Raw genomic sequence first — 51,502 nt, 5'->3', positions numbered from 1 at the left:
CCAGGTCCAGCGCGTCGTTCAGCAGCTTCAAGAGCATCCCGCCGGAGCGCTGCATCGCCTGCGTGTAGTCGTGCTGCTGGCGATTCAGCGGCGTGCTCAAGAGCAGTTCGGCCATGCCCATCACGCCGGTCATCGGCGTGCGGATCTCGTGGCTCAGCGTGGCCAGGAACTGCGTCTTCGCCGCNCTCGCCGCCTCCGCCAGCTGNCGCTGCTGCTCGACCAGCTGCACGTGGTGCCGCTGCGCCAGGCGCCGGCGCCAACCGTGCAGCACCAGGCCGACCAGCGCGGCCGCGAGCAGCACGTAGATCGCCCACGCCCACCAGCGCCGCCACGGCGGCGCCTCGACGTGGATGCGCAGCGGCGTGGCCAGGCGCACCCATTGGCCGTTCGCGCCCGCAGCCATCACGTCGAGCGTGTAGTCGCCGGCGCCAAGGCCGCTGAAATCGCGCCCGCCGCGGCTGCCGGTGTCCACCCAGTCGCTGTCGAAGCCGTGCAGCCGGAAGCGGTAGCAGTTCGCGGCCGGATTGACGAACGACGCCACCCGCGCCTCGACGTGCAGGTCGCGATCGCGCCATGGCAGGCGCACCGGCGGCCCCGGCGCCAGCGGCTGCACGCGATTGCCTCGCCGCACCGTGACCGCAGTTAGCGTCAGCGGCGGCGCTGCGCCGTGTTGCTGCAGCCGCGCCAGTCGCTCCGGCCGGAACGCCATCACGCCGCCGCCGCTGGCGGCGAACAGGGTGCCGTCCGGCGCCAGCTCGACCGAGCCGTTGGTGAACTCGCCGCTGGACAGCCCCTGCGACGGGCCGAACGCGGTGAACTGCCTCGTCGTCGGCTCGAACCGCCACAAGCCCGGGTTGGCGAACAGCCACAGCCGGTCCTGGCGGTCGACTTCGATCGCCATCAGGTCGGCGGCGAACGGCTGGCGGCTGATGTCGACGCTGGCATCGCGCTCGGCGCGGCCATCGACCTCGCGGTAGTGCTCCAGCGCCTCGCTGGTGGCAGTCCAGAAACCGCCGGCATCGAAGGCGAAGGCGAGGATCTCGTGATGCGGCACGCCGGGCACGAAGGCCAGCCGCTGGCTCGCGCCGTCGCCGCGCAGGAGGCCGCCCGCACTGGCGTACCACAGGCGGCCGGCGTGGAAGCTCAGCTGGTCGTGGAAGCGGGTGTCGCCCGGTGCATCGGCCGGCATCAGCGAACTGCCCACCATGCTTGCCGAATCGAGCGCGAACACGCCCTGCCCCCACGAGGACACGTAGATGCGCCCGTCATCGCCGGCAACCAGCGCGGTGGGCCGATTGACGTGGCTGCGTTTCGCCTCGATGGCGGTCAGCTTGCCGCGGTCGTAGCGGTAGAGCTCGCCCGGCCCGGCGATCCACAAGCGGCCACGGGTGTCTTCGGCCAGCGAGGCGAGGTTGCCGCGCAGGCCCTTCAGCACGTGCTCGACCTCGCCGGTGGCCGGATCCAGCTTGTCGATCCAGCCGTTGAAGCCGCCGACCCACAACCGGCGGTCGCGGCTGCGGTGCACCGACAGCGCGGCAATGTTCGACAGGCTGTGCGGATCGTCGGGCACGTGGGTGAAGCGGGTGAAGCCGTTCCAGCCTGGCGGCAGGTAGGCGATGCTGGACTGGTCGAAGGTGAACCAGAGCCCGCCCTCGCGATCGCGCAGCAGCTGCCACAGGCGGTCGCCGGGCAGGCCGCCGGGCAGCAACGGCTGGCCGACGATGTGCTGCAGGCGGCCGCCGCCGGCATCCATCCACACGCCGTTCAAGCTGCCCATCCACAAGCGGCCCTGCGCATCGCGGGCACTGCCGAGGATGCGCAGCGACGACAGTTGCGGGCTCGCCAGCGGACGCGCCACGCCATCGGCGCCGATCACCAGCAGGCCGCCTTCCAGCGCCACCCGCACTTCGCCGTCGCCGCCGTCGATGCGCCAGGCCTTGCCGAGCTCGCCATGGAAGGACGGATCCACCGGCACGCGCCGGATCGTACCGTCGCTCTGGCGCAGGTACAGGCCGCTGTGCGCGCCGATCCACAGCCGCCCGTCGGCCTCCGCCAGCAGCGCGCGAACGGCACCGAACGGCTCGCGGCGGCCATCGACCTCCCGCGCGATGTGGTCGAAGCCGCGGCCATCCGCGCGCAGGCGATCCAGTCCGCCCTGGGTGGCGACCCACAGCGCGCCGTCGGACGTCTGCGCGATGCTCCACACTTCATTGTCGGCCAGGCTGTCCGGCTGGTCGTCGGCATGCTCCCAGTGCCGGAAGCGGCCGCTCGTCTGGTCGTAGCCGATCAGTCCGGTCGACACGCCGCCGGCCCAGATCCGGTTGTCGCGATCGACGAACAGCGCATAGGTCTGGTTCGCCGGCAGCGACTGCGGATCGCCCACCACGTGCCGGAACACCGTGAAGTCGACGCCGTCGAAACGCACCAGGCCGCCGGCCGAACCGAACCACAGCAGGCCGTGGCGATCCTGCGCCACGGCGTAGATCGCCCCGCTGGGCAGGCCATCGGTCGTTCCATAGAGGCGGAACTGCGGCGTCGGCAACGGGCCGGCCGCACGCACGCCGAGTGCCGGCGTGGCGGCGAGGGTGCTGCCGGGCGCGGACACCAGCACGCCCAGGACCCCACCCAGCAGCCAAGCGGACAATCTCGATCCGTTCCCCATCCATCCCCCGCGCCGCGGTGCCGCGACGTCCACGCCGGCCTCGGCCGCCGCCGTGCCTGCAACGCAAGATAGTGCCAAAAGCACGCCCCCGGCGCGAGCGAGACCCGCGCGAGGCCGGTCGCGAAGCTGGCTAGAATGCACGGATGTCCCGACGCCCGCGCTTGCTGCTCACCGCGCTGGCCATGGCCGCGCTGCTGTGGCTGCTGTTCGCCGCCGCCGAACGCGCGCTGGCGCTGGCGCAGCGTTTCCTGGATTTGCCGTCGTGGCTGCAGTGGACGCTGGGCGGCGTGCTGCTGATCTTTGCCGCGGCCGGTCTCGCCGTGCTGTGGTGGCTGCTGCGCCCGCGGCGCCGGCGCCGGCCGCCGCCGGCGCCCGATCGCAGCAGCCTGGAGCAGCGCATCGGCCGGTTGCGCGACCGCGGCGCCGACACCGGCGCGCTGACGGCGGAGCTGGGCGAGCTCGATCGCCGCCGCGACAGTTCGCGCATCTACGTGGCGCTGTTCGGCGAAATCTCCACCGGCAAGTCCAGCCTGGTCCGCGCGCTGGCGCCGCACGCGCAGGTCGCCAGCGACGTGCGCGGCGGCACCACCCGCGGCGTCGGCCACTTACGACGGCAAGCTGCCGGACGGTCGCACGCTGGTGCTGGCCGACGTGCCCGGCAGTCGCGAGGCCGGCGGCGAGGCGCACGAAACGCTGGCGCGCGAGGAAGCGCTGCGCGCGCACGCTGTGGTCTATCTGTGCGCCGGCGACCTCAGCCGCCGCCAGGCCGACGAACTGCGCTGGCTGGCCGACTTCGGCAAGCCGCTGCTGCTGGTGCTGAACAAGGCCGACCAGTGGAGCGATGCCGAGCGCGATCAATTGCTGGAGCGCCTGCGCCGGCACGCGCGCGGCATCGCCAGCGCGGTGCTGGCGATCAGCGCCGGCGGCAGCGAGCGCTACCAGCGCCAGCTCGCCGACGGCCGCACCGAGTCAGTCGAGCGCCAGCGCAAGCCCGCGATCGAGCCGCTGCTGCAGGCGCTCGAACGGCTCACCGCGTCCGGCGCCGAAGGCCTGGAGGATCTGCGCGAGAACGCCGTGCTGGCCGGCCTGCATCAACGCACCGGCACGCTCGAAGCGCAAACCCGCGCCGAGCAAGCCGAACGCATCGTCCGCCAGTACGCGCGCCGCGCCATCGTCGGCGCACTCGCCGCGGTGGCGCCGGGCAGCGACCTGGTGATCCAGGGCGTGCTTGCCACCGGCCTCACCCGCGCGCTCGCCGAGCTCTACGGCGTCAAGGTCAGCGACGTGCAGATCGAGGATTTCGTGCAGCAGGCCAGGCTCACCCTGCGCACCGGCAGCTCGATCGTGCTGGCCGTCGCCGGCAACGCGTTGAAGGCGTTCCCCGGCCTCGGCACGCTGGGCGGCGGTGTACTGCACGCGTTCGCCTATGCGCTGATCTTCGACTCGATGGGCCGCGCGCTGGCCGCCTCGCTGGCCGAACGCCAAAGCCTCGACCAGCACGACGCCGGCGAGCGCCTGAAGGAACTGCTCGCCGACGCCGGCGGTACGCGGCTGCGCCAATTGGCCACGCTGACGATGGACGCGGTGCGTGAGGGCAAGGCTTGAGGCGTGCCACTGCGAGTGACGCGTACGGCGGTCGCGCCTTTCCGTACCCGGAGAAGAGCTCAAGAGCCTTCGTCCCCCTGCGGCAGCCGAAAGCTCTTGGCTCTAAAAACTCCCGCCTCGAACAAAGCAAGAACATCGCGCACAGCGTGCGCTCCTACCGGGTCACACAAGAGAAAAAGTGACTCGGTTGCCGCTGGCAGATGAAATCCCCTGCTCCATAACCACCAGCGCCATCGCGTCCACCAAGAATCCTACGGCGTGCCCGCGAACGCCGCGCGCAGCCAGTCGTGCATCAGGCGGTAGCTGCGGGTGGCGGCGCGTTCGTCGTAGCGGCAGCCGGGCGAGTTCTCGCCGACCTCGGTGAAGCAGTGCACCGCGTGGCCGATCACCACGAACTGCCAGTCGACCGGACTCATGCGCATCTCGTCCATGAACTTGTCCGCGTCCGGCATGGTGCCCTTGTCGTCGGCGCCGTTCATCGCCAGTACGCGCGCCTTGATGTGCTTCGCCAGCGTCGGGTCGTCGGTGTCCAGGCCACCGTGGAACGACACCACCGCGGCCACGCCGGCGCCGCTGCGGGCGAGGTCGAGCACGGCCGAGCCGCCGAAGCAGAAGCCGATCGCAGCCAATTTCGACGCGTCGAGCGGCGCGCTGGCCGCCTGCGCCTTCAGCTGGTCCAGCGCCACGTTGATCCGTTTGCGCATCAGCGCGCGATCGCCGTACAACGGCTTCACCGCCGCCTGTGCCTGCGCCGCGTTGCCCGGCTGCGGGCGCACGTCGGCGCCGTACATGTCGGTGAGCAGGATCACGTAATCCTTGCCGGCGATCATCTCGGCCTTCTTTACGGCCACGTCGTTGATGCCGTACCAGTTCGGCACCATCACCAGGCCCGGCCGCTTCGCGCTCGACGCGTCGTCGTAGAGCAGCACGCTGTGGAAACGGGTGCCGTCCTGCGTCCACTCGACCGGGCGATGCACCATCTTCGCCTGGGCGGCAAGGCTTGAACCGGCGAACAACAGCAGACAGCAGAGTCGGGCGATACGCATGGTCGATCCTCCGTCAGGGTTGACTCCCTCCCCCGCTTGTCCCAAAGGGACTTCCTTCGGTCGCAGGGGTGGGTAAAGGCTCAAAGTCCGGCAGCGTGCTCCGAGAGCTGCCGCTTCAGCGGCGCGAGCCGATCCAGCAGGCGTACGCCGATGCCGCGCGCGGCCACCAGTGCCGGCGACTGCCACGCGTAGATGCGCGCCAGCGCGTCGAAACCCAGCGCATCCAGCGTATCGGCGCTGCGCCGGCGGCGCGCGTAGCGACGCAGCACGTGGGCAGCGCCGATGTCGCGGCCGGCGGCACGCGCGTCGAGCAGCGTGTCGCGCAGTTCGACCACGTCGCGCAGGCCCAGGTTGACGCCCTGCCCGGCCAGCGGATGCACCGCGTGCGCGGCGTCGCCGAGCAACACGAAACGCTCGGCCTGGTAGCGCTCGGCCAGTTGCAGTTTCAACGGGAACGCCGCGCGCGGCGTGGTGGCGAAGATGCGGCCGAGCCGGAAGTCGCTGGCCACGCCGAGCTCATCGAGGAAAGCCTGCTCATCCAGCGCCAGCACGCGCTGCGCCTCGGCCTCCGGCAGCGACCACACGATCGAGCTGCGCCCGTCGGCCAGCGGCAGCAACGCCAGCGGCCCGCCCGGCAGGAAGCGTTGCCATGCAGTGTCCTGGTGCGGCCGCTCGGTGGCGACGTGTGCCACCACCGCGCGCTGTGCATAGTCGCGGCCGCGCGTGCCGATGCCGGCCAGCGCGCGCAGCGGCGAGCCGGCGCCGTCGGCTGCCACCAGCAGCCCGGCGGAAAGGGTCTCGCCGCCGGCCAGTTCCAGTTGGATGCGGTCCTCGAGCGCCTCGAAACCCTGCACTTCGGCCGGGCACAGGCAGCGCACGCCCGCTGCCTCCAACGCCTGCCACAGCGTCCACTGCACCAGGCTGTTCTCGACGATGCAGCCGAGCCGGTCGCGCCCCTCGCTGGCGGCATCGAAGTCGATCGCCGCGCCGCTTTCGGCGTCCCACACGTGCATGTGCGTGTACGGGCCGACGCGAGCGTCGCGAATGGACGTCCAGACGCCCAACTCGTCGAGCAGCGCGATCGACGACGGTGCCAACCCGACCACACGCAAGTCCACTTCGGCACGCGCGTCCCAGGCCGCCGGCGCGCGGGCCTCCAGCAGGGCGGTGCTGAAGCCAGCCCGCGCCAGGGCCAGCGCCGCGGCGGCGCCCACCATGCCGCCGCCGACCACGGCCACGTCCAGCGCGGGCGCGCGGCGGCGCGAAGGCATGTCCTGCAATGGCGTGTTCATGGCAGGCGCTCCAGCACCGCCCGTGGCGGCTCGCCGCGGAAGCCCATGCCACGCCGCGCCAGCGCGCGCTGCAGCGGCGGCAAGTGGTCGCAGGCCAGCAGGGCCAGCGAGCGCAGCGGCGCCAGCAGCGGCTGCGGCAGGCAGGCCAGCCGTACCAGGCCGTGGCTCATCGCCATGGTGCCTGCGCGATCCGGCGCGCGCCGCGCGGCGTAGCGCGCCAGCAACTCGGCGTCGCCCGGATCGGGCGCGGCGGCGGCCAGCTCGGCCAGGGTCAGCGCGTCGCGCAGGCCGAGGTTGAAACCCTGCGCGCCGATCGGGTGCACGGTCTGCGCGGCATTGCCCACCAGCACCGCGTGCGGCGCGGTCAGCTGGCTGGCGGCAACCCGCTGGATCGCATACGGATGCCGCCTGCCCGGGCGACTCAGCCGGCCCAGCCGCCAGCCGAAACGGCGCTGCGCCAAGGCGATGAAGGCGGCGTCGTCCAGCGCGGCCACCGCGTCGGCCACGTCGGCAGCCACGGTGAGCACCAGACCGCAGCGCCGTTCGGCCAGCGGCAGCAGCGCGACCGGGCCGTCGTCGGAAAAACGCTCCCACGCGCGGTTCGCGTGGTCGCGTTCCGGCGTCACCGTGCACACGAACAGGGTCTGCCGGTAGTCGTGCCGCTCGGCGTCGATGCCCAGTCGCGTTCGCACGAACGACGGCGTACCGTCGGCGCCCACCAGCAGCGGCGTGTCGAGGTTGCGCGTGCCGTCGACGGTTTCGACCTGCGCACGCCAGCCGCGAGGCAAGGGCTCCAAGGCGGACAGCGTCGCCGGCGCCAGCCGGGTCAGCCGGGTGCATTCGTCCAGCCGACGCAGCAGCGCGGCGCCCAGCTCGCGCGCCGGCAGGGTCCAGCCCAGCGCGTCGACGCCGTGCCGGTCCGCGTCCAGGCGCGTGCTGCCGAACTCGCCGGCACGGCTGACGTGGATGCGCCGGATCGGCGTGGCACGGGCGGCGGCATGGCGCCACACGCCGATCGCGTCCAGCCCGTTGACGGTGGCACGGGCCAGCGCCAGGTTGCGCTCGTCGTAGCTGGACTGGGCGTCGGCGCGCGGCGCGGCGGTCTCGACCAGGGTGGCGGCAACGCCGGCGGCGTCCAGCGCGATCGCCAGGCTGGCGCCGACCAGGCCGCCGCCAATGATCAGCACGCTGCCGCCGACAGGGGATGCGGAAGGGTTCATGCGACGGATGATACGCGCCGGCGCCACACCGACACATCGGACCGGTCGCATTGGGCTAAACTTGCACGCCTGTATCCCGCCGAGCTGCACGGAGTCCACATGGCAACCTCAACGACCCGACGCCTGGCCATCTTCCTGGGCCTGGCCCTGGTGATGGGCGTCACCCGCTTCCATCCCTCACTGCTGCACCACGCGTTGTGGGACGCCTCGTGGGGCGTGTTCTTCCTCGCCGGCTTCTGGCTGCGCGGCCAGGTCCGCTGGGCCTTCCCGCTGCTGATGGCCGAAGCGGTACTGGTGGATTACCTGGTGATCAGCGGTCAGGGCATCGACTTCTGGAGCCACTACTGCGTGTCGCCGGCCTACTGGTTCCTGGTCCCGTCCTACGGCGCGCTGTGGCTGGGCGGCAGCTGGCTGGCGAAGCACCAGCAGGGCCTGGACCTGCGCACGCTGGGCCTCGCGGCCGGCGCGCTGCTGGTGGCCGAGGGCGTTTGCTACCTGGTCTCCAACGGCAGCTTCTACTGGATCAGCGCCAGCGTGCCGCTGCCGCGCAGCACGGCCAGCTGGTTCGCCAACCTGGGCGACTGGTACCTGCCGTTCCTCGCCGGCACCGCCGTGTACGTGGCGCTGGGTGCGCTGCTGCACGTGCTGGCGACCCAGCTGACGCACGCCGCGCAGCGCAGCGGCCACCCCCGGCACTGACGTGGGCAACCGCCTCTCGCGGATCTACACCCGCACCGGCGACGACGGTTCGACCGGTCTCGGCGACGGCTCGCGCGTGGGCAAGGACTCGCCGCGGGTCAACGCCTACGGCACGGTGGACGAGCTCAACAGCACGATCGGCATGCTGCTGGCTGCCGACGGCGTCGATGACGAAGTGCGCGAGGCGCTGACCCAGGTGCAGCACGATCTGTTCGACCTCGGCGGCGAGTTGTGCATCCCGGGCATGGCGCTGGTCGAGGACAGCGACATCGAACGGCTGGAGCGCATCCTCGACAGCCTCAACGAACCGCTGCCGCCGCTGAAGGAATTCATCCTGCCCGGCGGCGGCATGGCCGCGGCCTGCGGCCACCTGGCGCGCACCGTGTGCCGTCGCGCCGAACGCGCGGTGATCACCTTGTCGCGGACGGAGCAGATCCGCACCCAGCCGCAGCGCTACCTGAACCGGCTGTCCGACCTGTTGTTCGTGATCTCACGCGTGCTGGCCCGAGCCAGCGGCCACGGCGAGGTGCTGTGGCAGCACGAGCGCCGCCGCAAGCCTTCCGCGACCTAGGTCCGCCGCCATGCTGCGGCTGTACACCCATCCTGCCTGCCTGCAGCACGATCCCGGCCCGGGACACGTGGAGCGGCCGGCGCGCCTGCAGGCGATCCTGCGGGCGCTGGACCATGACCGCTTCGCCGCGCTCGACCGCCTCGAGGCACCCCCGGTCACCCGCGAGCAGCTGCTGCGCGTGCACGGCGCGGCACATCTCAGCGAGGTCCTGCTCGGCGCGCCGGCGGGCGAGATGCTCGCCCTGGACCAGGACACCGTGATGGGTCCCGGCTCGACCGAGGCGGCCCTGCGCGCGGCCGGCGCCGTGGTCGCGGCGGTCGACGCGGTGCTCGGCGGTGCCGCACTGCGCGCATTCTGCGCGGTGCGCCCGCCCGGCCACCACGCCACACGCGAGCGGGCCATGGGCTTCTGCCTGTTCAACAACGTCGCGGTGGGCGCCGCCCACGCGCTGGCCGCACACGGGCTCAAGCGAGTCGCCATCGCCGACTTCGACGTGCACCACGGCAACGGCACGCAGGACATCTTCGAGCGCGAGCCGCGCGTGCTGTTCGCCTCCAGCCACCAGTGGCCGCTGTACCCGGACAGCGGCCGCGAGGATGAGCGCGGCGTGGGCAACATCGTCAACGGCACGCTGTCGCCCGGCGCCGGCTCGCACGAGTTCCGCGAGCTGTGGGACGGCGTGCTGCTGCCGCGGCTGCATGCGTTCAAGCCGCAGTTGGTGCTGGTTTCGGCCGGTTTCGACGCCCACCGCAACGACCCGCTGGCCGACATCCGGCTGGGCAACGAGGACTATGCGTGGATCACCGAACGCCTGGCGGCGCTGGCCGACACACACGCCGGTGGGCGGCTTGTCTCCACCCTGGAAGGCGGCTACGACCTGGCCGCGCTGGCGACCAGCGTGAGCGCGCACGTCGGCGCCCTCGTCGAGTAAGACGCCGTGCGGCGCGCTGCATTCCGCATCGAATTTCCCCGCTCGGCACCCGCCCAGGCTGAATCCCGACGTGCGGCGAGAAAACGTTCACCTGCCGCCCCGGGGGTCTTTCTGTTAGCTTAACGAGCCTTCGAAGCCGGCAGATTTCCCGTGACGCCCAAGCTACCTCCACGCCGCCTGCTGGCAGTCGCCGCCGCCCTGGCCCTGTTCGGCGGCCAGGCCGATGCCAGCAGCCCCCAGGTTCCGCCCGCCCACCCCACCGCCCCGGCCGACCAGGCCTGTCCGCTGGGTTCGTTCCACTGTGCGCCGCGCCCGCTCAACTACGCGATGTGCCGGCCCAACGCCTTGCTGGAGTTCTACGATCCCAGCCTGGGCAGGGACACCAGCCTGCGCGAGACCAGCCCCACCCTGGTGCAGGCGCAGCACGTGGACAGCTCCAACCGGTCGGTCTATCACCTGTCCGGCGAAGTGAAGCTGCAGCGTGCCGACCAGCAGCTGCAGGCCGAGCGCATCGACTACAACGACCAGAACACCGACTACGACGCCCGCGGCGACGTGCGCTACCAGGACGCCGGCCAGTTGCTGGCCGCCTCGAGCATGCGCGGCAACACCGACGCCAGCCGCGGCGTCGCCAACGACGTGCGCTACCAGATGCTCGACGCGCGCGGCAACGGCACGGCCGGCCAGGGCCAGATGCTGGATGCGCAGCACACGCGCTACTCGCAGGCCACCTACTCCACCTGCGACGTCGGCCACCACCTGTGGGAGTTCCGCGCCAAGTCGATCACCATCAACAAGGAAACCGGCGTCGGCGTGGCGCGCAACGCCACCATGCGCCTCGGCAACGTGCCGTTCCTGTACCTGCCGTATTTCAGCTTCCCGGTCGACGACCGCCGCAAGACCGGCTTCCTCTACCCGACCATCGGCCACACCAGCCGCTCGGGTTACGAGATCAGCACGCCGTACTACCTGAACCTGGCGCCGAACTACGACGCCACGCTGGATCCGCGCTACTACAGCGCGCGCGGCGCGATGCTGGCCGGCGAATTCCGCTACCTGACGCCGGGCAGCCGCGGCCAGCTCAACGTGGAATACGTGCCGGACGACCACGGCAAAAGCGACGGCCTCGCCGACACCAAGGGCGACTCGCGCTACCTGGTGAAGTTCGCCGACAGCACGCAGTTGTGGAAAGGCTGGCAGTTCGTGGGCTCGTACAACCACGCCTCGGACAGCAGCTACCTGTACGACTACGGCGACGCCCTGTCCCATTCGGCCGTCTACACGCTGGCCTCCAACGCCACGATCGCGGGCGGCGGCAAGTGGTGGAACGCCTCCTTCGGCGGCACCATCTACCAGAACGTCAATCCGTTCGTGACCGACAGCAGCCTGCCGTACAAGCAGCTGCCGTACGCGAAGTTCAGCATGGACGTGCCGCTGTCGCGCTGGCTGGAATTCGGCGTGGACAGCTCGGCGGTGGCATTCCGCAAGACCGGCTTCGTCGAGGGCCAGCGCGAGGACCTCTACCCCTACCTGGAAGCGGACTTCGGCAGTTCGGCCTGGTTCGTGCGTCCGCGGCTCGGCTATCGCTACACCGCCTACCAGCTGGACAGCAGCTACCGGAATTACGGTTATTACGGCCTGCTCGGCAGCGGTGCGACCACGCCGTTCGACCAGCAGTCGCCGAGCCGCTCGCTGCCGATCGTCAGCCTCGACAGCGGCCTGGTGTTCGACCGCAGCGCCACGCTGTTCGGCAACAGCTACACGCAGACGCTGGAGCCGCGGCTGTACTACCTGTACGTGCCGTACCGCAACCAGAACAACCTGCCGCTGTTCGACACCCGGACGATGTCGTTCGACTACTGGCAGTTGTTCTCGACCAACCAGTTCTCCGGCGCCGACCGCCAGATGGACGCGAACAACCTCACCGCCGCGCTCACCACCCGCCTGCTGGACGACGGCGGCGTCGAGCGGGTGTCGGCCAGCATCGGCCAGATCCACTATTTCAGCCCGCAGAAAGTGCTGGGCACGGACTGGGTCCGCTCGGCCTACGTGGCCCAGCTCGACGTGCAGCTCAGCGAGCGCTGGCGGCTGGACAGCGCCTACCAGTGGAGCCCGAACACCCGCTTGACCGACCTGGCGGCGGTGCAGCTGCAGCGCCGCCTGCGCACCGACGGCATCCTCAATTTCTCGTACCGCTATCGTCGCGGCCTGCTGGAACAATACGGCGCTTCGGTGGTCTACCCGGTGTCCGAGCGCTGGCGGCTGGTGGGTGCATGGACCTATTCGGTGAAGGATCGCGAAAGCGTCGATGCGCTGGCCGGCGTGGAGTACGACAGCTGCTGCGTGTCGCTGCGGCTGGTGGGGCGCAGCTACGTGAACCAGAGCTACTACGGCTTCGGTCCGGCCCCGACGGGCGGCAACACCAACCATCGCGACAATGCCGTCATGTTCGAGGTGGTTTTCAAGGGACTGGGCTCCACCGGCGGCCAAATCGATCCACTGCTGCGCCGTGATATTCTCGGCTATCAATAAACGCATTCGCCCCGGCGAAATCAGGCTTTCCACTGATGAAGCAATCCCTTGCATTTCTCCTGTTCGCGCTCGCGATCTTGCTCCCCGCCCATGCCCAGCTGCTGACCCCGGCCGCCCCGGCCAACCAGCCGCTGGACCGCATCGTGGCCGTAGTCAACGACGACGTGATCCTGCAGAGCGAACTGAACGATGCCGTGCTCTCGGTGCAGCAGCAGTACGCCGGCCACACCGAGCAGCTGCCGCCGATGAATGTGCTGCAGCAGCAGGTACTGAACCGTCTGGTGCTGATGCGCCTGCAGATCCAGAAGGCACAGGATCAGGGCATCCACGTCTCCGACGCCGACGTCGACCAGGCCATCCAGGGCGTGGCCCAGCAGAACAAGCTCAGCCCCGAGCAGTTGCGTGCCGAGGTGGAGCGCAGCGGCGCCAGCTTCGCCTCGTTCCGCGAACAGCTGGCCGACCAGATCACCGTGCAGCGGCTGCACCAGAACGTGGTGCGGGATTCGGTCTCGGTCACCGACAGCGAAATCGACAACCTGCTCAGCAGCCCGACCTACAAGGCCGGCGAAGTGCACCTGGCGCACATCCAGATCAGCATTCCCGGCGGCGCCGACGCCGCCGCGATCCAGGCCAGCCAGGCCAAGGCCGAGCAGACGCTGGCCGCGATCAAGGGCGGCATGGATTTCAACGCCGCCGCGATCCGCTACTCGGACGCGCCCGATGCGCTCGACGGCGGCGACCTCGGCTGGCGCCGGCTCGACGAAATCCCGCCCGCGTTCGCCGACACCATCACCTCGATGAAGCCCGGCGAGGTCAGTGCGGCGCTGCGTGGGCCGACCGGTTTCCACATCCTCAAGCTGGTCGACCAGCGCCAGAGCAGCCGCAAGATGGTCACCGAGCTGCATGCACGGCAGATCCTGATCAAGCCGAGCGAGCTGCTGACCCCGGCCCAGGCCGAACAGAAGGCGCAGGACCTGTACCACCGCATCGTCGACAAGCACGAGGACTTCGCCACCCTGGCGAAGGAAAACTCCAAGGACGACACCACCGCCAACATCGGCGGCGACATGGGCTGGTTCCCGCCGCAGGCGTGGGGCCAGGCCATCGCCGCGCAACTGGGCCAGCTGAAGGACAACCAGGTGTCGGCGCCGTTCCAGAGCGCTGCCGGCTGGCACATCCTGCAACGGCTCGGCGAGCGCCAGAGCGACCAGACCGTGCAGATCGAACGCGACCAGGCGCGCCAGGCCATCGGCACGCGCAAGTCCGAGCAGGCCTACGACGACTACCTGCGTGACCTGCGCTCGAACGCCTATGTCGACATCCTGGTGCCCGAGCTGCGCGCGGCGGACGATCGGGCCGCCGCCAGCGCGCCATAAAGGCGGTTGGACACCATGCCACTGCCCCGGCTCGCGCTGACCGCGGGCGAGCCGGCGGGCGTCGGCCCCGAATTGCTGGTTCGACTGGCCACCACGCCGCTGGCGGCAACCCTGGTGGCGATCACTGACCGCCACCTGCTGCAGCGGGCGGCCGCACGCTGCGGCCTCGCCGTCGAACTGGCCGATGATGACGGCAGCGCACCGCCCATGCGGCGCCCCGGCACGCTGCGTGTGCAGCACATCCCGCTGGCCGTCGACGAAGTGCCCGGCCGGCCCGATCCGCGCAACGCCCGGCACGTGCTGGACACGCTGGCCGAGGCCGCCGACGGCTGCATGGCCGGCCGCTACGACGCGGTGGTCACCGCGCCGCTGCAGAAAGCCTCGATCAACGACGCCGGCGTCCGCTTCAGCGGGCACACCGAGTTCTTCGCCGAACGCGCGCACGCCGACGTGGTGATGATGCTGGCCAGCCCGGAGCTGCGGGTGGCGCTGGCCACCACCCACCTGCCACTGGCGGCGGTACCGGCGGCGATCACGCCGGCCGCGCTGACCCGCACGCTGCGCATCGTGCATGGCGAACTGCAGCGCAAGTTCGGCATCGCCGCGCCGCGCGTCGCGGTGCTCGGCCTCAATCCGCACGCCGGCGAAGGCGGCCACCTCGGCCACGAGGAAATCGACACGGTGATCCCGGTGCTGGACGCGCTGCGCGGCGAAGGCATGCACCTGCTCGGCCCGCTGCCCGCCGACACCGCGTTCGTGCCGGCACAGCGTGCGCGCTACGACGCGGTGCTGGCGATGTACCACGACCAGGCGCTGCCGGTACTGAAGAGCGAGGCATTCGACCGCACCGTGAACCTCACCCTCGGCCTACCGTTCATCCGCACCTCGGTCGACCACGGCACCGCGCTGGACCTGGCCGGCAGCGGCCGCGCCGATCCGGCCAGCCTGATCGCCGCGGCGAACATGGCATTGGAACTCGTGGCGCGCTGCGCCACTCATCCATCCTCTCCCCGCCGGGGAGAGGAACGAGGTGAGGGGCCACCCCCACCGGAAACAAACCGATGAACGCGCGCCCCAAGAAAAGTTTCGGCCAGCACTTCCTGCACGACCGGCGCTACATCGACCGCATCGTCAGCGCGATCGCGCCGCGGGCGGAGGACTTCGTGGTCGAGATCGGCCCAGGCGAGGGGGCGCTGACCCTGCCGCTGCTGGCGGTGGCCGGCCGGCTCACCGCGATCGAGCTGGACACCGACCTGATCCCCGGCCTGCAAGCGCGTGCCGCCACCACGGGCGAACTGCACATCATCCACGCCGACGTGCTGAAGGTGGACTTCAGCGCGCTCGCCCACAGCCACGGCGTGCCGAGGCTGCGCATCGCCGGCAACCTGCCGTACTACATCTCCAGCCCGATCCTGTTCCACTGCGTCGAGCACGCCGCAGCGATCCAGGACATGCACTTCATGCTGCAGAAGGAGGTGGTCGAGCGCATGGCCGCCGAACCGGGCAGCAAGGTGTACGGCCGGTTGTCAGTGATGCTGCAGCTGGCCTGTCGCGTGGAACCGCTGTTCGACGTGCCGCCGGAAGCGTTCCGCCCGCCGCCGAAGGTGGAGTCCGCGGTGGTGCGGCTGCTGCCGTTACCGGCCCACGAACTGCACGATGCGCCGCCCGAACATGTCCATGCCGTGGTCAAGGCCGCGTTCGGCCAGCGCCGCAAGACGCTGGCCAATGCGCTGCGGCAACTGCTCGACGCCGACGCGATCCGTCGCGCCGACGTCGACCCGAAGGCGCGTGCCGAAACCCTCGCCCCGGCCGATTTCGTGCGCTTGGCCAAAATCTACGGCAACCCCTGAACGCGGAAACCGCAGCGCGGTCGCGACGCTGCCCGCCCCATTCGCGGCGGCAGGCCTTACAATCCCGGCATGACTGAAAAATCTTCCTACACGATCGACGTGCAGGTCGAAACCCGCTTCGTCCCCGATCAATCGAAGCCCGGTGACAATCGCTACGTTTTCGCCTACACCGTTACCCTGCGCAACGCCGGCGAGATGCCCGCACGCCTGCTCACCCGCCGCTGGATGATCACCGACGCCAACGGCAAGGTGGAGGAAGTGACCGGCGAAGGCGTGGTCGGCGAGCAGCCTTGGATGCGGCCCGGCGACGATTTCGAATACACCTCCGGCGCGGTGCTGGAGACGCCGGTCGGCACCATGGGCGGCAGTTACCAGATGCTGGCCGATGACGGCACGGAGTTCGAGGCGCCCATCCCGACCTTCACCCTGTCCATCCCGCGTACGCTGCACTGATGGCCCTGCGCTGACATGGCTACGTACGCGATCGGCGACGTGCAGGGCTGCTACCCCGAACTGCAGCGCCTGCTGGAGAAGCTGCGCTTCGATCCGGCACGCGACCGGCTGTGGTTCTGCGGCGACCTGGTCAACCGCGGCGGGCAATCACTGGACACGCTGCGGCTGATCCACGGCCTGCGCGAGCACAGCGTGGTCACCCTCGGCAATCACGACCTGAGCCTGCTGGCGATCGCCCAGCGCCGGCCCGACGCGCAGGCGCGAGTGAATCCGGAGCTGCGCGAGGTACTGTTCGCCGACGACGCGCCGGTGCTGTTCGAATGGCTGCGCTCGCAAAAACTGTTGCACCACGACGAGCAGCTCAACTGGACCATGGTGCACGCCGGCCTGGCGCCGATGTGGACGCTGCGCCAGGCGCAACGCGCGGCGCAGGATGTCGAGCGCGAGCTGTCCAGCCCGCGCCACCCGCGGCTGCTGCGCAACCTGTTCGGCAACCGGCCGGCGCAGTGGACCAGCCGGCTACAGGGCCTGGATCGCCAGCGCGCCACCATCAACACGATGACCCGGATGCGCTACTGCGACGTCAACGGCCGCATCGACTTCGAGGCCAAGGGCATCCCCGGCACGCAGAAGGCCGGACTGTATCCGTGGTTCGAGGTGCCCGGCATGCGCCGGCGCGACACCCGCATCGTCTGCGGCCACTGGTCCACGCTGGGCCGCTTCGCCGGGCTCGGCGTGCACGCGATCGACACCGGCTGCGTCTGGGGTGGGCAGCTCACCGCCTTGCAGCTGGACGGCGAGGAGCTGCAGTACATCGCGGTCAACGCCGAGCCGCACCGCAAACGGCCGCCGGGCGGCGAGGATTGATGCGATACGAAAGGGAACTGAATATTCACGATTCGTGATCTACCGTGGATGTACTCGGGGTGTCGAAATATCTGCCATGAACGGAGGTTTCATGAAGCCCTCTACCATTCGCATGCTGCCCCTGCTCGTCGCGATGTCCCTGGCGTCCGGAAACGCTGCCAAGGCACTGCCACCCGGCGAAGCCGACCAAACCACGCAGGTATCGAGTACCACGACGACACAGCTGATCGTTCCGCGCGGAAACGCGGAACACCAGTCGATCCGCGATACGCTGAACCGAGCGATGCAAAAGTCCAGGCTGGGAAACGTGGGCAGCCTCGACCCGGCGGCGCTCGGTGACTTCGACGTAGTCCTTGTCAGGCATATCAGGAACATGCAGCAGCCGATGCAAGCCTGGCCCGCCCCACCCTGGGGAGGCATGAGCTGCACGCCGGGGGACACGGCCAGCATCAGCACTTGCTCGGGCGGACTCCAGCAGACCTGGGAGCTCTCGTGCGTGGGCGGATCCACCGGCGGCTTGTGGGTTACCACTGCCTACAAGGGCCAGTACGTCACGAGTTGCCAAAAGCAGCAATAAGCCACACCGCTTGCAACCAAAAAGCCCCGCTCGAAGCGGGGCTTTTTTTCAGCGGTCCGTGGCTCAGGCCAGCTGGCCGTGGCAGTGCTTGTACTTCTTGCCGGAACCGCACGGGCACGGGTCGTTGCGGCCGACCTTGGGGCCGTCGTGCTGCGCGGACGGCTGCGCCAGGCGCATGCCGGCACCGACCGCCGGCTCCGCCGCCCCGCCGCCAAACGCGCCTTCCGCCGGCGCGCCGCCGCCGCTGGCCAGCATCTGCTTCTGCAGGCGGTCGGCCAGGCGCCGTTGCTCGGCCTCCATCGCGGCGACTTCCTCCTCGCTGCGGATGCGGATCCGCGCCAGCATCTGCACCACTTCGGCCTTGATCCGCTCGAGCATGTCGGAAAACAGCTTGAACGATTCGCGCTTGAACGCCTGCTTCGGGTCCTGCTGCGCATAACCGACCAGGTAGATGCCCTGGCGCAGGTAATCCATGCTGGCGAGGTGATCCTTCCAGGCATTGTCGACCACGGTCAGCATGATGTGCTTTTCCAGCTGGCGCATGGTCTCGACGCCGATCTGCGCCTCCTTCGCCTGGAACAGCTCGTTCACCGCGCCGCGCACGTGCTCGAGGATCATCTTCGCGTCGATCTCGTGCTGCTGCTCGATCCAGCGCTTGAGGTCGAGCGACAGGCCCAGCTCGCTTTCCAGCTCGCGGTCGAGCCCGGCCAGGTCCCACTGCTCGTCGATGCTGTCGTCCGGCACGTAGGCGCGCACCATGCTCTGCACCACGTCGTCGCGGATGTCGGCCACGGTGGCCTGCACGTCGTCGCCGTCGAGCAGCTCGTCGCGCTGGCGGTAGATCACCTTGCGCTGGTCGTTGGCGACGTCGTCGAACTCCAGCAGATGCTTGCGGATGTCGAAGTTGTGCTGTTCGACCTTGCGTTGCGCCTTCTCGATCTGCCGGCTGATCATGCGGTCTTCCAGCGCGTCGTCGTCCTTCATGCCGAAGCGCTTCATCCAGCGCACCAGGCCTTCGCCGCCGAAGATGCGCAGCAGGTTGTCCTCCAGCGACAGGTAGAAGCGCGAGGAACCCGGGTCGCCCTGGCGGCCGGAACGGCCGCGCAGCTGGTTGTCGATGCGGCGCGACTCGTGCCGCTCGGTGCCGATGATGTGCAGGCCGCCGGCGGCGACCACCTGCTCGTGCAGCTTCTTCCACTCGGCCTTGACGCGGGCGCGATCCACCTCGGTGGCCTCGGCCGGCAGCGCCGCCAGCGCCGCATCCAGGCTGCCGCCGAGCACGATGTCGGTGCCGCGGCCGGCCATGTTGGTGGCGATGGTGACCTGACCGGGGGCGCCGGCCTGGGCCACGATGTGCGCCTCGCGCTCGTGCTGCTTGGCGTTCAGCACCTCGTGCGCCACGCCGGCCTTGTTCAGCAGGCCGGAGAGCAGCTCGGACACCTCGATCGAAGTGGTGCCGACCAGCACCGGCTGGCCGCGCTCATGGCAAGCCCGGATGTCCTCGATCACCGAGTTGTACTTCGGCGTCTGCGACAGGAAGATCATGTCCGGGTTGTCCTTGCGGATCATCGGCTTGTGGGTGGGGATCACCACCACCTCCAGGCCGTAGATGCTCTGGAACTCGAACGCCTCGGTGTCGGCCGTGCCGGTCATGCCGGCCAGCTTCTTGTACATGCGGAACAGGTTCTGGAACGTCACCGTGGCCAGCGTCTGGTTCTCGCGCTGGATCGGCACGCCCTCCTTCGCCTCGACCGCCTGGTGCAGGCCGTCGGACCAGCGCCGGCCCGGCAGGGTACGGCCGGTGAACTCGTCGACGATGATCACCTCGCCGTCGCGCACGATGTAGTCCACGTCGCGCTGGTAGATGCCGTTGGCGCGCAGCGCGGCGTTGAGGTGGTGCACCACCGCCAGGTTCTTGGAATCGTACAGGCCGCTGTCCTGCTCGATCACGCCGGCGGCGCGCAGCAGTTCATCGGCGTGCTGCATGCCCGCCTCGGACAGGTGCACCTGCTTCTGCTTTTCGTCGACCCAGTAGTCGCCCTCGCCGTTCTCCTCGGCCTGACGGACCATCCGCGGCACGATCTTGTTGACCGCGAGGTACAGCTGCGGGGAATCCTCGGCCGGACCGGAGATGATCAGCGGCGTGCGCGCCTCGTCGATCAGGATCGAGTCGACCTCGTCGACGATCGCGTAGTTGAGGCCGCGCTGGTAGCGCTGTTCCTTGCTGAGCGCCATGTTGTCGCGCAGGTAGTCGAAGCCGAACTCGTTGTTGGTGCCGTAGGTGATGTCGGCGGCGTAGGCGGCATGCTTGTCGGCGTGGTCCATGCCCGGGTACACCACGCCCACGGTCAGGCCGAGGAAGTTGTACAGCTTGCCCATCTGGGCCGAGTCGCGCCGGGCCAGATAGTCGTTGACGGTGACCACGTGCACGCCCTTGTCGGCCAGCGCATTCAGGTAGACCGGCAACGTGCCGACGAGGGTCTTGCCCTCGCCGGTACGCATCTCGGCGATCTTGCCCTGGTGCAGCACCATGCCACCGATCATTTGCACGTCGTAGTGGCGCATGCCCAGGGTGCGCTTGGCCGCCTCGCGTACCACCGCGAAGGCCTCCGGCAGCAGCTTGTCCAGCGATTCCCCGGCGGCGACGCGCTGCTTGAACGTGTCGGTCTGGCCGCGCAGCTCGTCATCGCTCAGTTTCTCGAATTCGGGCTCCAGCGCATTGATGCGGTTGACACTCTTGGAAAGCTGGCGCAACACGCGTTCGTTGCGGCTGCCAAACAGGCTCGTCAGGGCACGATTGAACATCGATCTTCCGGGTTGGGAGTGAAATGCCCACGGCAGGCGCGGGCCAATCGGGCATGTTACTACATGCCCGCCGGGCGCCGCCCACGGGGCCGACCGCGCCGGGACGCGGCCCGTCAAGCCAGGCCGCGGCGCCATCCTGAATGGCGCCGGCCAGGGCGGGATTCAAGGGATGGCGGGCCGGAAACCCGGCGTCAGCGGTGGTTGCGCACGAACGCCAGCGGGTTGACCACGCGGCCGTCGTACCAGACCTCGAAATGCACGTGCGACCCGGTCGAGCGGCCGGTGGAACCGGCCCGGGCCACCACGTCGCCGACCTGCACATGCTGGCCCGGGCGCGCCACCAGCGCGCTGTTGTGCGCATAGCGCGTCATGTAGCCGTTGCCGTGGTCGATCTCGATCACGTTGCCGTAGCCCTTGCGCACGCCGGCAAAGGTCACCATGCCTTCGGCCACGGTGTGTACCGGCGTGCCGAGCGGGGTCGAGATGTCGATGCCGGTATGCCGTGCCGAGCGGCCGTCGAACGGGTCCGCGCGCACGCCGAAATAGGAGGAAATATAGCCCTGCACCGGCATCCCGGTCGGCTTCAGGTTGGACTCGATCCGCGCATCCAGCAGCAGGCTCTGCAGCGCCGACAGCTGCGCCTGTTGCCGATCGAACTGGCTGGCCAGCTGGTTGATGCTGTTGTCCAGCGCCGGTGGCAGGGCATACGCGCTGCTGCCGGCATCCTCGACGCCGCCGACCGCCGGCTGCTGGTCGAAATCGAACTCGCCGTCGTCGAGCTTGCCGACCTCGGCCAGCCGCTCGCCCAGCGCATTCAGGCGCGTCGACTGGGCCTGCAGCTGCCCCAGCTTCACGGCCAGCGCATCGAGGCCGCGCTGGGCCTCCTGCCGCACGCCGCCCAGTTGGGTGTCCTGCTGCCGGATCTGCTGCTGCAGGTCGCGAATCTCGGCCAACGCCCGGTCACGCGGGCTGGCTACCAGCACGGCCAGCGCCACGCCGGCTCCCATGCAACCGAGTACCGCCAGCGCGACCGCCGAAAGCAGCTTCAGACGCAGGCGGCGATCCGCCAGGTCGAGGGTCTTCGGCAATTTCCGGGCGCGTGATACGAGTATGATCTGCATGTCTTTCCTGGGTCGAATTCCGGCACCATGCAACGCGCCACTCCAGCCATTTCCCGCCGCACCGGCAACGGACCGAAGTCCCTCGCCGACTGCGGCTCCTTCGCGACGCTGGCCCGAAAGGCCGACGCGCTGGAAGCGCTGGACCGCGCACTGCGCCAGACGTTGCCATCGCCATTGCGCGAGCAGGTGAGATTCGCCAACCTGCGCAACGACCGCCTCGTCTTCCTGGCGTCTTCACCGGGCTGGGCATCGCGCCTGCGCTTGATGCAGACACAAATCCTTGCCGCCGCACATGCCATCGGCACCTGCGCCAGTTCAGTCACCGTGAAAGTGGTCCCCCCACCACCGGCGGCAATGACACCGGACCGATCGAAACCGCTTTCGCCCGCCGCCGCCGCCCACCTCAGGGCCGCCGCCGCGTCGTTCACAGACCCCGAATGGCGGGTACTGTTCCTTGAGCTGGCGTCCTTCGCCGAAACCGCTGATTCCCCCTTGCCCGGCACGGACTGATCTGCATCGGTTCGCGTGCCGGAGGCGGTTTTATAGCACGCCGTTTGTTAAGGAGTAATCCGCCATGTCGCGGAGGCGTGAAGCGCAGCGCGTACAAAGCGTGATTCGCATTGCAAAAAAACGGCCATGTCTCGCGACACGGCCGTTTTTCGTGAGGGTTTGGTGGAGAAGAAGCGAGTGCCGGCTCAGATCGCCTGTGCCGGGTGGGCGTAGGAGATCGGCGAGGTGGCCGGGTCGTCCTGGTAGCTGACCTCTTCCCACGCCGAGGCATCGGCCATCAGCGTGCGCAGCAGCTTGTTGTTGAGCTCATGGCCGGACTTGTGCGCGTGATAGGCGCCGATCAGGCTGTGGCCGAGCAGGTACAGGTCGCCGATCGCGTCCAGGATCTTGTGCTTGACGAACTCGTCCTCGTAGCGCAGGCCGTCTTCATTCAGGACGCGGTAGTCGTCCAGCACCACCGCGTTGTCCATCGAGCCGCCCAGCGCCAGGTTGTGCTCGCGCAGCATCTCGATGTCGCGCATGAAGCCGAACGTGCGGGCGCGGCTCACTTCCTTGACGAAGGACGTGGTGGAGAAGTCGATCTCGGCACGCGAGGTGCGCTGGCTGATGATCGGGTGGTTGAAGTCGATCGAGAAGCCGACCTTGAAGCCTTCGAACGGTTCGAAGCTGGCCCACTTGTCGCCTTCCTGCACCTTCACCGGCTTCTTGATGCGGATGAAGCGCTTGGCGACGTTCTGTTCCTCGATGCCGGCGGATTGCAGCAGGAACACGAACGGACCGGCACTGCCGTCCATGATCGGCACTTCCGGCGCGGACAGGTCGACATAGGCATTGTCGATGCCCAGGCCCGCCATCGCCGAGAGCAGGTGCTCGACCGTGGAGACGCGCACGTCGCCATCGGCCAGCGTGGTCGACAGCCGGGTATCACCGACATTGTCCTCGCGCGCGCGGATGTCCACCGGCGGGGTCAGGTCGGTACGGCGGAACACGATGCCCGTATTCGGCGCCGCGGGACGCAAGGTCATGTACACCTTGTCACCCGTATGCAGACCGACGCCGGTCGCCCGGATGACGTTCTTAAGCGTACGCTGCTTGATCATCGTAGTTGGTACCTGTGTAGGCAGCAGCCAATCAGGGGCGGATGCTAACACAGTTTTAACCTGTGATAAAAGCAAACCGTACCGTACAGTCTGATTAAGCCTTCATGTTTCTTTCATCCTTGAAAGCTGACACGTCCGTTGCGGCTTTCCCGATGAGGCGATGGTTCGACACGACACCCCGTGCCTGGGACGGGAATCCGGCACGGGGTATCGGGCCGGTCGCCGCGAGCCAAGCCGCGTCGACTGGCCGTGCGCCATCCCGACGCACAGTCTTGCTGCTGCAAAGCGGCGAACGGCCTGCCCGATGTGGCTGGTCTCGCCCCCCGCGCAGTACGCGACCCGGCCGATGGCCGGCGGCACGGCACGATGGGAGTAGTGACTGACCCAACGGGCATTCGTTCAATACTTTCGCATCTCCTTAACTTGTGCAAGCTGTCAGAAGTCAGTGGACCATCAGTCGGCCTGGCGGCGCAGGAACGCCGGGATATCCAGGTAATCGAAGCCCGGCTCGGCATGCTTCGCCGGCGCCGCGGGTTCCGCGCGGCCATGGCTGACCGTGATGTCCGGCTGGGCGTAGTCGACCACCTCGTTGCCGGTGCCGGTACGCAGCACCACCGGGCGCGGCCGCATCTGCACCTGCTGGGTCTCGACCATGCGGATCGGCGGATGCTGGCGCGAGGCCATCGCCCGGTTGAGGCCGGTGGCGACCACGGTGACCCGCACGTCGTCCTTCATCTCCGGATCGAGCGAGGTGCCCATCACCACGGTGGCGTCCTCGCTGGCGAAGTCGTGGATGATCCGGCCGATCTCGTCGAACTCGCGCATGGTGAGGTTCGGGCCAGCGGTGACGTTGACCAGGATGCCGCAGGCGCCGTTGAGGTTGACGTCCTCCAGCAGCGGGTTCTTGATCGCCGCCTCGGCCGCCGCCTGGGCGCGGTCGTCGCCACGAGCGGTACCCGAGCCCATCATCGCCAGGCCCATCTCCGACATCACGGTGCGTACGTCGGCGAAGTCGACGTTGATCAGGCCCGGGGCGGTGATCAGGTCGGCGATACCCTGCACGGCGCCCTGCAGCACGTCGTTGGCGGCCTTGAACGCGTTGAGCAGGGTGACCTCGCGGCCGAGCACGCTGAGCAGCTTCTCGTTCGGCACGGTGATCAGCGAGTCGACGTGCTGCGACAGGTCCTCGATGCCCTTCAGCGCGACCTGCATGCGCCGACGGCCCTCGAACGGGAACGGCTTGGTCACCACCGCCACGGTGAGGATGCCCTTCTCCTTGGCCAGCTGCGCCACCACCGGCGCCGCGCCGGTGCCGGTGCCGCCGCCCATGCCGGCGGTGATGAACACCATGTCGGCGCCCTCGAGCATCGCCTCGATCCGCTCGCGATCCTCCAGCGCGGCCTGCCGGCCGACCTCGGGATTCGCGCCGGCGCCGAGACCCTTGGTCACGTTGCCGCCGAGTTGCAGGTGGGTGCGCGAGCCGCAGCTGTTCATCGCCTGCGCGTCGGTGTTGGCGACGACGAATTCCACGCCTTCGATGTTGGCATTCAGCATGTGTGCCACGGCATTGCCGCCGCCGCCGCCCACGCCGATCACCTTGATGACTGCATTGGGTGCGAGTTTATCGATCAGTTCAAACATTTCCCGTCCTCCGTAGAGTTGTTGTCGTTTTAACCATGAAGGGCGACTCCTGTCGGTTCATGGTGGTGGGTGGATATCCCTCCGCCCGTGGCGTCGCCTCCTGCGCCGCCGGATCCGTGTTGCTCAAAAGTTCCTGGTGAGCCAGCCGCGCAACTTGCCGACCAGACCGCCGACGCTGCCGCCGCCCGAACCGCCCACGCGGGTGCCGCCGGCGCGTGCACCGTGCAGCAGCAGGCCCACGCCGGTGGCGTGCAGCGGGCTGGAGACGACTTCGCCGAGGCCGTCGATCTGCTGCGGCACGCCGATGCGCACCATCTTGTGGAAGATCTCCTCGGCCAGCTCCAGCGCGCCTTCCATCTTCGAGGCGCCGCCGGTCAGCACCACGCCGGCGGCGACCAGGCTCTCGTAGCCGGAGCGGCGCAACTGGTCCTGCACCATCTCGAAGATTTCCTCGTAGCGCGCCTGCACCGACTGCGCCAGCGCCTGCCGGGCGAGCCGGCGCGGCGGCCGATCGCCGACGCTGGGCACCTGGATGGTTTCCTCGGCGTGCGCCAGTCCGGTCTGCGCGCAGGCGTACTTGATCTTGATCTCCTCGGCGTGCGCGGTCGGCGTGTGCACGCCGTAGGCGATGTCGCTGGTGACCTGGTCGCCGCCGACCGGCAGCGAGGCGGTGTAGCGGATCGAGCCCTGGGTGTAGATCGCGATGTCGGTGGTGCCGGCGCCGATATCGACCAGGCACACGCCCAGCTCGCGCTCGTCGTCGGTCAGCACCGCCTTCGCGCTGGCCACCGCCGACGGCACCAGTTCGTCCACGGTGAGGCCGCAGCGCTGGATGCACTTGGTGACGTTCTGCACCGCCGCCGCCGCGCCGGTGACCAGGTGCACGTTCGCCTCCAACCGCACGCCGCTCATGCCGATCGGCGCACGGATGCCGTCCTGGCCGTCGATGCGGTATTCCTGCGACTCCTTGTAGAGCACCTTGCGGTCGGCCGGGATCGCCACCGCGCTGGCCGCCTCCAGCACCTGCTCCAGGTCGCTGGCGGTGACTTCGCGGTCGCGGATCGCCGCGTTGCCGTGCGAGTTGCGGGTTTCCAGGTGGCTGCCGGAGATCGAGGCGTAGACCGAGCGGATGTCGCAGCCGGCCATCAGTTCGGCTTCTTCCACCGCGCGCTGGATCGAGTGCACGGTCGATTCGATGTCGACCACCGAGCCGCGCTTCATGCCGCGCGAGACGTGGGTGCCGATGCCGATCACGGTGATCGGCTCGCCCGGCTCGTACTCGCCGACGATCGCCACCACCTTCGAGGTGCCGATGTCGAGCCCGACCACCAGTTGCTTGTCGTTGCGCGGCTTCATAGAGAAATGCTCATGAGCGAGGCGAACCTCCCTGATTGGCGGCGGGCGCCTGCGGCCAGCGCACGGCGAATCCATTGGTGTAGCGAAGGTCGGCGTAGGCGAAGCCGTCGGTGTGGCCGACGAGCAGCTGCGGGTAGACGTCGAGGAAGCGGCGCAGCCGGCGCCCGGCGTACTCGCGGTCGCCGATCACGATTTGCGCGCCGTCGGCCATGCCCACGCTCCAGCTGCCGCGTTCGGTCAGGGCCACGCCGGTGACCTGCAGGTGGGTGCCGGCGAAGGCCTTGCGGGTTTCCGCATAGAAGCTGACCACCTCGGCCAGCCGTGCATCCGGCCCATGCAGGCTCGGCAGCGCGCCGACGCCATCCATGCCCGGCGCCTCGAACACCAGCCCCTGCCGGCTGATCAGCTGCTTGTCGTTCCAGCGGGCGAACGGCTGGCGCTCGTAGATGCGCAACTGCAAGGTATCTGGCCAGCGCTTGCGCGCCTCGACCGACTCCACCCACGGCAGCGCGGCAACGGCCTTCTGCACTGCATCGAGATCCAGCGCGAAGAAACCCTTGCCCAGGCGCGGCCGAACGGCGGCGCGGATGTCGTCCGCGCTGACGTGCTTGAACTCGGCCTGTACCGTCAGCTGGGTCACCGGCCAGCGGCCGGCCGCGAACCAGCCGCGCAGCACGCCGACGATCGGCAGCGCGACCAGCGCGATGGCGAGGCACCAGGCGACGGGGCGGACGGTTCCCTTCACAGGCTCTCCCGGAAACTGGTTTCCAGCACGCGCCAGCACAGTTCCTGGTAGTCGATGCCGGCCGCCTTGGCCGCCTTCGGCACCAGCGAGTGCGAGGTCATGCCCGGCGCGGTGTTCACTTCCAGCAGCCAGTTGCGCCCCTGTCGGTCGCGCATGACGTCGACACGGCCCCAACCCTGGCAACCAAGTGCATCGAACGCGGCCAGCGCCAGCGCGCGCAGCTCGGCCTCGGCATCGCCTTCCAGGCCGGGGCACAGGTACAGCGTGTCCTCGGCGATGTACTTCGCGTTGTAGTCGTAGAACGCACCCTTGGGCACGATGTGGATGCTGGGCAGCACCTCGCGGCCAAGGATGCCGACGGTCAGCTCGTCGCCCTCGATCAGGGTTTCCATCAGCAGGTCGCCCGGATACCGCGCCGCCAGTTCCACTGCCTGATCCAGCTGCGCTTCCTCGAACACGCGGGTGACGCCCACGCTGGAACCCTCGCAGGCCGGCTTCACGATCAGCGGAAAGCCGACCTGCTTCGCCGCCGCATGCACGTCGGCGCCGCGCGGCAAGGCCACGAACTTCGGCGTCGGCAGGCCGAGCGACTGCCACACGCGCTTCGAACGCGGCTTGTCCATCGACAATGCCGAGCCGAGCACGCCCGAGCCGGTGTACGGCACGCCGAGCGCCTCCAGCGCACCCTGCAGCACGCCGTCCTCGCCGCCGCCGTGCTGGCCGTGCAGGATGTTGAACACGCGCGCGAAGCGTTCGCTGCGCAGCGCATCGAGCAGTGCCGGGATGCCGTCGACCGCATGCGCGTCCACGCCGCGCGCCTGGAGCGCTTCCAGCACGTTGCGGCCGGAATCCAGCGAGACTTCACGCTCGGCCGAGCTGCCGCCCATCACCACCGCGACGCGGCCGAACCGGACAGGATCTGTCACCTTCATGCTCACTTGTGCGTCCTCAGATTGCCGAGCTGGGCCATCTCCACCGCCGCCGTGCCGATGTCGCCGGCGCCCAGCAGCAGCAGCAGGTCGCCGTCGCGCAGCAGCGCCGGCAGGGTTTCCTTGAGCTCGCGCGGATGCTCGACCAGCACCGGATCGACCTTGCCGCGCGCGCGCACCGCGCGCGCCAGCGCACGGCCGTCGGCGCCGGCGATCGGCGCCTCGCCGGCCGGGTAGACGTCGGTCAGCACCAGCACGTCGACCTCGGCCAGCACATTGGCGAAGTCGTCCAGCAGGTCGCGCGTGCGGCTGTAGCGGTGCGGCTGGAAACCGACCACCAGCCGGCGCCCGGGCCAGCCGCCGCGGGCGGCGGCGAATACCGCGGCCAGCTCGCGCGGATGGTGGCCGTAGTCGTCGACCAGCAGCACGCTGCCCTGGTCCAGCGCGATCTCGCCGCGCCGGTGAAAGCGCCGGCCGACGCCCTGGAAGTTCTCCAGCGCACGCGCCAGCGCCTCCGCCTCCACCCCCAGCTGCCAGCCGATTGCGGACGCGGCCAGCGCGTTCAGCACGTTGTGCCGGCCCGGCAGGTTGAGCTTCACCGGCAGCGCTGCGTCGCGACCCGGCAGCAACAGCTCGAAGTGCATCTCGAAGCCGTGCTGGCTCACGTTGCGCGCGCGCACGTCGGCGTCGGCGGCGTCGATGCCGTAGGTCATCACGCGGCGCGTGGTGGACTTCGCCAGCACGGCCACTTCGGGGTCGTCCACGCACAACACGGCCAGGCCGTAGAACGGCAGCCGGTGCAGGAAATCGGCGAACGCCTTCTTCACCTCGGCGAAATCGCCGTGGTAGTTCTCCAGGTGATCGGCGTCGATGTTGGTGACCGCGGCGATCACCGGCGACAGCAGCAGGAACGAGCCGTCGGATTCGTCGGCCTCGGCGACCAGATACTGGCCGCTGCCCAGCCGGGCGTTCGCGCCTGCCGCGTTGAGCTGGCCGCCGATCACGAAGGTCGGGTCGTAGCCGGCCTCGGCCAGCACGCTGGCGGTGAGGCTGGTGGTGGTGGTCTTGCCATGCGTGCCGGCGATCGCCACGCCGCGGCGGAAACGCATCAGCTCGCCCAGCATCTCCGCACGCGGGATCACCGGGATGCGCGCTTCGCGGGCCGCGACCAGCTCCGGGTTGTCCTGCCTGATCGCGCTGGAGGTCACCACCACGTCGGCGTCGCCGATGTTTTCCACCGCGTGCCCAACGTGCACGACGATGCCCAGCTGCTGCAGCCGCTGTGCAGTCGGCGAGTTGGCGCGGTCGGAACCGGACACCGCGTAGCCGAGGTTGTGCAGCACCTCGGCGATGCCGCTCATGCCGACGCCGCCGATGCCGATGAAATGCACCCGGCGGAAGGTGCTCATCGGGTCTTCATGGGCATGCAGGCGACGCGGCGTCATGCGGCCACCTCCAAGCAAGCGCGCGCGATGACCTGTGCCGCGTCGGGTTTGGCCAGCGTGCGCGCGGCTTCGGCCATCGCCAGCAGGCGGTGGCGGTCACCCAGCAGCAAGGCCAGCCGCTGCGCCAGTATCTGTACGTCCAGCTCGTTCTCCTGCATCAGTTCGGCGGCTCCGGCCGCCATCAGTACTTCGGCATTGCGCGTCTGGTGGTCGTCCACCGCGTGCGGGAACGGCACCAGCACGGCGCCCAGCCCGGCCGCGGCCAATTCGGCCAGGGTCAGCGCGCCGGCACGGCAGACGGCCAGATCGGCCCAGCCATAGGTGCCGGCCATGTCGTCGATGAAGGCCACCACCTGCGCCTCGACACCGGCTTTCGCATACGCCTCGCGCGCTTCGTCGAGGCCGCGGCTGCCGCACTGGTGCAGCACCTCGGGACGCTGGGCCGGGGTCAGTTGGGCCAGCGCCTGCGGCAGCGCCAGGTTCAGCGCACGGGCGCCGAGGCTGCCGCCCAGCACCAGCAGACGCGGCTTGCCGTCGCGCCCGACCATGCGCTGGGCGGGCGGCGGCAGCGCCGCGATCGCCTCGCGCACCGGGTTGCCGACCCACTCGGCCCGCGGCAACGCGTCGGCGAAACCGGCCAGCACGCGTTTCGCCAGTCCGGCCAGCTTGCGGTTGGTGAACCCGGCCACGCGATTCTGCTCGTGCACCAGCAGCGGCCGGCGCAACAGCCACGCGGCGAGGCCGCCGGGACCGGCCACGTAACCACCCATCGACAGTACGCTGCGCGGCTGCACCTGGCGCAGCACGGCCAGCGAGGCGAACAGCGCGCGCAGCAGCATCAGCGGCGCCAGCAGCCGGGTCCTGATGCCCTTGCCGCGCAAGCCGCCGACCGCCACCGTGTGCAGTTCGATCCGCTGCGCCGGCACCACCTTCGTCTCCATCCCGCCGACTGCGCCCAGCCACACCACCGGCACGCCCTGCGCGCGCAGGCACTCGGCCACGGCCAGGCCAGGGAAGATGTGGCCGCCGGTGCCGCCGGCCATGATCAGCACGGGAGCTTGCGTGTTCATGCAGCCACCGCCTCGCGCGGCTTCGCCGCGACGTTTGCATCGGCCACGGCGACCGCCGCCGGCATCCGCGTGGCCATCTGCCGCGCGTCCAGCGCGCGGTTGATCTCCCAGGTGGCGCGCAGCAGCACGCCGGCCATGGCGCAGGTCAACACCATCGACGAGCCGCCGTAGCTGATCAGCGGCAGGGTCAGTCCCTTGGTCGGCAGCGCGCCCAGGTTCACGCCAACCGATACGAACGCCTGCATCGCCAGCATCAGCGAGACGCCGAACGCGACGTAGCCGGCAAAGCGCTGGCCCACCTCGACGCCCTTCAGGCCCAGGTACAGGCCGCGCCCCACCGCCAGGCCGAACAGGCCGATCACCAGCAGCACGCCGGCCAGGCCCAGTTCCTCGCCGATCACCGCAAAGATGAAGTCGGTATGCGCCTCCGGCAGGTAGGACAGCTTCAGCACGCTGGAGCCCAGCCCCACCCCGGTCCATTCGCCGCGGCCGATCGCCATCAGCGACTGGGTCAGCTGGAAGCCGTCGTTGAACGGATCCTTCCACGGGTCCATGAACGAAGTCAGCCGCTTCATGCGGTAGCTCTCGCCGGTCGCCGCCACGTACAGCAGCGGCATCAGCGGCAGGCCCATCAGGAACAGGAAGATCGGCCGCGCGCCACCCAGCCAGACCATCGCGATGGTCACCGCGATCACCAGCGTGGCCGAGCCGAAGTCCGGCTGCGCCAGCAGCAGCAGCACGATCATGCCGGCGACCAGCACCGGCTTGAACAGTCCCAGGAATTTCGTTTCCACATTTTCGCGGTGGCGCACCAGGTAGCTGGCAACGTAGACCACCAGAATGAGTTTTACCGCCTCCACCGGCTGGAACGTGGTGACCAGCAGGTTCAGCCAGCGCCGCGCGCCATTGATGCGCATGCCTAGGTGCGGCACGAACACCGCCAGCAGCATCAGGAACGCCAGCGCCAGCAGCGGGAACGCATATTTTTCCAGCAGCTTCAGCTCGGTGCGCATGGCCAGGCCGGCCGCGAACAGGCCCAGGCCGAGGAACAGCAGGTGCTTCTTCAGGAAATAGAACGCGCCGAGGTGCTGGCTGTCCGCCACCGCGATCGAGCTGGACGTCACCATCACCACGCCCACGCTGGCCAGCCCGACCAGCGCGACCAGCAACCACAGGTCGAAGCTGCCGCGCGGTCCGCTGCGGCGTTTGGCCTGGCTGGTAGCGTCGAAGATCGGCATCAGCGCACCTTCAACGTGGCAAGGCCGATCAGCACCAGCACCACGGAGATGATCCAGAAGCGCACGATCACGCGCGGTTCGGGCCAGCCCTTCAATTCGAAGTGGTGGTGGATCGGCGCCATGCGGAACACGCGCTTGCCGGTGAGCTTGAAGCTCGCCACCTGGATCATCACCGAGGCGGTTTCCATCACGAACACGCCGCCCATCACCAGCAGCACGACCTCCTGGCGCACGATCACCGCCACGCAACCCAGCGCCGCGCCCATCGCCAGCGCGCCGACGTCGCCCATGAACACCTGCGCCGGATAGGTGTTGAACCACAGGAAGCCGAGCCCCGCGCCGGCCAGCGCGCCGGTGAAGATCGCCAGCTCGCCCGCGCCGGGAATCGAGGGGATGCCCAGGTATTCGGAAAACACCTTGTTGCCGGCCAGATAGGCGAACACGCCGAGCGCGCCGGAGACCAGCACGGTGGGCATGATCGCCAGCCCGTCCAGCCCGTCGGTGAGGTTCACCGCGTTGGAGAAGCCCACGATCATGAAATAGGTGATCACCACGAAGAACAGCCCCAGCGGCAACACCACGTGCTTGAACAGCGGCACGTACAGCGCGGTCTCCGCGGGCAGCTGAGCGGTGTGGTAGAGGAACAGCGCCGCGCCGAGGCCGAACACCGACTGCCAGAAGTATTTCCAGCGGCTGGCCAGGCCGCGGCTGTCCTTCAGCACCAGCTTGCGGTAGTCGTCGTAGAAGCCGATCGCGCCGAAGCTCAGCAGCACCGCCAGCGCCACCCACACGTAGCGGTTGTGCAGGTCGGCCCACAGCAAAGTGGCGACGGTGACCGAAAGCAGGATCATCACGCCGCCCATGGTCGGCGTGCCGGCCTTGACCAGGTGCGTCTGCGGGCCGTCGCTGCGCACCACCTGGCCGGCCTTCAGCGCGGCCAGCCGGTTGATCAGCCACGGCCCGCACAGCAGCGACAGCGACAGCGCGGTGAGCGCAGCCATGATCGTGCGGAAGGTGATGTACTGGAACAGATGCAGCGCGGTGAAGTGCCGTGCCATCCAGTCGGTCAGTTCAAGCAGCATCGGACGCACCCCCTTCGTTCTTGCCCGCCGTGCCCGGATGGCCGCCTAGTGCCGCCACCACCTGCTCCATGCCGGCCGAGCGCGAACCCTTCACCAGGCAGGTGACGCCCGCGTGCAGCTGCGTCCGCAGCGCGGCGATCAACGCGACCTTGTCGTCGAAATGCGTGCCGCCGGCGCCGAACGCCTCGACCGTGGCCGTGCCGAACGGACCCACCGCGAACAGCCGCTCGACCCCGCGCTCGCGCGCACGCGTGCCGATGCCGGCATGCAATGCGGGCGCATCCGTGCCCAGCTCGGCCATGTCGCCCAGCACCAGCCAGCGTTCGCCGGCGGCCAGCAGCAGGGTGTCGATCGCTGCCGCCATCGAGCCGGGGTTCGCGTTGTAGCTGTCGTCGATCAGGGTCCAACCGCCGGCCATCGTCTCGCGGCGCAGGCGGCCGGCCACGCCGGGCACCTGCTCCAGCCCGGCCACGATGGTGGCCAGCGGCACCTCAAGCGCCAGCGCTACCGCCGTCGCCGCCAGCGCGTTGGCGATGTTGTGGCGGCCAGGCAGTGGCAGCGCCACCCCGGCGTCGCCTTGCGGCGTATGCAGCACGAAACGCGAGCCGTCCACGCGTTGCTCGACGATGCCGGCGCCGATGTCGGCCGGTTGCTCCAGGCCGAAGCGCAGCACCTTGCGCGTGCCGGCCAGGCCGGTGAAGAAGCTGGCGAACGCGTCGTCGGCATTGATGATCGCCACGCCGTCGGCCGGCAACGCCTGGTACAGCGCGCCCTTGGTCTCGGCCACGCCTTCGATGCTGCCCATGCGCGCAAGATGCGCCGGCGCGATGAGCGTGACGAGGCCGATATCGGGCCGCGCGATGGCAGCCAGGTAGGCGATGTCACCCGGCTTGCCGGCGCCCATCTCGAATACCGCGTATTCGGTGTCCGGCGGCATCGCCAGCAGGCTCAGCGGCAGGCCCAGCTCGTTGTTGAAGTTGCCCGCGCTGACGTGGGTGCGGCCGTGCCGCGACAGGATCGAGGCGACCAGCGTCTTCACCGTGGTCTTGCCGTTGGATCCGGTAATGCCGACCACGCGCACGTTGCGCTGCGCGCGCACCGCGCTGGCCAGATCGCCCAGCGCCAGTTCGGTGCTGCCCACCAGTACCTGCGGCAGCGCGCTGTCGACCTTGCGCGTGACCAGCGCGGCGACCGCGCCGCGCGTGGCGGCTTCGGCCAGGTAATCGTGGCCATCGGCCCGCTCGCCCTTGATCGCCACGAACAAGTCGCCGGGCTCGAGCCTGCGCGTGTCGATGGCGACGCCGGTCACCTCGACATCGCTGCCGAGCAGGCGACCGTGGGTCCACAGCGCGATGGCGGCGAGCTGCATCATGGGCGTGCCTCCCCGCCGATCCGTTCCAGCACGGCACGCGCCACCGCCAGATCGTCGAACGGGCGCTTGCCGGTGGCGCCGTCCTGGTAGGTTTCGTGACCCTTGCCGGCGATCAGCACGACGTCGCCGGCGTGCGCCAGCTGCAGCGCGTCGGCGATCGCCAGCGCACGGTCGCGCTCCACCGTCATCGCGCGCGCGGCGGCCATGCCGGCCACGATCTGCGCCACGATCGCGTCGCCATCCTCGCCGCGCGGGTTGTCGTCGGTGACGATCGCCACGTCGGCCAGCCGCGCCGCGATCGCGCCCATCAGCGGGCGCTTGCCGGCGTCGCGCTCGCCGCCGCAGCCGAACACGCAGATCAGCTTGCCGGCGCAATGCGCGCGCACCGCAGCCAGCGCCTGTTCCAGCGCATCCGGCGTGTGTGCGTAGTCGACCACCACCAGCGGCTGGCCATGCACGCCGCCGAGCCGGCTCATCCGCCCGTTCACCGGCTGCAGCTGCTCGAGCGCCTCGACGATGCGCGCGAACGGCTCGCCCAGCGCGCCGAGGCAGCCCACCACGGCGAGCAGGTTGGCCACGTTGAAGCGGCCGATCAGATGGCTGCGCACGGCCCGCGTGCCCCACGGCGTGCGCAGCTGGAACGCCAGCCCTTCGGCCGAGGTGACGATCGCGCTGGCGGCGATCTCCGCCTCGCCGTCGTCGGCCATGCTGAAGCGCAGGCGCTGCACGCCGGCCAGCAGCTGCGTCGCCAGCTCGCGACCGAACGTATCGTCGATGTTGATCACTGCGCTGCGCAGGCCCGGCCAGGCGAACAGCTTCGCTTTCGCCGCACCGTAGGCTTCCATGCTGCCGTGGTAGTCCAGGTGGTCGCGGGTGAGGTTGGTGAACGCGGCCACCTCGTAATCCACCGCCGCCACGCGGCCCTGCTCCAGCGCGTGCGAGGACACCTCCATCGCGACATGGCCGACCTGCGCATCGCGGAATTCCGCCAGCAACTCCTGTACCGTGACCGCGTCGGGGGTGGTGCGCTCGCCTTCGTGCAGTTCGCCGTGCACACCGGCACCGAGCGTGCCGATCGAGGCTGCGCGATGGCCGAGCAGGGTCAGCGCCTGTGCCAGGAGCTGCACGCACGAGGTCTTGCCGTTGGTGCCGGTGACGCCGACCATCCGCATCGACTCGCTGGGGCGCTCGTAGAAACGTGCGGCGATCTCGCTGACCTGGCCATGCAGGCCGTCGATCCACAGCACGGGAACCACCAGCGGCTCGACCTTGGCGGGTGCGGGGGCCTCGGCCAGCACCACCCGCGCGCCGCGCTGCACGGCGCCGGCGGCGAAGCTGATGCCGTGCGCCTGGCTGCCGCGCAGGGCGAAGAACGCGTCGCCGCGGCGCACCCGGCGCGAATCGAGGCTCAGGCCGGACACCACGATGCGGCCGGCATCCGGCGCCGCGGCGATCGGCGCATCGGCGATGCCCAGCAGCAACTGGTCGAGGTGGCCGGTGCTCATGGCGTATCCTCGTCGACCGGGGCGTCGTCGATCGGCGCATCGACCGGCGGCTTGCTGCCCACCAGGCCGTCGACGTTCTGCAGCGGGCCGCCGACATACCAGCGACCGATGTTGTCCGGCGGCACGTCGAGCAGACGCAACGCACCTTCCATCACCCTGGAGAACACCGGCCCGGACACCGTGCCGCCGTAGTAGCTGCCCTTCTGCGGGTTGTCGACCACCACCACCGCGGCCAGGCGCGGATCCGACGCCGGCACGATGCCGGCGAACGCCGAGGTGTAATTACTCTTGGCATAGCCGCCGACGCTGGCCTTGTGCGCGGTGCCGGTCTTGCCGGCCACGCTGTAGTTGGCGATGCGCGCCAGCGTGCCGGTGCTGCCGGGCCCGGTCACCGTCTCCATCATGCGCAGCAACTGGCCAGCCACTTCCGGGGAGATGATCTGCTTGGCGGTGGTGTCGCCACCCTTGATGAAGCTCGGGCTGTGCATCACGCCGCCGTCGGCGATGGTGGCGTAGGCGTTGGCCAGCTGCAGCACGGTCACGTTGAGGCCGTAGCCATAGCCGAGGATGGCCTTCTCCAGCGGACGCCAGCTGCGGCCGATGCGCAACGAACCGGCGGCCTCGCCAGGGAAGCCGCTCTCGGTGCTGTTGCCGAAGCCGAACGCGCGGTAGGTGTCGTACATCAGCGTGGTGTCGAGCGTCATGGCGATGCGCGCCGCGCCCACGTTGCTGGACTTGGTGATCACCCCGGTCGGCGTGAGCAGCCCGTAGTTGTGCGTGTCGTGGATGTCATGGCCCTGGAAATACCAGTGCCCGCCGGTGGTGTCGATGATCGGGCTGGTCGGCGTGTACTTGCCGCTGGACAGCGCCGCCGCCATCAGGATCGGCTTGATCGTCGAGCCGGGTTCGAGCACGTCGGTCATCGCCCGGTTGCGCCGCTGGCCCGGCTTGCTGCCGCCGAGCGCGTTCGGGTTGTAGGTGGGCAGGTTGGCCATCGCCAGCACTTCGCCGGTCTTCACGTCGAGCACCACGATCGAGCCGGAATCGGCCTGCGACTTCTCCAGCGCGTTCTTCAGCTCGCTGTAGGCGAGGAACTGGATGCGCCGGTCGATGCTGAGCGTGAGGTTCTGCCCGGGCTTGGGCGCGCGCACCTGCTCGATGTCCTCGACCACGTGGCCCATGCGGTCGCGGATCACGCGCTTGGCGCCCGGCTTGCCGGCCAGCCAGTCGTCGTAGGCCAGTTCCAGGCCTTCCTGGCCGCGGTCGTCGATGTTGGTGAAGCCAAGCACGTGCGCGGTCACTTCGCCGGACGGGTAGTAGCGCTTGAACTCGCGCTGGCCGTTGATGCCGGGGATGCCCAGATCCAGCACGGTCTGCGCCGCAGCCGGCGCCATCTGCCGGCGCAGGTAGACAAACTCGCGATCCGAGCGCTGCGCCAGCTGCGCCTTCAGGCCGTCCGCGTCCACGCCCAGCGCCTGCGCCAGCGCAGGGATGCGCTCGTCGCTGTCGAGCACCTCGGCCGGGTTCGCCCAGATCGACATCATCGGCGTCGATACCGCCAGCGGCTCGCCGTTGCGGTCGAAGATGGTGCCGCGCGACACCGGAATCGGCATCTCGCGCAGGAAGCGTGCGTCGCCCTGGCGCTGGTAGAACTGCTTGCGCACCACCTGCAGGTCGAACGCACGTGCGACCAGGCCGGCCGAGACCAGGCCGAGCAGGCCGACCACCACCACCATGCGCCGGCGCGCACTGGGGCCGGCGCCGCGGCGGCGGCCGGCGGTCTGTGCGGGAGTGCTGAGGTTGCGCCAACTCATCGCAGCAGCCGGATGTCTTGCGGGCGCGGATCGACCATGCCCAGCTTCTGCCGGGCCTCGTCGTCGATGCGCCGCGGTTCGGCGTAGGTGGCCTGCTCCAGTTCGAGTTTGCCGTATTCGATGTTCAGCTCGTCGCGCTGGTTCTGCAGCGCGGTCAGGCTGACGAACAGCACGCGGCTCTCGTGGCGCGTCCACACCACGCCGAGCGCGCTGGCCAGCACCGCGACCAGCAGCATCAGCAGGCACAGGGCGCCGAATACCTTCATGCGCGGCCCTCCGGCGCAAGTTTCTCCGCCACGCGCAGCACCGCCGAACGCGAGCGCGGGTTCGCCGCCTGCTCGGCATCGGACGGAAACTGCGCCTTGCCGACCGCCGCCAGTTGCGCCGGCGCAGCCTGCACCGGCGGCCCGCGGCGGCTGTTCTGCACGCGGCCGGAGTGATCGCGGATGAACAGCTTCACCGCGCGGTCTTCCAGCGAGTGGAAGCTGATCACCGCCAGCCGGCCGCCGGGCTTGAGTCGTTCCAGTGCGGCATTCAGGCCCTGCTGCAGGGCATCCAGCTCGCCGTTCACGCGGATGCGCAGCGCCTGGAAGCTGCGCGTGGCCGGATGCTTGCCCGGCTCGCGCCGCCCGATCACGCGCTCGATCAGCGCGGCCAGCTGCCCGGTGCGGGTGAACGGGGCGGCCTCGCGGTCGGCCACGATGGCGCGGGCGATGCGCCGGCTGTGGCGCTCCTCGCCGAAGTGCCACAGCACGTCGGCGATCTCGCGCTCGCTGGCGTGGACCAGGAACTCCGCCGCGCTCTCGCCCTGACTGGGATCCATGCGCATGTCCAGCGGCGCATCGGCCATGAAACTGAAGCCGCGCGCGGCCTCGTCCAGCTGCGGCGAGGACACGCCGAGGTCGAGCAACACGCCGTCGAGGCCGGCCGCGGTCTCGTCCCACTCGGCCAGGCTGGAGAAATTCGCGTGGCGAATCGCCACGCGCGGATCGCCCGCGAATTCGGCCTGCGCGGCGGCAATCGCGGCGGGATCGCGGTCCATCAGCAGCAGCCGGCCGTCGGGACCCAGCCGCGACAGCACCGCGCGGGCGTGACCGCCGCGACCGAAGGTTCCATCGAGATAGCGCCCGCCCGCATGCACGGCGAGTCCCTCCACTGCTTCACCCAGCATCACCGGGATGTGCCGCAACTGCTGCTCGGCCATGCCGCACTCCCGCTCCCGTCCCGCCCACATGCCGATCGCGCCTTACAGGCGCAATTCCGCCATTGCCTGTGTGATCTCGCCTTCGCCGATGGTCTGGCGGATCTTCTTCAGGTGCTCCTGCTCGCTCCACAGCTCGAACTTGTCGCCCATGCCCAGCAGCACCGCCTTCTTCTCGATGCCGGTGGTGGCACGCTGGCTGGCCGGCAGCAACACCCGCGACGCCGAATCGGGCTCGACCACGGCGGCTGCGCCGACCAGCTTCATCTGCATGTCGCGATGCGCCTTGACCACCTTGGACAGCGCATTGACCTGGTCGCGCACCAACTCCCACGCCGCGTACGGGAACAGCCACAGGCAGCCGGACTCGAACGGGTTGTAGGTGAGCACCAGACGGTTCGCGCACTCGCCCGCCACCTGCTCCCGATAGGCGGTAGGGATGGTCAGGCGACCCTTGTCGTCGATGGTGATGGCGGTTTCGCCCTGGAACACGGTCAGCAGACTCCACTAAAACCCACGATTTCACACTGGAGCCCACGATAATCTCGCCCCATGAGACTGTCAAGGCAATTTCGCTTGTGAATCAAGGAGTAAAGGCAGAATGCTGACCGTACATCCAGCATATTCTCAGGAACGCCTGCAAGGTGTTTGATAGCAGGGAATTTTTTAAAATTCCAAATGCACCACCGCGAGCCCAGACCGGATGAAATCCGGCCGGATCGGCACCGTGACACCGCTCGGGGATGAATCGCCATTCACACACGGACGCCGCTCACCGCCGCGGCGACGGGCCGCAGCGGTGAGGAACGCATGAAGAGGTGGAGTCGGCCTGTAAGCCGGGTTCTGTACGCCTTGCGGCGCGACAGTCATTCCTCTCGGCCAGGCGTCGCCGCCTGGCTCCAGCAACCTACCCGGGAACAACGCGGGCCGCGTTATCGTTCCCCTATTTGGTCTTGCTCCGAGTGGGGTTTACCGTGCCGTACGGCGTTGGCCCCGTACGCGGTGCGCTCTTACCGCACCCTTTCACCCTTGCCTGTGCCCTTGCGGGCCATCGGCGGTCTGCTCTCTGTTGCACTGGCCGTCAGCTCGCGCTGCCCAGGAGTTACCTGGCACTCTGCCCTGCGGAGCCCGGACTTTCCTCGATGCGCTTGCGCGCGACGCGACTGTCCGGCCGACTCCGGGAGCCATTGTAATGGCCGGGATTCGGGATTGGGGAGTCGGGATTCGGAAAAGCGCGCCGGAACCAGCCTCACGATTCATATAACGCCCTGCGCGGCGCACCGCTGATCGCCGCCGCCAGCTTCGCCGCCTTCGCCGGCGGCAGTTCTTCGCGCAGGATCGCGAACACACGCCGCCCTTCGGCGAGCTTCGCGTCGGCCTCCTCGCCGCGGCCGGCGACCAGGATCACGCACTCGCCGCGCTGCTGGTCGGGATCGTTCGCCACGCGTTCGGCCAGCTCCGCCAGCGGCTCGCCGATCACCGTCTCGAACAGCTTGGTCAGCTCGCGCGCGAGCACCGCTTCACGCCCGGCACCGAACACGTCACGCATGTCGGCCAGGCTCTCGGCGACGCGGTGCGACGACTCATAGAAGATGAGCGTGCGCGCGTCGCCCGCCAGCTCCTGCAGCCGGCTGCGCCGTGCCGCTGCCTTCGGCGGCAGGAAACCCTCGAACACGAAACGGTCGCTGGGCAGGCCGGCCACCGACAGCGCCGCGATCGCCGCGCAGGCACCCGGCACCGGGATGCAGCGGATGCCGGCCGCGCGCGCGGCGCGCACCAGCCGGAAGCCCGGGTCGCTGATCAGCGGCGTGCCCGCGTCGGAGATCAGCGCCACCGCTTCGCCGCCCTGCATCCGGCGCACGATCGCCTCCACCGCGTCGCGCTCGTTGTGTTCGTGCAGCGCGATCAGCGGCGTATCGATGTTGTGATGCAGCAGCAGCGGCCGGCTGTGGCGGGTGTCCTCGGCGGCGATCACCGCCACCGCGCGCAGGGTCTCGATCGCCCGTGCGGACAGGTCGTCGCGGTGGCCGATCGGCGTGGCGACCACCCACAAGCAGCCTAATGGTGCTGACATCTGCAAACTCCTGCGCCGTAAGCCGGCAAGTCGATCCGCTATGATCGCGCATTGACGACCCTGACGAACAAGGGATTTCCCATGCGCTTCATGCGCCTCTCGCGCGTCGCCGCGATCGCACTGCTGTTTTCACTGGTGCTGGCCGCCTGCGTGCCGGCGAACACGCCGCGCTCGCCGGCCGAACTTGCCGCCGTACAAAGCGCCGAGGCGCTGTCCCGGCAGGGCCAGTTCGACCAGGCCGCGCAGGCCTGGCTGGCGCTCGCCGCGCAGTCGCGCGGCCACGCCGACAGCTACCGATTGCTGGCCGCCGAGGCATGGCGCGAGGAAGGTCGGCTCGAACGCGTCGCCCCGGTGCTGGCCGAGATCAAGCGCCAGCGCCTGAGCGGCGATGAGCCGCTGCGCTTCGACCTGCTGCAGGCCGAGCTCGCGCTCGACCGCCACGACGCCGCCACCGCGCTGCGGCTCACCACCCAGCCAAACGTCGCCGTGCCGCCGGCGCTGCAGCTGCGCCTGCTGGAGTGGCGTGCCCGCGCGATGGCCGCCAGCGGCGACCGTTGGGGCGCCGCACGCACCCGCGTGCAGATGGACGGCCAATTGAGCGGCTACGACCACACCCAGAACCGCCAGCAGATCCTCGACCTGCTGGGCCAGGTCGGCGTCGAGTCGCTCAAGCAGCGCGCCGCCGCGATGCAGCGCGGCGACCGCATGCTGCCGTGGGTGAACGAGGCGCTGAACCAGCTCGGCGTCGCCGTGGCGCAGCCGCCGCCGGACCTGCAGCAGCCGGTCGGCACCCTGCTGCCCGGCACCGGCGCGAACGTGCGCGAGGGCTACAAGGCGCCCAACCAGGTCGCCTTGCTGCTGCCCAGCGACGGCAATTACGCCGCGGCGAGCACCGCGATCCGCGAAGGCTTCTTCGCGGCCTATCTCGACGCCGGGCGCAACCACGCGCCACGTCCCCCGGTGCGCGTCTACGACAGCCAGGGCACCGCCGACGGTGCGGTCAAGGCCTACCAGCAGGCGGTCAGCGACGGCGCGCGGCTGGTGGTCGGCCCGCTGACCCGCGGTGAAGTCGCCGGGGTGTTCAGCCAGGCGCGACTGCCGGTGCCGTTGCTGGCGCTGAACCACCCCGACGACAAGCAGCTGCCCACCGGCGATGCCAGCGAATTCGGCCTGCTGCCGGAAACCGAAGGCGCCCAGGCCGCCGACCACATGGTCGAACGCGGCCTGCGCCGGGTCTATGCCATGGTCTCCACCGACGATTTCGCGCAACGTGCCGCCGGCGCGTTCAAGGCCGAGCTGGCGGCGCGCGGCGGCGAGCTCGCCGGCACCGTCACCCTGCCGCCGGGCGTCACCAGTTACGCCGACCTCATCGCCGGACTGAAGCTTCCCACCGGCACCAACGCGCCGCCAGCGGCGGCGGTCGAACCGGCGACCGCCGGCACCGCGGCGGCAGCCGCTCTCGGCGGCGCGGTGAGCGACGCCGGCATCTTCATCAGCATGCGTCCGGAACAGGCGCGCCTGTTGCTGCCGCAATTGCGCATCGCGCAGGTGAACCTGCCGGTGATCGCCACCTCGCATGTCTACGCGGGCAGCGACGACGTCGCCGCGAACCGTGACCTCGACGGCGTGGAATTCTGCGACGCGCCGTGGCTGTTCGACGCCCAGCCGGGTCTGCCGAACCGCGACGGCATCGCCGCACGCCTGCCGGCGGCCCGCGGTGGCGCGGCGCGGCTGTTCGCATTCGGCATGGACGCATGGAACCTGGTGCCCTACCTGGAGTGGCTACGCGCGCACCCGGGCAGCTACGTGCCCGGCGCCAGCGGTCAGCTTGCCGCCGACCAGTTCGGCCGGGTACGCCGCGTGCTGATCTGGGCGCAGTTCCAGAACGGCCTGGCGCGCCCGCTGGGCGGCAGCCTGCAGTTGGACGACGCACCCTCGAACGCGCCGCCCGCCAGCGCCGAGCCGGCGCCGTCGAGCTCGCCGTCGAGCGGAACCTTCCAGCCCGCGGCGGACTGATGCGCGCCGCCGGCGACGATTTCGAGCAGCGCGCCTGCACCGAACTGCTGCGCGCCGGCCTCACGCTGCTCACGCGCAACTACAGCACCCGCCATGGCGAGCTGGATCTGGTGATGCGCGATGGCGACGCCGTGGTGTTCGTCGAAGTGCGCTACCGCAAGAGCGCCAGCCACGGCGACGCCGCCGCCTCGGTCACCGCGGCCAAGCAGGCGAAACTGATCCTCGCCGCGCAACACTGGCTCGCCGCGCACCCGCAACACGCGCGGCGCAGCTGCCGCTTCGACGTGGTCAGCTACGACGGCCCATCCGATGCCATCCGGCGCGAATGGCTGCGCGGCGCATTCGAAGCCGGCTGATCTGGCCTGACCGATTCCGGCCCGGCTGATCTGGCGCAGCAAATTCTCCCCCAGAGTGGATTACGCTTTGCAGATGCCGCTGCCTGACGCACTGCTCACCCACCTGCGCGAGATCTTCCCCGACGATGCACTCGCCACGGCCGCCGACCAACGGCGCGCCGCCGCCCGCGACAATTCCCGCCATGAACACCTGCCCGACGCGGTGGTATTTCCCACCACTCACGCGCAGGTCGAGGCGCTGGTGCGCGCCTGCCGAGAACACAAGGTGCCGCTTACCGCGCGCGGCGGCGGTACCAGCTCCACCGGCGCCTCGGTGCCGCTGGCGGGCGGCGTGGTGGCGAACTTCATGCGCATGAACCGCATCCTGCGCATCGCCCCGGACGACCGCCTCGCCGTGGTGGAGCCGGGCGTGACCAACGAGGCCTTGCAGCAGGCACTGGCGCCGCACGGCTTCTTCTGGGCGCCCGACCCGGGCTCGGCGCCGTGGTGCACGGTGGGCGGCAACCTCGCCTGCAATGCCGCCGGGCCGCACGCGGTGAAATACGGCGCCACCCGCGACAACGTGCTGGGCCTGGCCGGCGTGGCCGGCACCGGCGAAAGCTTCCGCTGCGGCACGCAGACCAGCAAGAGCGCGATCGGCTACGACCTCACCCGCCTGCTGATCGGCTCGGAGGGCACGCTGGCGGTGATTACCGAGGCCACCTTGAAACTCACGCCGAAGCCGGCGGCGCTGCGCAGCCTGCGCGCCAGCTACCGCGACGCCGCCAGCGCCGCGCAGGCGGTGGCGCGCATCATGGCGCAGCCGGCCACGCCCTGCGCGCTGGAGTTCATGGACGCGCTGGCGCTGAAACTGGCGCGCGAACACCAGCCCGAGGCCGGCGTGCCCGAGGCCGCGGCGCTGCTGCTGATCGAACTGGACGGCGCGCCCGATGCGCTGGAGGCGGCCTGCGCCGCGGTCGAAGCCGCCGCCCGCGTGGACGGTCTGGTACGGCTGGAGGTGGCGCGCGACGAAGCGCAGACCCGCGCGCTGTGGGCTGCGCGCAAGGCGCTGTCGTTCGCCCAGCGCGCGGTGACCCAGCACAAGATCAACGAGGACGTGGTGGTGCCGGTCTCGCGTCTGCCCGCGCTGGTGGACAGCGTGCGCGCGCTGTCGGAAAAGCACGCCGTGCCGATCGTGAGCTTCGGCCACGCCGGCAACGGCAACCTGCACGTGAACTTCCTGCCGCGCGACGTGGACGAGATCGAGCGCGCCTACGCTGCGCTGCCCGAGCTGCTCGAACGGGTGCTCGCGCTGGGCGGCACGCTATCCGGCGAGCACGGCATCGGCGCGGTGAAACGCGAATTCATGCCGCTGGCGCTTTCGGGCGCGACGCTGGGCCTGATGCGCGGCATCAAGGCCGCGTTCGATCCGGACGGCATCCTGAACCCGGGGAAGTTGCTGCCTTGAACGACGCCCATCGCACTCGTCGCGAGCCATCGCCGACGGAACTGCCGCAACTGTCGCGCCGGATGGAGGAGCTGCTGGCCGACATCCGCAGCTGTCGCACCTGCTCGCAGCAGAATCCGCCGGGGCTGCGCCCGGTGCTGCAGGCGTCGGCGTCGGCGCGACTGCTGATCGTCAGCCAGGCGCCGGGGCGCAAGGTCGAGCAGACCGGCATCCCGTTCAACGACGTCAGCGGCGAGCGGCTGCGGGACTGGTTGCAGATCGGTCGCGACACGTTCTACGACGCCGCGCGCGTGGCGATCGTGCCGATGGATTTTTGCTACCCCGGCAAGGGTCGCAGCGGCGACCTGCCGCCACGCCCCGCATGTGCGGCGATCTGGCACCCGCAGCTGTTTCCGCTGATGCCCCGCGTGCGTCTGACCCTGGCCATCGGCCAGTATGCGCAGGCGGGGCTGCTGGGCAGCGCACGCGCGGCGACGCTCACCGACACGGTGCGCGACTGGCGCACGCACCTGGCCCGTGGCGTGCTGCCGCTGCCGCACCCCAGCCCGCGCAACCGGCCCTGGGTGCTGCACAACCCGTGGTTCGAGGCCGAGCTGCTGCCGGTGCTGCGCGAACGGGTGGCATCCGCGCTTGCCGCCGCGGATTGAACCTGTCGCATCGCACCTTGCCGCTTGGCGCCGGCGTCGTCTAACCTGCCCCGCTACGACATCGTGGCCACGGGGCCGACCCCGGCCTTGCAGGGGAACCCTCGTCCATGAGCCTCAAGCTCCGCCTTACCGTACTCAATTTCTTCCAGTACTACATCTGGGGCGCCTGGCTGCTGACCATCGGCACCTGGTGGTTCCAGACCCAGCACTGGTCGGGCACCAGCTTCGGCGCGATCTTCTCGACCATGGGCATCGCCTCGCTGTTCATGCCTTCACTGGTCGGCATCGTGGCGGACAAATGGATCAACGCCGAGCGCCTGTACGGCATGCTGCAGATCGCCGGCGCGATGGTGCTGTTCGCGATCCCGCACGTGCGCGACCCGGAGCAGATGTTCTGGGTGATGCTGCTGAACATGTGCTTCTACATGCCGACCATCTCGCTGGCGATCACGGTGGCCTACAACGCGCTCAAGCAGGACGGCCTGGACGTGGTGAACACCTATCCGCCGATCCGCGTGTGGGGCACCATCGGCTTCATCGCCGCCACCTGGACCACCAGCCTGCTCGGCTTCAAGGCCTCGCCCGCGCAGTTCCACGTGGCCGCGGCCGCCTCGCTGCTGCTGGGCCTGTATGCCTTCACCCTGCCCAAGTGCCCGCCCAAGCTGGGCGCCGCCCAGGGTCGCAGCCTGGTCGACCGGCTCGGCCTCACCTCATTTGTGCTGTTCAAGAACCGCAACATGGCGGTGTTCTTCCTCTTCGCGATGCTGCTCGGCGCGGCGTTGCAGCTCACCAACGCCTACGGCGACGCCTTCCTCAGCGACTTCGTCAAGGTGCCCGAATACGCCAACCTGCTGGCGGTGAAGTACTCCACCATCATCATCTCGATCTCGCAGTTCTCCGAAACCGCGTTCATCCTCACCATCCCGTTCTTCCTGAAGCGCTTCGGCATCAAGGCGGTGATGACGATGAGCATGCTGGCCTGGGTGCTGCGCTTCGGCCTGTTCGCGTTCGGCGACCCGGCCGGTGGACTGTGGATGATCGTGCTCTCGTGCATCATCTACGGCATGGCGTTCGACTTCTTCAACATTTCCGGCTCGCTGTTCGTCGAGAGCCAGGCCGACCCGAAGATCCGCGCCAGCGCGCAGGGCCTGTTCATGCTGATGACCAACGGCGTGGGCGCCGTGCTCGGCAGCCTGATCGCCGGCTTCGTGATCGACCACTTCTTCACCAACCACGCGTGCAACGACGCGGTGCTGATCTGCAAGGACTGGCACGGCATCTGGCTGGCCTTCGCCGGCTACGCACTGGTGATGGCGCTGCTGTTCGTGCCGCTGTTCAAGCACCGGCACGACTCGGCCGCCGCGCAGCGGGCCGTGCCGACGCACTGAACCGGGCGCGGCAGGTGTAGCGGCATTTGTTATTGCGAATCATTTTCATTTAACATGCACCTCCCCAACCGGAGGCCTCCATGTCATTCGCCGTTCGTCCGTTCGCTCTTGCCCTCGCGCTCGCCGGCGTCGCCCATGCCGCCGACCAGAAGGATGCCGTCGAGCTCAGGCGCATCGAGGTCTCCGAAAGCACGCTGCGCATGCCGCAGAGAGCCAGGGCGCGCTGCCGACCACGATCACGGTGATCACCAGCGAGGACCTGCGCCAGCAGCTGGCGATCACGCCGGACCTCTCCGACGCCATCGGCAACCTGCTGCCCTCGTTCGCCCCCTCGACGCAGAAGCTCAGCTCGCGCGGGCAGACCCTGCGCGGGCGCAATCCGCTGTACATGATCGACGGCGTGCCGCAATCGAGCCCACTGCGCAACGGTTCGCGCGATGCCTACACGATCGACCCGGCGATGATCGAGCGCATCGAGATCGTCGAGGGTTCCAACGCGATGCAGGGCCTGGGCGCCGCCGGCGGCATCATCAACATCATCACCAAACAGGCGCCGAAGCAGGATGGCGTGCGCCAGGAAGTCACCGTCAACACCGGCGCGCCGACCCGCGGCGCGAGCGGCCTGGGCTACGGCGCGGCGTACCTGCTCGGCTTGCGCAGCGGCGCGTTCGACCTGGTCGCCGGCGCGTCGTGACGCAAACGCGGCATGTACGCCGACGCGAAGGGGCGGCTGATCGGCGTCGATGGCACCCAGGGCGACCTGATGGATTCGGTGAGCACGGACGGCTTCGCCAAGCTCGGCTACGACTTCGCCGGCGCGCGGCGGCTGCAGCTCACCGTCAACCGCTTCGACCTGCAGGGCGACGGCGACTACACCGCGGTGCCGGGCGACATGGCCAACGACCTGCCGACCACCTCGATCCGCGGCAAGCAGCCCGGCGACGCGCCGCGCAACCGCGTGCTGACCAGCAGCCTCGACTACCGCGACCCGGCGCTGGCCGGCGGCGAGCTGCGCGCGCAGCTCTATCACCAGAAGAACCGCGAACTGTTCGGCGGCGGACGTTTCGCCACCTTCCAGGACCCGGCCTACGGTCTGAACGTTTTCGACCAGTCGCAGAACGCGTCGACCAAGGACGGCGCGCGGCTGTCATGGGCCAGGCGCGGCCTGCTCGACGACAAGCTCACCCTGCTGGCTGGCGCCGACGGCTATCGCGACACCACCTTCCAGGAGCTGACCCACACCGGCCGCCACTGGGTGCCGGACAGCACCTACACCGGCTGGGCGCCGTTCCTGCAGGCCGAATACTGGCCAATCGAATCGCTGTCGCTGTCCGGCGGCCTGCGCCACGAGCACGGCACGCTGGAGGTGCCCACCTTCCGCACGCTGGCAGCCTACAACGGCGTCACCGTGCAGGGTGGCTCCACCAGTTTCAGCAAGACGCTGCCGAACGTCGGCGCGGTCTGGTACCTCACCGGCCGGCTCAACCTGTTCGCCAGCTACGCCGAGGGCTACACCCTGCCCGACGTGGGCCGCGTGCTGCGCGCGATCAACCAGCCGGGCCAGAACGTGGCCGACTTCCTCGACTTGAAGCCGGTGGTCTCGGACAACCGCGAAGCCGGCGCCGAGTACGCCGGCGACCGCGCGGGCGCGCGGGTGAGCTACTACGTCTCGCGCTCACGGCTCGGCTCGGTATTGGTGTTCGACGCGCCGAACCAAGTCTACAACGTGATGCGCCAGCGCACTGCGATCAGCGGCTGGGAGGCACGCGCGAACTGGCAGCCGTTCGACGGCACCCGCCTCGACGCGTCCTTCGCGATCAACCGCGGCCGCTCGGACCGCAACGGCGACGGCCAGGTCGACTCCGACCTCGACGGCGCCAACATCGCGCCGAACCGGCTCAACCTGTCGTGGACGCAGCGCTGGAACGACGCGCTGTCGAGCTACCTGCAGTTGAGCCACGCCTACAGCCGCGACTTCGCCACGCTGGGCCGGCGCAGCGCGCGCTTCGACGGCTACAGCACCGCCGACGCCTACCTGAAATGGCACAGCGGCAGCGCCGGCGACTGGACGCTGGGCGTGCAGAACCTGGCCAACCGGCAGTTCATCAACTACGTCTCGCAGACCGTCGGCGACGATGACTCGTACTTCGCCGGCCGCGGCCGCGTGGTCTCGCTGACCTGGCAGCAGGCCTTCTGAAGTGCCCGCCGCGACCACGGTCGACGCATCCGCGCACCATGCCGGCGCCGTGCGGCACTGGCTCAAGCGCCTGCACCTGTGGGTTGGCCTCAGCGTGGGGCTGGTCTACGCACTGATCGCGCTCAGCGGCAGCGTGCTGGTGCTGCAGGGTCCGCTGCTGCGGCTGATGCATCCGCCGTTGGCCGCACACGCGTTGCCCGACGCGGCGGCGCGCACGGCCGTGCTGACGCGCATCGCGCACGAATGGCCGTCCAGGGGACTGCGCGGCGCCGATCTGCCGACCGCCGGGCTGCCTGTGTGGCAGCTGTATTTTTCCGACGGCTCACGGCGCTATCTCGATCCCTCCAATGGCGACTTGCTGCTGACGCGCGCACCCGGCAGCGACCCGCTGCTGACCTTGCGCGACTGGCATACCCACCTGCTCGCCGGGAAAACCGGCGAAGCCGTGCTGGGCGTGCTCGGCTGGCTCATGCTGGGGCTGCTGCTTTCCGGCGTGTGGCTGTGGTGGCCAGGCCGGCGGAACCTGCGCGGCAGCCTGCGCATCTACACGCAGCCGCCGGCGCGGCGCTGGGTCAGCTGGCACCGCAACGTCGGGGCGATCAGCCTGCCGTTGCTGCTGCTGGTGACCTTGACCGGCACCTTGATGGTCTACGGCGCGGGCACCCGACACGTCCTGCAGGCGCTGTTCGCGGATGCGCCGGCCACGCCGACGCCGGCCCGCATCGCGCCGCGCCCGCAGGCGATCGACTGGGCGGCGGTGCTCGACGCCGCGCAACACGCGCTGCCGGGCGCCGAATTGCGCCGCATCGCGCTGCCCGCGGCCAACGACGGCCGCGTGACGATTCGCGCACGGGCGCCGGGCGAATGGCATCCGGTCGGACGCAGCCAGGTGTGGCTCGATCCCTACCGGGCCCAGGTGCTGGGCGCCGTCGACGCCACCGCCGAAGGCACCGGCGCGCGCCTCAGCAACGCGGTTTATCCGCTGCACGCCGGCAGCGTGGGCGGCCTGGCCGGAAAGCTGCTGGTGCTGCTGTGCGGCCTGCTGCCGCCCTTCTTCCTGGTGACCGGGTTCCTGTTCTGGCGCGCGCGCCGACGGCGCCACCGCCGATAAGCGATCCCGGAGGCCGTCGGCACGGCAGTTTCCGCGATTCACTTACAATGGGCGGATGCAAATCGGCCCTTACCTGATCGACCCGCCGCTGGTGCTCGCCCCGATGGCGGGCGTCACCGACAAGCCGTTCCGCCTGCTGTGCAAACGGCTCGGCGCAGGCTTGGCCGTGTCCGAGATGACCACCGCCGACCCGAGCCTGTGGCAGACGCGCAAGTCGCTGCGCCGGATGGACCACGCCGGCGAACCCGAACCGGTCAGCGTGCAGATCGCCGGCTACGATCCGGCGATGCTGGCCGAGGCGGCACGCTTCAACGTCGCCAACGGCGCGCAGCTCATCGACATCAACATGGGTTGCCCGGCCAAGAAGGTGTGCAACGTGTGGTCCGGTTCGGCCCTGCTGCAGGACGAGCCGCTGGTGGCGCGCATCGTCAAGGCCGTAGTCGATGCCGTCGACGTACCGGTGACGCTGAAGATCCGCACCGGCTGGAACCGCGACAACAGGAATGCATTGACCATCGCGCGCATCGCCGAGGATGCCGGCATCGCCGCGCTGGCCGTGCACGGCCGTACCCGCGCCGACAAGTACGAGGGCGAGGCCGAGTACGCCACCATCGCCGCGGTGAAGGCCGCCGTGCGCATCCCGGTGCTGGCCAACGGCGACGTCTGCACCCCGCAGCAGGCGAAGCACGTGCTCGCGATCACCGGCGCCGACGCGGTGATGATCGGCCGCGGCGCGCAGGGCCGGCCATGGATCTTCCGCGAGATCGGCCACTACCTCGCTACCGGCGAGCTGCTGCCCGAACCGGAACCGGCCGAGGTCGCCGCGATCCTGCTCGGCCACCTCGAACACCTGTACGCGTTCTACGGCGAGCAAGCCGGCGTGCGTATCGCGCGCAAGCACCTGGGCTGGTACGCGAAGGACCGCCCCGAGAACGCCGCGTTCCGCCAGGTGGTCAACCGCGCCGAAACCGCCGGCGAGCAGTTGCGCCTGACCCGCGACTACTTCGCCGCGCTGGCGAGCGGCGAGCGCCTGGCCGCCTGATCGGCCCTTCCTGCAGAAGCGCGCAGCCCTTCTGAAGCGACTTCAGCCGCGGCAGCTCCACGATCTGCAAAGAACATCGCGGCCGAAGCCGCTCCCACGGGCGATCGTCGTCATTTGACTTTGGACGTCCATACGGCTAACTTGCGACTCGCTGATGGTATTCATCTTTCTATGCGTATAAAGAGATGAATTCAAGGGAAGCCGGTGCGAATCCGGCGCTGCCCCGCAGCGGTATGTGGAAACGACCTCCGTCACAGGCACTGGCTGCGATGCACCCGGGAAGCGACGGATAGCAGGCCGCGCAAGACGTCCACGAGCCCGAATACCTACCTCAGCCGGAAGCGCGCACATGCGTTTCCGTCCGGCCTGGCGTTTCCGCGGGGAACGCCGAAGCTTGCGCGTCGCTGCCCTCCGGGCTTCGCGCCGGCTTCGCCTGCCCGCGGCAACGCCGGTTCGCCCGCGGGGGCGAAGGTCAACGGCCCGGCGATCCTGCCGGCCATCTCCTTCGTTCCTCTTTGCCCATCCTGCAGGAGGAATATCCATGTCACTCGTTACCCATTCCGGCTTTCCGCGCATCGGCCTGAAACGCGAACTCAAGCGCGCACTCGA

At 69.4% G+C, this 51,502-nt stretch carries 45 protein-coding genes, 1 other RNA gene and 1 riboswitch (1 of these 47 only partly in view); of the genes, 23 read left to right on the top strand and 23 right to left on the bottom strand.

Annotated elements, in window-relative coordinates; genetic code table 11:
• Positions 1-2,644 (bottom strand): two-component regulator propeller domain-containing protein (locus tag RHOOR92_RS18635; protein ID WP_051281173.1); only part of this gene is annotated, 2,644 nt, incomplete at its 3' end.
• A gap of 657 nt (positions 2,645-3,301) precedes the next feature.
• Here RHOOR92_RS18635 and RHOOR92_RS18630 point away from each other — a divergent pair.
• Positions 3,302-4,267 carry a hypothetical protein gene (locus RHOOR92_RS18630; protein WP_231378356.1) on the top strand — a complete coding sequence of 322 codons (966 nt, stop codon included), beginning with the start codon at positions 3,302-3,304 and terminating at the stop codon, positions 4,265-4,267.
• 251 nt (positions 4,268-4,518) lie between these two features.
• Here the strand turns inward: RHOOR92_RS18630 and RHOOR92_RS0108975 are convergent, their stop codons facing one another.
• The 3 genes from RHOOR92_RS0108975 to ubiH all read right to left on the bottom strand — a co-directional run bounded on the left by RHOOR92_RS0108975 (position 4,519) and on the right by ubiH (position 7,825).
• A complete protein-coding gene (locus RHOOR92_RS0108975; RefSeq protein WP_007514819.1) occupies positions 4,519-5,313 on the bottom strand; it encodes a dienelactone hydrolase family protein in 795 nt (264 codons plus the stop codon).
• An 80-nt stretch (positions 5,314-5,393) separates the two neighbouring features.
• Positions 5,394-6,605: a UbiH/UbiF/VisC/COQ6 family ubiquinone biosynthesis hydroxylase gene (locus tag RHOOR92_RS0108970; protein WP_027490100.1), complete on the bottom strand. Its 1,212-nt coding sequence runs from the start codon at positions 6,603-6,605 to the stop codon at positions 5,394-5,396.
• Positions 6,602-7,825 carry a 2-octaprenyl-6-methoxyphenyl hydroxylase gene (gene ubiH, locus RHOOR92_RS0108965; protein ID WP_027490099.1) on the bottom strand — a complete coding sequence of 408 codons (1,224 nt, stop codon included), beginning with the start codon at positions 7,823-7,825 and terminating at the stop codon, positions 6,602-6,604. The genes RHOOR92_RS0108970 and ubiH overlap by 4 nt, the downstream gene beginning before the upstream one ends.
• Positions 7,826-7,924: 99 nt before the next feature.
• Here ubiH and RHOOR92_RS0108960 point away from each other — a divergent pair, with 99 nt between their 5' ends.
• From RHOOR92_RS0108960 to RHOOR92_RS0108915, 10 genes are all read left to right on the top strand, one after another.
• On the top strand, positions 7,925-8,524 hold the full coding sequence (locus RHOOR92_RS0108960) for a hypothetical protein (RefSeq protein ID WP_027490098.1): 600 nt from the start codon (positions 7,925-7,927) through the stop codon (positions 8,522-8,524).
• Position 8,525: 1 nt separating this feature from the next.
• A complete protein-coding gene (locus RHOOR92_RS0108955; protein ID WP_015448697.1) occupies positions 8,526-9,095 on the top strand; it encodes a cob(I)yrinic acid a,c-diamide adenosyltransferase in 570 nt (189 codons plus the stop codon).
• A gap of 10 nt (positions 9,096-9,105) precedes the next feature.
• Complete coding sequence (locus RHOOR92_RS0108950) at positions 9,106-10,026, top strand: histone deacetylase family protein (RefSeq protein ID WP_027490097.1); 921 nt, start codon at positions 9,106-9,108, stop codon at positions 10,024-10,026.
• 150 nt (positions 10,027-10,176) lie between these two features.
• Positions 10,177-12,558: an LPS assembly protein LptD gene (lptD, locus tag RHOOR92_RS0108945; protein ID WP_027490096.1), complete on the top strand. Its 2,382-nt coding sequence runs from the start codon at positions 10,177-10,179 to the stop codon at positions 12,556-12,558.
• 35 nt (positions 12,559-12,593) lie between these two features.
• Positions 12,594-13,934, top strand: a complete 1,341-nt coding sequence (locus tag RHOOR92_RS0108940; protein WP_027490095.1) for a peptidylprolyl isomerase — start codon at positions 12,594-12,596, stop codon at positions 13,932-13,934.
• A 15-nt stretch (positions 13,935-13,949) separates the two neighbouring features.
• On the top strand, positions 13,950-14,999 hold the full coding sequence (gene pdxA, locus RHOOR92_RS0108935) for a 4-hydroxythreonine-4-phosphate dehydrogenase PdxA (RefSeq protein WP_027490094.1): 1,050 nt from the start codon (positions 13,950-13,952) through the stop codon (positions 14,997-14,999).
• Positions 14,996-15,784, top strand: a complete 789-nt coding sequence (rsmA, locus tag RHOOR92_RS0108930; RefSeq protein WP_027490093.1) for a 16S rRNA (adenine(1518)-N(6)/adenine(1519)-N(6))-dimethyltransferase RsmA — start codon at positions 14,996-14,998, stop codon at positions 15,782-15,784. Before pdxA ends, rsmA begins: the two co-directional genes overlap by 4 nt.
• A gap of 69 nt (positions 15,785-15,853) precedes the next feature.
• A complete protein-coding gene (apaG, locus tag RHOOR92_RS0108925) occupies positions 15,854-16,237 on the top strand; it encodes a Co2+/Mg2+ efflux protein ApaG (RefSeq protein WP_007509311.1) in 384 nt (127 codons plus the stop codon).
• 15 nt (positions 16,238-16,252) lie between these two features.
• Positions 16,253-17,104, top strand: a complete 852-nt coding sequence (locus RHOOR92_RS0108920) for a symmetrical bis(5'-nucleosyl)-tetraphosphatase (RefSeq protein ID WP_027484515.1) — start codon at positions 16,253-16,255, stop codon at positions 17,102-17,104.
• A 91-nt stretch (positions 17,105-17,195) separates the two neighbouring features.
• Positions 17,196-17,681, top strand: a complete 486-nt coding sequence (locus tag RHOOR92_RS0108915) for a hypothetical protein (RefSeq protein WP_231378355.1) — start codon at positions 17,196-17,198, stop codon at positions 17,679-17,681.
• Positions 17,682-17,744: 63 nt separating this feature from the next.
• On the opposite strand, the gene secA is transcribed toward RHOOR92_RS0108915, so the two are convergent.
• Positions 17,745-20,486, bottom strand: coding sequence for a preprotein translocase subunit SecA (gene secA, locus RHOOR92_RS0108910; RefSeq protein ID WP_007509318.1), 2,742 nt, complete (start codon positions 20,484-20,486; stop codon positions 17,745-17,747).
• A 191-nt stretch (positions 20,487-20,677) separates the two neighbouring features.
• Entirely contained in the window at positions 20,678-21,607 is a 930-nt protein-coding gene (locus RHOOR92_RS0108905) for a M23 family metallopeptidase (RefSeq protein ID WP_007509321.1), read from the bottom strand.
• 27 nt (positions 21,608-21,634) lie between these two features.
• Here RHOOR92_RS0108905 and RHOOR92_RS0108900 point away from each other — a divergent pair, with 27 nt between their 5' ends.
• Positions 21,635-22,117, top strand: a complete 483-nt coding sequence (locus RHOOR92_RS0108900; protein WP_015448702.1) for a DUF721 domain-containing protein — start codon at positions 21,635-21,637, stop codon at positions 22,115-22,117.
• Between the two features lie 185 nt (positions 22,118-22,302).
• Here the strand turns inward: RHOOR92_RS0108900 and lpxC are convergent, their stop codons facing one another.
• From lpxC to rsmI, 17 genes are all read right to left on the bottom strand, one after another.
• Positions 22,303-23,217: a UDP-3-O-acyl-N-acetylglucosamine deacetylase gene (gene lpxC / locus RHOOR92_RS0108895; RefSeq protein ID WP_007509325.1), complete on the bottom strand. Its 915-nt coding sequence runs from the start codon at positions 23,215-23,217 to the stop codon at positions 22,303-22,305.
• A gap of 453 nt (positions 23,218-23,670) precedes the next feature.
• Positions 23,671-24,858, bottom strand: coding sequence for a cell division protein FtsZ (ftsZ, locus tag RHOOR92_RS0108890; protein WP_007509327.1), 1,188 nt, complete (start codon positions 24,856-24,858; stop codon positions 23,671-23,673).
• A 123-nt stretch (positions 24,859-24,981) separates the two neighbouring features.
• A complete protein-coding gene (gene ftsA, locus RHOOR92_RS0108885; RefSeq protein WP_007509329.1) occupies positions 24,982-26,214 on the bottom strand; it encodes a cell division protein FtsA in 1,233 nt (410 codons plus the stop codon).
• A 10-nt stretch (positions 26,215-26,224) separates the two neighbouring features.
• Positions 26,225-26,959: a cell division protein FtsQ/DivIB gene (locus RHOOR92_RS0108880; RefSeq protein WP_007509331.1), complete on the bottom strand. Its 735-nt coding sequence runs from the start codon at positions 26,957-26,959 to the stop codon at positions 26,225-26,227.
• Positions 26,956-27,891, bottom strand: a complete 936-nt coding sequence (locus RHOOR92_RS0108875; protein WP_174315858.1) for a D-alanine--D-alanine ligase — start codon at positions 27,889-27,891, stop codon at positions 26,956-26,958. The genes RHOOR92_RS0108880 and RHOOR92_RS0108875 overlap by 4 nt, the downstream gene beginning before the upstream one ends.
• 2 nt (positions 27,892-27,893) lie before the next feature.
• Positions 27,894-29,333 (bottom strand): UDP-N-acetylmuramate--L-alanine ligase, encoded by a 1,440-nt coding sequence (gene murC, locus RHOOR92_RS0108870; protein WP_015448704.1) that lies wholly within the window; start codon positions 29,331-29,333, stop codon positions 27,894-27,896.
• Positions 29,330-30,403: an undecaprenyldiphospho-muramoylpentapeptide beta-N-acetylglucosaminyltransferase gene (gene murG, locus RHOOR92_RS0108865; RefSeq protein ID WP_007509339.1), complete on the bottom strand. Its 1,074-nt coding sequence runs from the start codon at positions 30,401-30,403 to the stop codon at positions 29,330-29,332. The genes murC and murG overlap by 4 nt, the downstream gene beginning before the upstream one ends.
• Complete coding sequence (gene ftsW / locus RHOOR92_RS0108860) at positions 30,400-31,641, bottom strand: putative lipid II flippase FtsW (RefSeq protein ID WP_015448705.1); 1,242 nt, start codon at positions 31,639-31,641, stop codon at positions 30,400-30,402. Before ftsW ends, murG begins: the two co-directional genes overlap by 4 nt.
• Positions 31,641-32,723 (bottom strand): phospho-N-acetylmuramoyl-pentapeptide-transferase, encoded by a 1,083-nt coding sequence (gene mraY, locus RHOOR92_RS0108855; protein WP_027490091.1) that lies wholly within the window; start codon positions 32,721-32,723, stop codon positions 31,641-31,643. Before mraY ends, ftsW begins: the two co-directional genes overlap by 1 nt.
• A complete protein-coding gene (gene murF, locus RHOOR92_RS0108850) occupies positions 32,713-34,095 on the bottom strand; it encodes a UDP-N-acetylmuramoyl-tripeptide--D-alanyl-D-alanine ligase (protein ID WP_027490090.1) in 1,383 nt (460 codons plus the stop codon). Before murF ends, mraY begins: the two co-directional genes overlap by 11 nt.
• Positions 34,092-35,600: a UDP-N-acetylmuramoyl-L-alanyl-D-glutamate--2,6-diaminopimelate ligase gene (locus tag RHOOR92_RS0108845; RefSeq protein ID WP_027490089.1), complete on the bottom strand. Its 1,509-nt coding sequence runs from the start codon at positions 35,598-35,600 to the stop codon at positions 34,092-34,094. The genes murF and RHOOR92_RS0108845 overlap by 4 nt, the downstream gene beginning before the upstream one ends.
• Positions 35,597-37,414, bottom strand: a complete 1,818-nt coding sequence (locus tag RHOOR92_RS0108840) for a penicillin-binding protein 2 (protein WP_027490088.1) — start codon at positions 37,412-37,414, stop codon at positions 35,597-35,599. Before RHOOR92_RS0108840 ends, RHOOR92_RS0108845 begins: the two co-directional genes overlap by 4 nt.
• Entirely contained in the window at positions 37,411-37,680 is a 270-nt protein-coding gene (gene ftsL / locus RHOOR92_RS0108835; protein WP_027490087.1) for a cell division protein FtsL, read from the bottom strand. Before ftsL ends, RHOOR92_RS0108840 begins: the two co-directional genes overlap by 4 nt.
• A complete protein-coding gene (gene rsmH, locus RHOOR92_RS0108830; protein ID WP_027490086.1) occupies positions 37,677-38,618 on the bottom strand; it encodes a 16S rRNA (cytosine(1402)-N(4))-methyltransferase RsmH in 942 nt (313 codons plus the stop codon). The genes ftsL and rsmH overlap by 4 nt, the downstream gene beginning before the upstream one ends.
• Positions 38,619-38,660: 42 nt before the next feature.
• Entirely contained in the window at positions 38,661-39,107 is a 447-nt protein-coding gene (gene mraZ, locus RHOOR92_RS0108825) for a division/cell wall cluster transcriptional repressor MraZ (protein WP_007509356.1), read from the bottom strand.
• A gap of 324 nt (positions 39,108-39,431) precedes the next feature.
• Positions 39,432-39,794, bottom strand: an RNA gene (gene rnpB / locus RHOOR92_RS19015) — RNase P RNA component class A.
• Positions 39,795-39,864: 70 nt separating this feature from the next.
• Positions 39,865-40,689 carry a 16S rRNA (cytidine(1402)-2'-O)-methyltransferase gene (gene rsmI, locus RHOOR92_RS0108820; RefSeq protein WP_027490085.1) on the bottom strand — a complete coding sequence of 275 codons (825 nt, stop codon included), beginning with the start codon at positions 40,687-40,689 and terminating at the stop codon, positions 39,865-39,867.
• An 81-nt stretch (positions 40,690-40,770) separates the two neighbouring features.
• Here rsmI and RHOOR92_RS0108815 point away from each other — a divergent pair, with 81 nt between their 5' ends.
• From RHOOR92_RS0108815 to metE, 11 genes are all read left to right on the top strand, one after another.
• A complete protein-coding gene (locus RHOOR92_RS0108815) occupies positions 40,771-42,705 on the top strand; it encodes a penicillin-binding protein activator (protein WP_027490084.1) in 1,935 nt (644 codons plus the stop codon).
• On the top strand, positions 42,705-43,061 hold the full coding sequence (locus tag RHOOR92_RS0108810) for a YraN family protein (RefSeq protein ID WP_027490083.1): 357 nt from the start codon (positions 42,705-42,707) through the stop codon (positions 43,059-43,061). Before RHOOR92_RS0108815 ends, RHOOR92_RS0108810 begins: the two co-directional genes overlap by 1 nt.
• Positions 43,062-43,134: 73 nt before the next feature.
• On the top strand, positions 43,135-44,508 hold the full coding sequence (locus RHOOR92_RS0108805; protein WP_027490082.1) for an FAD-linked oxidase C-terminal domain-containing protein: 1,374 nt from the start codon (positions 43,135-43,137) through the stop codon (positions 44,506-44,508).
• 62 nt (positions 44,509-44,570) lie between these two features.
• On the top strand, positions 44,571-45,155 hold the full coding sequence (locus RHOOR92_RS0108800) for a uracil-DNA glycosylase family protein (RefSeq protein ID WP_027490081.1): 585 nt from the start codon (positions 44,571-44,573) through the stop codon (positions 45,153-45,155).
• Between the two features lie 107 nt (positions 45,156-45,262).
• Complete coding sequence (locus RHOOR92_RS0108795) at positions 45,263-46,543, top strand: nucleoside permease (protein WP_007509370.1); 1,281 nt, start codon at positions 45,263-45,265, stop codon at positions 46,541-46,543.
• 80 nt (positions 46,544-46,623) lie between these two features.
• Positions 46,624-46,788: a hypothetical protein gene (locus RHOOR92_RS19850; protein WP_157781450.1), complete on the top strand. Its 165-nt coding sequence runs from the start codon at positions 46,624-46,626 to the stop codon at positions 46,786-46,788.
• Positions 46,785-47,237 (top strand): TonB-dependent receptor plug domain-containing protein, encoded by a 453-nt coding sequence (locus RHOOR92_RS19010; protein ID WP_050980811.1) that lies wholly within the window; start codon positions 46,785-46,787, stop codon positions 47,235-47,237. The genes RHOOR92_RS19850 and RHOOR92_RS19010 overlap by 4 nt, the downstream gene beginning before the upstream one ends.
• Before the next feature lie 12 nt (positions 47,238-47,249).
• Positions 47,250-48,740, top strand: coding sequence for a TonB-dependent receptor (locus tag RHOOR92_RS18625; RefSeq protein WP_051281171.1), 1,491 nt, complete (start codon positions 47,250-47,252; stop codon positions 48,738-48,740).
• Between the two features lies 1 nt (position 48,741).
• The gene (locus tag RHOOR92_RS0108785) at positions 48,742-49,851 is read left to right on the top strand and encodes a PepSY-associated TM helix domain-containing protein (RefSeq protein WP_027490080.1); all 1,110 of its coding nucleotides are present in this window, start codon (positions 48,742-48,744) and stop codon (positions 49,849-49,851) included.
• A gap of 55 nt (positions 49,852-49,906) precedes the next feature.
• Positions 49,907-50,893, top strand: coding sequence for a tRNA dihydrouridine synthase DusB (gene dusB / locus RHOOR92_RS0108780; RefSeq protein WP_027490079.1), 987 nt, complete (start codon positions 49,907-49,909; stop codon positions 50,891-50,893).
• 138 nt (positions 50,894-51,031) lie between these two features.
• Positions 51,032-51,242, top strand: a riboswitch (cobalamin riboswitch).
• Between the two features lie 192 nt (positions 51,243-51,434).
• Positions 51,435-51,502, top strand: the 5' portion of a protein-coding gene (metE, locus tag RHOOR92_RS0108775) for a 5-methyltetrahydropteroyltriglutamate--homocysteine S-methyltransferase (RefSeq protein ID WP_027490078.1). The gene runs 2,227 nt beyond the window's last position; the window shows 68 of its 2,295 coding nt (coding positions 1-68); its start codon is at positions 51,435-51,437; the stop codon falls past the right edge of the window.

It is taken from the genome of Rhodanobacter sp. OR92 (assembly GCF_000427545.1).
Classification (GTDB): Bacteria; Pseudomonadota; Gammaproteobacteria; order Xanthomonadales; family Rhodanobacteraceae; genus Rhodanobacter; species Rhodanobacter denitrificans.
The sequence above is the reverse complement of the archived record's forward strand: the minus strand, read 5'-3'. Positions and strand labels throughout refer to the sequence as shown.

Coding starts and splice junctions, on each gene's coding strand:
- ftsZ (WP_007509327.1), bottom strand. CDS start 24,858: ATGTTTGAACTGATCGATAAACTCGCACCCAATGCAGTCATCAAGGTG.
- RHOOR92_RS0108920 (WP_027484515.1), top strand. CDS start 16,253: ATGGCTACGTACGCGATCGGCGACGTGCAGGGCTGCTACCCCGAACTG.
- murC (WP_015448704.1), bottom strand. CDS start 29,333: ATGACGCCGCGTCGCCTGCATGCCCATGAAGACCCGATGAGCACCTTC.
- mraY (WP_027490091.1), bottom strand. CDS start 32,723: ATGCTGCTTGAACTGACCGACTGGATGGCACGGCACTTCACCGCGCTG.
- RHOOR92_RS0108950 (WP_027490097.1), top strand. CDS start 9,106: ATGCTGCGGCTGTACACCCATCCTGCCTGCCTGCAGCACGATCCCGGC.
- RHOOR92_RS0108805 (WP_027490082.1), top strand. CDS start 43,135: ATGCCGCTGCCTGACGCACTGCTCACCCACCTGCGCGAGATCTTCCCC.
- ftsL (WP_027490087.1), bottom strand. CDS start 37,680: ATGAAGGTATTCGGCGCCCTGTGCCTGCTGATGCTGCTGGTCGCGGTG.
- RHOOR92_RS0108815 (WP_027490084.1), top strand. CDS start 40,771: ATGCGCTTCATGCGCCTCTCGCGCGTCGCCGCGATCGCACTGCTGTTT.
- RHOOR92_RS0108845 (WP_027490089.1), bottom strand. CDS start 35,600: ATGAGCACCGGCCACCTCGACCAGTTGCTGCTGGGCATCGCCGATGCG.
- RHOOR92_RS0108875 (WP_174315858.1), bottom strand. CDS start 27,891: ATGAAGGTGACAGATCCTGTCCGGTTCGGCCGCGTCGCGGTGGTGATG.
- RHOOR92_RS18625 (WP_051281171.1), top strand. CDS start 47,250: ATGTACGCCGACGCGAAGGGGCGGCTGATCGGCGTCGATGGCACCCAG.
- RHOOR92_RS0108900 (WP_015448702.1), top strand. CDS start 21,635: ATGCAACGCGCCACTCCAGCCATTTCCCGCCGCACCGGCAACGGACCG.
- RHOOR92_RS0108905 (WP_007509321.1), bottom strand. CDS start 21,607: ATGCAGATCATACTCGTATCACGCGCCCGGAAATTGCCGAAGACCCTC.
- rsmI (WP_027490085.1), bottom strand. CDS start 40,689: ATGTCAGCACCATTAGGCTGCTTGTGGGTGGTCGCCACGCCGATCGGC.
- murF (WP_027490090.1), bottom strand. CDS start 34,095: ATGATGCAGCTCGCCGCCATCGCGCTGTGGACCCACGGTCGCCTGCTC.
- RHOOR92_RS0108800 (WP_027490081.1), top strand. CDS start 44,571: ATGGAGGAGCTGCTGGCCGACATCCGCAGCTGTCGCACCTGCTCGCAG.
- RHOOR92_RS0108810 (WP_027490083.1), top strand. CDS start 42,705: ATGCGCGCCGCCGGCGACGATTTCGAGCAGCGCGCCTGCACCGAACTG.
- RHOOR92_RS0108970 (WP_027490100.1), bottom strand. CDS start 6,605: ATGAACACGCCATTGCAGGACATGCCTTCGCGCCGCCGCGCGCCCGCG.
- ftsW (WP_015448705.1), bottom strand. CDS start 31,641: ATGCCGATCTTCGACGCTACCAGCCAGGCCAAACGCCGCAGCGGACCG.
- murG (WP_007509339.1), bottom strand. CDS start 30,403: ATGAACACGCAAGCTCCCGTGCTGATCATGGCCGGCGGCACCGGCGGC.
- RHOOR92_RS0108840 (WP_027490088.1), bottom strand. CDS start 37,414: ATGAGTTGGCGCAACCTCAGCACTCCCGCACAGACCGCCGGCCGCCGC.
- RHOOR92_RS0108795 (WP_007509370.1), top strand. CDS start 45,263: ATGAGCCTCAAGCTCCGCCTTACCGTACTCAATTTCTTCCAGTACTAC.
- RHOOR92_RS0108975 (WP_007514819.1), bottom strand. CDS start 5,313: ATGCGTATCGCCCGACTCTGCTGTCTGCTGTTGTTCGCCGGTTCAAGC.
- ftsA (WP_007509329.1), bottom strand. CDS start 26,214: ATGAAGCCGCGCAACGACAAGCAACTGGTGGTCGGGCTCGACATCGGC.
- pdxA (WP_027490094.1), top strand. CDS start 13,950: ATGCCACTGCCCCGGCTCGCGCTGACCGCGGGCGAGCCGGCGGGCGTC.
- RHOOR92_RS19850 (WP_157781450.1), top strand. CDS start 46,624: ATGTCATTCGCCGTTCGTCCGTTCGCTCTTGCCCTCGCGCTCGCCGGC.
- lpxC (WP_007509325.1), bottom strand. CDS start 23,217: ATGATCAAGCAGCGTACGCTTAAGAACGTCATCCGGGCGACCGGCGTC.
- apaG (WP_007509311.1), top strand. CDS start 15,854: ATGACTGAAAAATCTTCCTACACGATCGACGTGCAGGTCGAAACCCGC.
- rsmH (WP_027490086.1), bottom strand. CDS start 38,618: ATGGCCGAGCAGCAGTTGCGGCACATCCCGGTGATGCTGGGTGAAGCA.
- RHOOR92_RS0108915 (WP_231378355.1), top strand. CDS start 17,196: ATGAAGCCCTCTACCATTCGCATGCTGCCCCTGCTCGTCGCGATGTCC.
- rsmA (WP_027490093.1), top strand. CDS start 14,996: ATGAACGCGCGCCCCAAGAAAAGTTTCGGCCAGCACTTCCTGCACGAC.
- dusB (WP_027490079.1), top strand. CDS start 49,907: ATGCAAATCGGCCCTTACCTGATCGACCCGCCGCTGGTGCTCGCCCCG.
- secA (WP_007509318.1), bottom strand. CDS start 20,486: ATGTTCAATCGTGCCCTGACGAGCCTGTTTGGCAGCCGCAACGAACGC.
- RHOOR92_RS0108960 (WP_027490098.1), top strand. CDS start 7,925: ATGGCAACCTCAACGACCCGACGCCTGGCCATCTTCCTGGGCCTGGCC.
- ubiH (WP_027490099.1), bottom strand. CDS start 7,825: ATGAACCCTTCCGCATCCCCTGTCGGCGGCAGCGTGCTGATCATTGGC.
- RHOOR92_RS0108940 (WP_027490095.1), top strand. CDS start 12,594: ATGAAGCAATCCCTTGCATTTCTCCTGTTCGCGCTCGCGATCTTGCTC.